Genomic DNA, 57,671 nt, shown 5'->3' with positions numbered 1-57,671 from the left:
GAGCGTTTCGAAGTCCTTCTGCTTCGCGGAGAAGTAGCCGACCAGGACCACATCGACATCCACGGCCCTGAGTCGGAACGCCTGGCGCTGGATCGGTTCCGGCCGCGCGCGGCGAGCCGGTCGGCGGTCGCGCCTTCGGGGCTGATGCATGCGCCACAGGCTAGGTGCCGGGCTGCCTGCAGTGACACCGCGTTTCTCACTGACCGGGCTTGACCAGCAGGGGCAGAGCGGCCACTCGGCACGTGTGTGGAGCGTCTCACGCAGGAAAGTCGCCACTCGCTCTACACCTGTAGTAGCACTGTGGGGTCGCACCGGCAGGGCACCAAACCGAGCTGGAGGAGAGCGCATGATGATCGACTTCGTCCCCGATCCGGACCTGTACCCCTTCGCATCACGATGGTTCGACTCTTCCGCAGGTCGGGTCCACTACATCGACGAGGGGTCAGGACCGCCGATCGTCTTCTGCCACGGCTCTCCCACCTGGAGTTTCCTCTACCGCCATATCGTGAAGGGCCTGCGTGACCGATACCGCTGCATCGCTGTCGACCACCTCGGATTCGGTCTGTCCGAGCGCCCGGCCGGCTTCGGCTACACGGTCTCGGAACACACGGCGGTCATGGGTGAGCTGATCGACCATCTACGCCTCGACGGATTCGTCCTGATGGGGCAGGACTGGGGTGGCCCCATCGGTCTCGGTGCGGCCACCGCGCGGGCGGACCGCGTTAGGGGGATCGTGTTGGGCAACACGGCGTTCTGGCCGATCGACCCGCTGGCGAACCGGGCGTTCAGCGCGATCATGAGCAGCCGCCCCATGCAACGGCGCATCCTCGAACAGAACTTTCTCGTAGAGAAGTTCCTGCTCGGCAGGACCGGTCCCGCTCTGACGGCGGCCGAAGCCGACCACTACCGCATGGCGCAACCCACGAAGGAAGCCCGACACGGCCTCGCGGTCATGCCCGGGGAGATCCGCGCCGCACGGCCCCTGCTGGAGGAACTCGCCCAAGAGGTCCCCGCCCTCCTCGGCGACAAACCGACTCTGGCGGTCTGGGGCATGCGGGACATGGTGTTCCGGCCGAAGGCGTGCATCCCGCGCATTCGCTCCTCCTTCACCGAACTGAGCGTCGTCGAACTCCGCCAAGCGAGGCACTTCGTCCAGGAAGACGCACCGGATCGGATCGTGGACGCGATCACCGAACAATTCCCCTGATTCCGGGGACCGGACGATCGAGCCCTCGCCTGGCGTGTGTCCGATCAGCGACCTTGCCCGCGACCTTTTGACCGTGTTCATTGGACGCCCGGTCGCCGGGGTGGGTCCACTGGCCGCGATTCCAGCGGCCTGACACGCCCTGTGTTCAATTACTAGACAGCACCCCTTGTTGCCATCTCGTTAAACGTTTACTTCTTGACGACAATATGGTGACCGAGTTGACTTCGTGACACCTCGGCCGCAGAGATGCGGTCTCGTCAGGGAGGCACCCCACATGAACGCAATGACCCGTCGCGCCGTCATAGGCACGGCCGCGGTCTCGATGGCCCTCGCCCTCTCCGCCTGCGGCAAGGCCGGTGGCGACAGCGAGGAAAAGCGCAGCTCGACGAAGATCGGCCTGCTCCTGCCCGAGAACAAGACCGCGCGGTACGAGGCCCTGGACAAGCCGCAGTTCGAAAAGGCCGTCAAGGACGCCTGCCGGCATTGCGAGGTCGTGTACAACAACGCCGCCTCCGACGTCGTGAAGCAGAAGCAGCAGTTCGACCAGCTCGTTGCCGACGGCGTGAAGGTCATCGCCATCGACCCGGTCGACTCGGCGAAGGCCGCCGGTTGGGTCAAGCCGGCGCAGGACAAGGGCGTCAAGGTCGTCGCGTACGACCGCGCGATCGAGGGCGCGGACGCCTACGTCAGCCACGACAACTACAAGGTCGGCGAGCTCCAGGGCGAGGCCCTCATCGCTGCCCTCGGCGCCAAGGCGGCCACCGCCCAGATCGTCATGATCAACGGCGACGAGAAGGACCCGAACGCCGCGCTCTTCAAGCAAGGCGCCCACATCGCTCTCGAGGGCACGGTCGGCAAGATCGCCTACGAGGCGTCCGGCGAGTGGGACCCGAAGGTCGCCGGCGAGAAGATGTCCGCCGCGATCTCCTCCGTCGGCAAGGGCAAGATCGGCGCCGTCTACTCGGCCAACGACGGCATGGCGGGCGGTATCGTCACCTCCCTGGAGAACGCCGGCATCAAGGGCATCCCGGTCGGTGGCCAGGACGCCGAGGTCGCGGGCATCCAGCGGATCGTCGCCGGCACCCAGACCTTCACCATCTACAAGAGCCCGATGGATCTGGCCCCGAAGGCCGCCGAGTTCTCGGTCGACCTGCTGCTGGGTGTACCGATCCTCGCCCAGAGGGAAACCAACGGAGTTCCGTCGAGCCTGCTCGACCCGGTGGTCGTCGACAAGACCAACATCCAGTCCACGGTGATCAAGGACGGCATCTACAAGGCCGGCGACATCTGCACGAAGGAGCTCGCCGCCAAGTGCGCCGAGCTCGGCATCAAGTAGCACCGTCCCCCACCGGCCCGCACACCGCGGGCCCCCGATCCTCCTGCCGGAGCGTCCCCTCCGGCAGGAGACGGAAACCCGGCACGGCGCCGTCCGGCACGTACGCCGCCGGCCACGGGTCCAGCGCCGCACCCCACGCCCCCCGATCCCGCGCAGGCATCGGCGAAGCGGTAATCCGCCCCCGTGCCCGTCCGGCCCCGGCCGCCCCAGACCCCGCTGTGGGTGCGCGGCCGGACGAACACCGCTGAGGCGTCGGGGCCGGCGTGGGATTCCTCGGTCGATCGTCGCTGCGCGCTTGGAGGGGAGTCTCGCGAAGGCTACTCGGCCAAGCGGTCGAGGCGGTCGAGGTGGGCCTGGGCCAGGTGGAGGTGGTTCGCGGCGAGATTCTCCTCCAGGTGGGCGATTCGCGCGGTGCCGGGGATCGGGAGAATGACCGGAGAGCGGTGCAGGAGCCAGGCGAGCGAGACCTGTGCCGGGGTGGCATCGAGATCGGCCGCCACGGCGGCGATCTCGGCGGACGCGTCCGACGCCGCTGCGGCGACCGGCCGCCACGGCAGGAACGCGATCCCCGCCGCTTCGCACGCGGTGAGCACCGGCTCATGCTCTCGGTCGAGCAGGCTGTACCGGTTCTGCACGCTCGCGACGTCGATGATCTCCCGCGCTTGCTTCAGTTCCGTGACGGTGACCTCGGAGAGTCCGATCCGTCCGACCTTGCCCTCGGTCTGGAGTTCCCGCAGCGCCCCTAGCTGATCTGCCAGGTCCACCTCCGGATCGATGCGGTGCAGCTGGAGCAGCTCGATCCGCTCGACGCGCAGCCGACGGAGGGCGTGTTCGACCTGACCGCGCAGGACGTCCGGCCGTGCGTCGTGCTTCCACCCGGCCGAGGAGTCCGATCGTGCGACACCGACCTTGGTGGTGACGAGCAGCCCCTTCGCGTAGGGGTACAAGGCCTCGGCGAGGAGCTCCTCATTGGCTCCCCAGCCGTACATGTGGGCTGTGTCGATGAGCGTGACACCCAGTTCGACGGCTCGCCGGGCGACCGCGAGAGAAGCCTCGCGAGCGGGACCCTGCTCCGTCGGCAACCGCATGGCTCCGAACCCGAGCCGCCCTACCTCTAGATCCCCACCGATGCGAAACATGGTCGATGTCATGCTGTCTCCGCCCCCCTCGATCAAGCGCCAACGCTAACAGTGCGGTTGGCCTTGGGGCGATCCGAAGAGAATCGACCACCGCGCTCACGGGTTCCACTCGGCGGCCGCTACCGGATCGGCAACGTGGCCGTGCCGCTGTGGGAGATGGTGGACGGTCCGCTGCTCGCTCCGTCGAAGGTCGACCGGGTGTGACCACGGCCGTGGTCGCGGAGGATCACTGGGTGCCCTTCTTGGCCTCGTGCACGGCCATGAGGTACTGCACGAGCCGAGCCCGCTTGCGGGCGGCCCGCATCGCCCTCGGGTAGAGCGTCTCGATCTCGGCCGTGGTCTTGCCGAAGTGGCGCCAGTACGTCTCGCCGACCCGGGCGATCTCTCCCGACTCGTGCAGCAGGTGGGTGTAGAGGATGTCCTTGGCCAGGTGCTTGCCCACCCCGACGCTCGTCAGGTCGAACACCACCAGCTGGCCCGGGGCGCGGACCACGAGGTCGGGCTTGAGGCCGCCGATCAGCCGGACTTCGCCGGTCTCGGGGTTCTTGAACAGCGGGCGCAGTTCGCGCTCGTAGGCCATCAGGCCCGGGGTCCGCCGGACGTACTCCTCGATCGGCAGGTCGAGGACCTCGGCGGGGAGCCTCGCGAAGGCGCGGAGACTGGTCTCGCTGACGAGGTGCAGTCCGCTGTGCGGGAACTGCTCCTGGACCAGGCGGCTGAAGATTTGGTGCAGCTTGGTGCCGCGCGCGCTGTTGTTCAGGGTGGCGCTGCCGGGAACCTCGGCGAGCTCGGCGATGGCCGCGCCGACGAGGTCCTCAAGCGCCTCCACGGTCAGCACGGCCTCACCGGCCGCGGTCGCCCCCGCGGCGGCGCGGGGCTTCACCGACGGCTCCTTGAGGAGTTCTTCGGCCTGCTTCAGCCAGGCGTCGACCTCGGCGTCGGAGAAGAAGTGGGGGGTGAGGTCGGTGCTGTCCTTGATCGCCTGGAGGATCTCGCCGTGCGCGAGCGCCGCGGTGCCGTTCACCTTCGGGCCCGCGACGAGGATGTCGTCGCCGCTCATGATCAAGGTGATCCCGGTGTCGGTGACCTTGACGCGGTGCTCCGTGAGCAGGAAGCGGACCACGTCCCTCAGGGTGAGCCCGATCCGGTCGAGGACGGCCACCCCGATCCGGTTGAAGGCGGCGACGGCACGGACGGCGCTCCCGGCCAGCTTGGGCAGCGCGCGGACGGCCTCGGGCAGGGTCATGACGGCCACCACCAGCTGGCCGAGGAAGCGGCCCGCGTCGAAGAACTCCAGCCGCTCAAGACGTTCCCAGAAGGTGTCGCGCAGTACCCGCAGCTCTTCCTGCCCGGTGATCAGCGGGTGCTGCACGGCAGCGACGGCCGCTTTCCAGATCTCGTCGCGTGCGTCGGCGGAGCCGAGCGTGCTGATCAGGTCCACGACGGCGCCGAAGCTCTCGCCCGCTCCCCATAGCACGCCGCTGAACACGGCGGTGGCGTCGGACCGGTTGGGCTCCCAGTTGCCGAAGATGTAAGACCACGGCACGTGCCGTTCCTTGAGGTACGCACGGACCGCGTGGACACGGACCAGGGCCAGGGTCTCGCCGAGGCGGCCGAGCTTGCGCAACTCCTCGAAACAGGCCATGACTTCGTCGTCGTCAAGGTCACGGAGGAATCCCTTGAGGGTGGCCGCCGCGACGCCGGGGGCCCCAGTGAGGTGGTGCAGGACGTCGGCGATGCCGGCGGCCACGGCGCGCGGGTTGCGGGGCCGGCGGCCGACGATCGTGACCTCGCGGATCGTCGTGAGGTCGCCGGTGTACGCGAGGATGCCGGCCGGCACGGGGTCGGTACCCCGGGTGACAACGCGGAGGCCGGTCTCGTGGAGGCGCCCGTCGGCGGTGACGCGGTGCACGATGTAGCCCCCGCCGAGCTCCCCCACGGCGGCCAGGCCGACCCGATCGTGCCCGATGAATTCGAGGTAGAAGGCCCCGGCGCCGAGCCGGGCGGCGACCGTCCGCTCCCGGTCGGTGCCGCCGAACGCGGGGAGGAGCCGGATTCCGGTCGAGCCGATAACGAGGCTGTCGGCGTCGAGCCGGCCGAGCAGCGCGCGGTGGTACTCGTGACCCATGCGGGTCCGCAGGGCCGCGAGCCGTTCGGGCGTCCAAGGCCGCTCGGGTGCGGCTGGCGCCGCATGGGTGCTCCGGAGCTCCGGCGTGGTGCGGGCGCCACCGCCAAGGTTGCGCCCGCGAGCCCCGGCACCCGGCCCGATGCCGAGGCCGCCCGCGGGCCCGGCCGTGCCCCACCGGGGAGCGCGACGGAGCCGCACGGTGACCGGGCGGCCCGCGTTGTCGTAGCTGGGGACCCGGTAGCCGTCCCCGGACGTCTCCTCCGTCTCGGCGCGGGCCCCGCCGTGAGCTGTCGGTGCGGGTGTTTCCGAGATCTGTCCGTCGGCCGCCCGTACCGCGTCGGCGAGGGCCTGCCGGACTGCGGCCTCCAGTAGCCGGGCCGTGTCCGTAGAGAGCCCCTCGGGCCGGGCGATGGTCTCGGGCAGGTGGAAGTGGCGCTCGGGACGGCCGATGCTCACCGCACCCTCCTTCCGCCGACGATGAGGTAGACCGTGCTGACGTCGTCGGCGGTGACCTCGAAGACGATGTCGGGGTGTCGGGCGCTGAGCCGGGAGAGCACCCCGGCGCGCGTCCCGCCGCCCAGTGCGGAGGCGCAGATGGAGCAGACCTCCTGGTCGACCCTGATGTAGACGGTACGGCCGCGAGCGGCGGCCCGTTCGGCCTCGGTCAGCCGGGCCAGACGGGCGTCGAGCTGTTGGCCGAGATCCTGCTCGGCATGCCCGTGGGCCTGCGGGACGACGACGTTGTCCGGCGGCCTGATGGCGTGGCCGGGGTCGTACGAGCCGAGGGCGCGGGGTGAGCCGCCGGTGAACAGCTCCCCGGCGAGGGCGGGGATGTCGGAGCGGGCGACGGCGACCGTGCCCTCGTACCCTGCGGCGGCCTTCGCGGTCGGCGGCACCTCCTGTTCTCCGGCCAGGGTGACGCGCTCCTCGAATCCGGCGGGCTCACGGGCGGACGGTTCGCGCAGCCCTGCCGCCTCCAGCCGCCGCCGCTCGGCCTCGACGGCGGCGCGCGCCGCCCCCAGGTCCTGGCGCAGTTGCTGCTGTACGGCGGGGTCGGTGGGGCGCTCGGGCTGGTAGGGGCGCTTGGGGACGCTCCCCTGCTCGTCCAGGAACTCCTGGGCCACGGGGTCGTGGGCCGCGTGGGCGCGCAGCACTTCGGGGCGCGCCGTCTCGTACCACCGTCGGTCCAGGGCCGCTTCCCGGTCGGTGAGCGAGGCCTGTTTCAGCTGCGCCCAGCTCGGCCACGCGGAGGCCGGACCGGGCCGCGCGGCCGCCGGGGCGGCCGTGATCGGCGCGGGTGCGGGTGCGGGCGTGGGTGCCTCGTGCCCCTGCTCGATGCGCGCGGGGACGCGCGACGCGGTGCCTCTCGGGCGCGCCTGCGCGTGGGCGAGCCCTTCCGCCGCCTCGTCGACGCGCTCGCCGAGCGCTCGCGTCCAGGCCCTCGCCTCCGCCGCCGGCAAGCTCTGGCCCAAGGTCTGTTCCATCCGCCGCCGGGTCAGGGCCATGGCCTCGGCCCAGCGTTCGGCCGTGACGCCCTCGCCGCCGAGGAGGCGGGTGAGCAGGGCGGCCTTGACCAGGGTCGGCCCGGCCCGGGTGAGGAGTCCGTGCAGGAGCGGGTCCACGGTGAAGGCGCCGACGATTCCGACGACCGCGCCGAACTCCATCCTGGCCACATATGTGTCGATGCCCGACCATCGTCCGTCGACGATGTCGTGAGCGAAGGCCGCCAGGGCCGCCGCGGCGGAGCCGCCTGCCACGCCGGTGACGAGTTTGCCCGCGATCCAGGAGGCGATCCGGGTGCGCAGGGTGGCGGTACCGATGCGGTCCCCGGCCAGGCCGCCGAGCCCGCTGCCGATCTTGTAGCCGACGGCACCGAGATAGCCGTCGACGGCGGCCATGACGAAGCCGCCGACGGTGGCCTCCTCCTTGTGGAGAAGGACCTTGACCAGGTGGATGCCCTCCGAGACGCCGATGCCGAAGCCCACCGCGCGCAGTCCGCCGCCCAGTCGGACGAGGGAGGCGACGACGCCCGCCTCCCAGGCGAGGGCGAGGCCACCGATGGCGAGCACGGCGAAGCCGGCGATCCGGTAGGCCTCCCCGGCCCGGCCGAGCCGCCACTGGACGAGCCGGGCCTCGAACTCGCCGACCGGTTCGAGCACGGGTCCCGCCGCGCGCCCCCACTGCTCGCCGTGGCCGGCGACGCGCGAGACGATCTCGAACCGCACCGCGTACGAGGGCAGCCCCTGCTCCTGGATGGCGAGCACCTCCAGGAGCCGGATGCCGAACTCGACCTCGACCTCCTCGAAGTCGTCGGCGGTGATCCGGGCGGCCTGCGCGGCCCGCGCGACGGCCTCGGCTGCGAACTCACCCTCCCCGTACACGCGTTGATCGCGTCCGGAGAGGATCTCCTCGACCATCCGCTGCCGCTGGGCGAGGAGTTCGGCGCGCCACGCCTCGGCCCGGCCCGGCTTGGGCCGCATGACGGTGGTGCTCTTCTGATAGAGGAAGTCGACGCGCCCGAGGAGCTCTCCGGCGAGCACCGTCCCGTCCGATCGCCGGTCGAGCCGTACGGCCCCCTGCCCGGGGCCGCCGACCGTGTAGGCGTGGGCAGTGGTGGCCGCGCGCTCCTGTCCGAGGGCGGCGCGCAGGGCGCGGACCCGCTCGTGCTGCGCGTACGGGCTGCTCTCGCACTGCTGGAGCAGCCGAAGCCGCAGGGCGAACCGGCGAGTGGCATCGGCGGCGTCGAAGAACTCCGCCAGTTTTCCGTGCCGTCCGATGCTCTCCAGCACGTACCCGAAGAGGCTGCCGACCCGTCCACGCGCGTGCTGCTCGGTCTCGTCGAGCAGCGCGCCGAGGGCTGCGGCGAAGCCGTCCTCGCCGATCAGCGGCACGAGGCCGGCGGCCATCCGCCGGGCCGTCGGGCGGAAGTACGCGGCGTCGAGGGTCTCCGGGGCGAGGTCGAGCGAGGCCCGGCAGTAGAGCACCCTCTCGCCCTCCTCCGCGGGCCATTCGAGGTGCCGCAGCGCCGCTCCGGGCACCCCGGGAAAGACGCCCCCTTCGGCGACGAAGAGCTGGGCGGCGGGTTCGCGGCCCGCGGGGTGGTCGCCCGCGTACCGGTCGAGCAGCAGGAAGAGGGCTTCCCGCTCGATGCCGGCCGCTGTACGCACCGGGTTCGAGGTGGGGCGCAGAACGGCCGGCTGGACCCGGACGGTGACGGTCTCGCGTGCGTACTCCTCGGCGTACCGGCTCCAGGGGATGCCGGTGGCCCGCTCGAACACGAACGCGTCGACACAGAACCCGGCCTCGCGCACGGTCATGCCGACCACGAGGCCGGGACCGAGCGCGGCGACGTCGCCGATGTCGACGCGCGGCAGCCGCATGGCGGTGAAGACGACATGCCCCGGGGGCACGCCCGGGATGCGGGCGGCGATCGTCCCGCTCTCGTCGGCCGCGGTGAGGCGGTACAGCGAGTCGTCCGACCCGGCGACCGCCCAGGCCGGCACGGTCTGCCTCCCCTTCTCCCGCGCGGAGCTCCGGACCACGAGCTCCTCCCCCAACGTGTGCGGTGCGTAGGCCTTGTTGAGCCGCACCAGCCAGACGTCCACGTCACGGACCGCGCCGCGGAGCGAGCGGTACAGCACGGCCTCCGGGAACGGCTGCCCCAGCACCTCCTCCACGTACCCGAGGTACGACCCGACCTCGATCCGCGCCCGCGCGGTGCCGACGACGGTCCAGGGCTCCTTGCCGCGCACGGGCACCTTGGTGGAACGCCCGGCGGCGGCGTACGAGGGCAGCGCATACCCGCCGTCCACGTCCCGCCCCGCCTCGTGGACCTCCCGCACCCCGGCCCCGTCGGCCCACACTGCCGCCCGGTGCCCGCGCCCGATCTCCCGCTCGGCCCGCGCGAGCCGCCCGGCGACGAGCGCGGTGAGCCGCCGGGTGAGCGCGGCCAACTCATCGGGGCCGGGCTCGCCGGTGAGGGTGATCCTCACCGGCACGTGGACGTGGATCTCCAAGGGGATGCGGCCGCGGCTACTCGGTGACCAGGATCATCACGCGGAGCCCGGAACCGGCGAGGTCGCCCCGCTCGGTCCGGAGGCCGACGTCGAAGACGTGCAGGCTGCCGAGCGGGGCGCCCTCGGGGAGCCGGACCTCGATGTCGGTGGGAATCGCGTCGCGTGGGCCCTCGGGGAACCGGAAGAGCGTGTCAAGTCCCGGAATGAGTTCCGACCGAAGGTCGAAGCCGGGTGTCCCGGTGCCGAGGGTGATGGGGACGGGCCCCTTGGAGGTCATCAGGCTGAGACCCCCGAGAGCCGTGTCACCGCCACCCGGTGCGACGCCGGGACGGACCCTGAGGAGGGAGAGCTGGCTCTCCTCGGGCTTCGTCGTGACGGGTTCGGCGCGCACCATGTACTCGGAGTTCCCGCCCCGGGGCGGGAAGGTCGTCGTGGGCACCTTGGAGGTGGTGCCCCCGCCGCCGGGCGGCGGGGGCGGTGCGGGCACCACGACGATGTTGCACTGGCCGTGGTGCTGGTTGTGATCGACGTCGAGCACGGCGTGCTCGTCCTGGTAATCCAGCAGCTTGCCCTCACCTCCCACCTGGTAGACATTGGCCAGGATGCAGTAGTGCTTGTCGGGCGCCCCGTCGGTGTCAACGGGCTCCCAGGGCTCCTTCATGACGAAGGTGGCCATGCTGTGCGCTCCGACGGTCTGAATCGGCTGGTCGACGTCGCACCTGAAGGCCGCGTATCCCGGGTAGCCGAACCCGAAGCCGGCCGCGAACACGTACGCCTGGACCGTGACGTTGTCCATGGGCTGGTCGCCCTTGTTCTTCACGCCGATCACGATGTTGTTCTTCTTGCCGATGTACGCCTTGGTGTCCGGCACCCCGTTGTAGGTGAACCGCAAGTTCTGCCCGAGCCACGGCGGTGTGGGCGCGTTGGCGGGATACGGGCGCTGCGTCCCGTCGTCCGTGGCTTCCACGGGGATGTAGAGGTTGCCCGGCATGAGAGCTCCGTTCAGTCGACGTTGTAGGAGAGCTGGACGCTGGTGATGAAGACGGCGCCACCTGGGGTGGCGTCGACGAGACTCGCCCCGACGAAGTAGCTGAACCGGGACATGTCGACCCGGGCCTTGTCGGGTTGGATCGGCTGGGGATCGCCGAAGGGGCCACCGGAGCACTGCACCTGGGCGATCGGCTCGGGCGGGCCGGTGACGGTGAGCGAGCTGCGGAAGAGGGTGACCTGCAGGCTGCCGTTGCCGGCGTTCGTGCCGGTGGCCCGGAGGGTGAGCAGCTGGACGCCGTCGGGGGGCGCGACGGCCAGGACTCCCCCGAGGTCCGTGTCGTTCGCGCTCGTCCGGACTGCAACGCCGTTCGATTGGAGCACCCACGGCGTCCTGCTCTGCACGGGCGCGAACGCCGGAGGCAGCGACAGCAGCCTCTTCACCGTCGGCCGCTGTCCCACCGCCTTCAGCCCCGCGTCGATCTGCCGCACCACCGACGACAGGTTCTCCAGGTCCTTCTGGATCGAGTCGAAGCGCACGTTGAAGCCGTTCTGGCCGCTCGCGGCCACGCGGTCGCGGTTGTCCACCCACGCCACGTGTTTGAAGGTGGGGCTGAAGTTGATGTCGGTCACGGATTCCCTCCGGGCAGGAGACGGGTGACGACCTCGACGCCCAGCGGGCGCAGGTCTTCGAGGAGGCGGATGATCAGGGCTCGGGTGGCGGGCGGCAGGGTGTGGCCGGCGAGTTCGGGGCGGAGCCGGACCGTGAACTGGTAGGCGCCGGTTCTGTCGCCCATCCGGTAGGAGGCCTGCACCCAGGCGGGGCCGCCGTGTTCGCCGCGTACGGACATCGTGCCGGGGGCGGTGGTCAGGAGGGCGGCGGCGCCGTCGCCGGTGGACCAGCCGAGCACTCCGGCCGCGCCGATCTCGGCGGGCGAGGGAGTCACGGTGAGGGGCACGGTGGTGCCGATCGGCAGGACGTCGCGGAAGATCCCGGGTGCGGTGACCCTGACCGGGTCCTGGTGCTCCTGGGCGACCGTCACGACTCCCCCGGCGACGCGGACGTAGCTGAAGCCGGCCCGGTGGGCGAGCGCGCCGAGCGTTCCCAGGGGCAGGCCCGGGTGGCTGAGGCGCAGTTCGCGTGCCTCCTTGGCGAGTTGGCCCGCCGTCGCGCTCAGGTCTCTGCGGACGGCAAGTTTGCCGGTGGTCCCCGGAGGCACGAGGGAGAGAAGCCCGTCGAGGTGTTCGGCGACCTCTCGGCGCATCCGACGGGTCTCCGCGTCGGTTCCGTACTCGGCGTGGGCGGGGTCGTCGTGGCGCACGAGGAAGGCGGGATGGAGGCCCTCGCCGGGCGGCATGGGCCGTGGCGGGTCCGGGTCGAGGGTGCCGTCGGCGCCGATCGCCGTGTTGTCGGCGAGGGTGACGGGACGGACGACGAGCTCGCGGGTCGCGGAGGCCGTGAGGTCGGCGAGGCGGAGTTCTGCAACGACGACGACCCGGCCGGCCGCCTTGCCGCGCAGGACGACGGAGGCCCCTTCGGTGGGTCCGACGAGTTCGCCGCGGCCCGCGCCGCGGCGCAGCACGTACCAGCGGACGAGGGAGCCGGGGGGCGGCACGAGGGGCCGGAGGGTGAGGGTGAGCGTCCCGTCGACGGGGAGGACGCCGTCGCCGGTGTCCATGCCGAGGAGTTCGCCGGGGGCGCACTCGGCGTAGACCAGTCCGTCCGTGCGGTGGGTGACCAGGTCGAATCCGGACCAGTGGGCGAGGGCGGCGATCCGTTGGCTGGGGATGGTGTCGTGGCTGAGGAGGACGGCGCGGCCGGTGGCGCGGGCGTCGGCGGCCCTCGGGTCGTATCCGGCGTGCACGACGGACAGCGAGGCGAAGAGGTTGAGCCGGGCGATCGCGGCGGCGACGACGGGCTGGACGAGGAGGGGTTCGGGGGTGCCGGGGAGGGGCCGGTGTACGGCGGCGAAGGGGGACAGGGTGACCAGGAGGCCGGGGTGGAAGACCTCCTCGACGGGGGGCCTGGGCAGGTCGGTTCCGACGGTGCCGAGCAGGTCGACGCTCTGGCCGGGCGGCAGGTCGAGGGGGGCGACCCTCAGCGGCAGCAGGCCGCGGCGGAGTTCGGCGTCGGTGTCGTCGAGGACGAGGGGGTCGGCGACGCCGTCGATGGGGCCGACCGCGTCGTTGAGGGCGGCGGTGAGGCCGGCGGGGGTGGGCAGGGTCCAGCGGCGGGCGACGGTCAGGCGGCGGCGGTAGGCCCCGTCGGTCTCGCCGGGGGCGCGGACGACGCCGAGGCCCGCGCCGTTGCGGTCGAGGTGGGCGCCGTAGGCGTGGGCGAGGGAACGCTGGGCGGCGGTGCGGGCGAGCTGTCGGCGCAGGTGGTCGCGTTCCCAGCCGACGGCCCACAGCAGCCGGCCCATGGTGCCGAGGAGGGCGGTGAGCCGCCACCACTCCTCCTGGCCGCCGGCGAGTCCGGACTGGATGCCCGTGAGGATGCCGGTGCCGTCGGGCAGCGGGACGGAGGTGCCCGCGGTGAGCCCGTCGGGCAGGGGCAGTGAGAGTGCCGGGCCGCCCCGTACGCCGAAGGTGACGGTGGTCGCGGCAGGGACGTCCTTGCGGGCCTGGAGGATGTACAGCGGCCGGGGGGTGACGCCGAACTGGGCGGTGTGCAGCTGGAAGTCGTACGGGTCGACTGCCGTGCCCCGCACCACGAGCGGCAGCCGGTCGGCGCCGCGGGCGAAGGGCGCGGTGAGCCGCGCGGCCATGTCGGCGGCGGCGAGCCGGGGCGGGTCGGGCGCGACGGCCGGGGCGGCCTGGGCGGTGGAGGTGCTCATCGGCCGACCACCTCGATGCTGCTGAGGGCGGCGTCGGCGGCGAAGACGGCCATCTCGGTGGGGCCCATGGCGAGGGACTCTCCGACGGCGGCCTCGACGGTGCCGAGCTGGTAGGCGACGCCGCCGAAGCCGAAGCGGCCGAAGGCGGGCGGGCAGCGCCGCAGATGGAGCCTGCGGACGTCGTCGACGCCGGGCTGGTCGGCGAGGGCGCACATCACGCGGGCGTAGAGGACGTCGTCGCCGAGCCGGAGCCGGCCGATGTCGGCGGTGAGGCGGGCCCGGATGCGGGCGATGACGGTGGGGCCGTCGAAGCCGGCGGCGATGACGATCTCGGCGCGGACGGCGACGTCGATGTGGTCCGCCTCGAGGATGTTGACGTGCACGCCGATGGGCCGGACGCGTTCCACGGCCGCCTCGACGAGCTCGTACACGCCGGTCACGGATCCGGGGGCGGGCAGGGTGCGCCAGGGGCGCAGGCCCCGGTGGGCGACGGCGACCTCGGCGAAGTAGGGCTCGCCGACCCGGCGTTCGTCGCTGAAGGTGCGGCCGCCGAAGTCGAAGCCGCCGAAGTAGGCCTGGGAGACGTCGATGCCGCCGAGCGGGTCGGTGACCCGGGCGTCGAGGACGTCGGGCACGCCCAGGGCGGCCTGGCGGACGCTCTCCACGGTCCACAGGGCGCGCGGGAGGGCGATGATCCTGGCCCGGTAGGCGTCGTCGTCCTCGGGGATCAGCTCGCCGAAGGGTGCCGGGTTGGTGACGACGAGGGCGGCGGGCGGCCAGTCGGCGAGGTACTGGGCGCGGTGCGCCGGGTGCACGTCGTCGACGGTTCCGGCGGCGACCGGGGCCTCCCCGGGGTCGACGGCGAGGACCCGTACGGTACGGGCGGGGGCGGCGGCGGTCAGTTCGACGGGGGCGGTGGTGGCGAAGGCCCGGGCGGGGTCGCCGTCGCCGAGCAGGACGGTCGCCTCCGGCACCACGTAGGTCCGGCCGGGGACGCCGCCGGTCAGGGTGAGCGCGACGGTTCCGGCCCGGCGGGCGGCGTGGCGGGCGAGTCCCGCGTCGTCGCCGAGGAGTTCGAGGGCGGCGCCGTCGGCGGTGGCGGTGAACTGCCCGTAGTAGAGGGCCTCCATCCGCTTCCACAGTTCGGCGTCCTCCTGGGCGACCACTTCCAGGATCTTGCCGAGGGGGCTGGTGGGCGACAGGTCGACATCGGCACCGAGGGCGGCCCTGGTGCGGGCCTTGCTCTCGGCGAGGATCACGTCGAGGCCTTTGAGGACGAAGCCGTCGGGGGTCACGCCGTACGCCATGGTTCACACCTCCACTTCGGCGGTCAGGGCGGTGGTCCGGCCGTCGAGGGCCTCGACGAGGACCCGGACGGTCAGGACCCGGACGGCGGGGTCCTCGGTGAACGTGACCTCGGCGACCTCCCGCACCCGTGGGTCGGCGGCCAGGGTGCGGACGATCTCCAGGCGCAGCAGGTCCTTGAGGACGCGGGTGCCGCCGGGGTGGGTGAAGGCGGCCCCGGCGCTGAGCCCGTAGCGGTGGTCGCAGCGGTCGCTGCCGTACGGGGTGAGCAGGCGCAGGGTCAGTGCCTGGACGAGGTTGGCGAGGCCGCGGACCTCGGCGAGCCCGCCGCCGCGGACGACGAGGTCGCCGTCGTCGAGGAGCAGGCTGTGGCCGAGGGGTTCGAGCGGATCGGGGCTGGGCATGGGCTGGCGGCTCCTCAGTCCGTACGGAGCAGGGTCTGGCCCGGGTCCTCGACCTGCCAGGCGAAGGGGAGGACGGGGACGGCCTGGGTGGCGCCCTTCGCGGTGGCGAGGGCGACGGGTGTGCCGCTGACCTTCAGCAGGCGGCTGGCCCCGACGCCGACCGCGGTGACCTTGACGCAGGGCGCCTGCCCCTTGCTGACGTCGGTGTTGGGGCAGGCGGGGACGGTCGCGGCGAGCAGGTCGGTGACGAGCAGGGCGGGGGCGCCGTCGACGGTGAGCGCGCTCTGCGAGGCGGTGGCGAGGACGGGGGCGCCGTGGGCGCACTTCAGGACGGAGGCGGTGGTGAGGACTTCGGGCATCACGTCACCTGTACCGAGGCGCCGTCGAGGGACAGGCTCACGGTCCCGTTGGTCAGCTTGATCCCGCTTCCCTTCGTGCGGACGGTGACGGCACCCTCGGGGTCGATCTCGATGGTGGTGCCGGTGTGGTGCTCGATGGTGACCGAGTCGTCGTCGGGCGGGGTGGGCCGGGTGCCGACCTGCGGGAGCTTCGGCGTGCCGACGAGGATGTGCAGGCCGCGGGCCTGGATGATCCGGCCGCCCTTGGCGTCGGTGAGGTCGTTGACGCCGGGGCCGGTGGGCTGCCCGTCGGAGCCGGTGCCGGTGGGCAGGGCGAGCCAGTAGTCGCCGGGTTCGGGCGCGGGCGCCCGGGCGCCGGGGGTGCGGGGCCAGAGCCAGCCGACGACGGCGGCGTCGTTGACGAGGTTGCGGTTGTGGGCGAGCAGGGCCCGCATGCCGGGGTAGACGGGGGTCATGAGCCCGCACGGCCCGAACGCGAAGGGCGCCGCGACGGGTTTGTCGAGCAGGACGTCGTCGCCGACCGGGCCGGTGACGCTGGGCAGGCTCATGGAGGGCGGCGGGGACTGCCCGTAGCGGAGGGAGACCTGGTGGCCCGCGGCCCGGTAGGAGCTGACCTCGCCGACGTCGACGGAGGGGCGGGCGAGCAGGGCGCGTTCGGCGCCGGCGTCCAGCCGGTCGGTGAAGCCCCGGGCCCCGTCGACGGCCTCGACGAACTCGCCGGCGGCCGCGGCGACGAGCTGGACCTCGCACACGTAGCCGGTGCGGACGCCGAAGCGGTGCACGAGCCGGTTGACGCGCAGTGGTCCGGCGGGGGCGTCCTGGATGCGGCGGAGCGTGACGACCTGGCCGACCCGCAGATCGGGGTGGCCGAGGACGGTCACGTTCATCGAGGTACGGGTCGGCGGGCGCTCCTCGCCGGGTGCCACCACGAGGGTCTCCTCGCCCTGCGTCTCGCCGTACGCGACGAGGTTGACGTCCGGGTCGAAGGCGACCGGGGCGGGGTCGTCGGTGCCGACGGCGGGGCCGATGAGGACGCACCGGTCGCGGATGACGACGGGGGCGCCGGCGGTGTGGGCGAGCTCGCGCAGCGCGTCGAGGGCGGTGGGGTTGCGTACGGTGTGGTCGGTGAGCTCCGTGGTCAGCGCGGAGCCCTTGGCGAGGGTGAGCCCGGCGGCCGTCACGACCTTGTGGGCGAAGTCCAGGGCGTTGGCGGCCTCGGCGCGGTGGACGCTCGCGGAGGTCATGCGCAGGGCGTAGCCGCCGGCGTCCTGGCCGGTGAGCCGGACCCTGCTGAGGCCGTCCTCGGCGACCCAGGAGGCGAGTTTGACGACGCGGCCGGCCATGACGGGGTGACGGCCGACGCTCCGGTCGTCGAAGTAGCCGAGCCGGACGGTGGCCGAGAGCGGCCGGCGGGCGAGGGCGGCGCGCAGCGTCCTGACCGTCTCGGCGGGCAGGTTGACCAGGACGGCCTCGAAGGTGCTCGCGACGGCCCCTTCGCCCATGGTGACGGTGATGTCGGCGTCGAGGACGAGGGAGCCGCCGAGGACGTCGTTGGAGACGTTCAGCGGCAGGGTGGTGAGACCGGCGAGTGCCGAGAGGGGGCCCGCCGCCTCGGCGACGGTGCCGAGGAGGCCGGCGGGCCCGCCGGAGGTCTCCTCCTCGGCGAGGGTGAGGCTGTAGCGGATGGCGAAGCTCATGGGGCGGACACCCCCGCGAGGACCTTCGAGCCGTAGCTGCCGGTGCCGTTGAGGTTGCGGACGTCGACGAGGGCCTCCCGGAAGACGAGCCGGAGTTCGCCGGCCGGGCAGGGCAGGTCGCGGACGGCCTTGCGGCGCAGCAGCGGGACGAGTCCGCCGGGCTCCTCGCGGGCCACGGCGACCACGAGGAACGGGCCTCCGCCGAGCAGGTCGAGGACGCCGCCCGCGGCCGCCGTCTCCTCGACCGTCTCCTCGGCCGCGTTGACGTACAGCTCGATCCGGTAGACGTGCTCGCCGAAGCGCAGCCGGAAGGACTGCGGAAAGCCTTCGTCGGCGTCGACGGGCAGACTCGCCTGCATCGGGCCTCCTCTCGGGACGGGGCGGGGACGGCGTTTTCCGGGGTGCTGGGGCTCATCGGGGTGGCGCGGCACATCCGGGTGGCGGCGCTCATCCGGTTGGGGGCGCATCCGGTTGGGGGCGCATCCGGTTGGGGGCGCATCCGGTTGGGGGCGCATCCGGGTGCCCGGGCTCAGAAGAGCGGCGGGCCGGGTGAGCGGGGTACGGCTCCGGGGGCGGGTACGGAGGGGACGCCGGCGCTCCCGGCGGCGAGCGCCATGTCGGCGATCTCGCCGGCCAGCGCGCTCAGGCTGGAGCGGGGCACGTACTGGAGGGTCATGGACAGGTCGAAGGCGTCCCGTTTCTGCACGCTCTGCGCGAAGCGCAGGTCGGTGATCTGCATGTCGAGGCTGAGCGTGAGCCCGCAGACGACGGGGATGCCGGTGGCGGCGAGGGTCGGGCCCGCGGCGGAGAGCAGCGCCCGCGAGGTGAGCGCGAGTACCTCCAGGGCCTTCTTCGTCGCGAACCGGTCCGGGCCGAGCAGCACCGCCTCGATGGTCAGGGTCTTCGTGGACGGCTGGGTGGCCTGGGAGAACCTGCTGCCCAGGATCCGTTCGACCCGGTACCCCTCGGTCATGGTGATGCTCTGCACGTACAGCAGGGGGATCGTGCCGACGAGCACCTTGTCCGCCACCGGCTACCCCCGGCTGCCGAGTTCACGGTCGAGTTCCTCGAAGACGTGGGCGGCGATCCGCCGGACGTGGTGCTCCTGGAGGGCGCCGACCACCTCCACCTCCACGGGGAAGTGGTAGTGCACGACCTGGCCGGCGTCGCTCCGGTGGGACACCACGGCCTCGCTGCCGGGGGCGGGCACGATGTACTCGCCCTCGTGGACGAGGGCGATCCCGGTGCGCTCGACCCGGTCACCGGCGGCGGACGGCAGGGCGTGATCGTCATCGGACGTCATGGTCAGTCCTCCACACCGACGTTGAGGGCCATGCAGGTGAAGGTGGCCTGGGGGACGCCGTCGACGGTGATGTTGCTGGGCTGGGCGGCGCTGACCACGCAGCGGCTGAACTTGAGCGAGGAGAACGCCCAGTCGTTCCCCTTCTTCTCGGCGACCGCGATGGCGAACTCGCCTCCGTTGACCGCGAGTTCGGTGAGGTCGGCGACGGCCGACGCGATGGCGGGGATGGTCAGGGTGAAGGTGAAGGTGAAGGGCTGGCGCACATAACCGACGCCGTCCGCCTCCAGGCTGTGGATCACCGTGTGGGGCACGTTGAACGACGGGGAGAAGTTGGTGATCGGCGAGATCGTCCGGCCGGCGAGTTTCACTTCCAGCCGGGTGTTCCAGTCGGACATGGGGCGGCTCCTTAGTCGAACTTGAGCGTGATGTTGATGCGGTGGATCGCTCCCGCGTAGTCGACCCGCACCATGGCCTCGGCGGCGCGCTCGGTCTGCGCGTCCTGGACGAGCCGGTCCTCGACAGGGGTGCGCTGCGGCTTGTCGAGCAGGGCGAGGATGGGGACGACGATCTCGTACTCCTCGATGACCTCGGCCCTGCGCAGGGGTTCGAGGACGGTCTCCATCTCGGCGACGAGTCCGCGCAGGCCGGAGCGGCTGATCCGGAGGTTGCCGATGGTGCCGATGAGCCGGGCCTTGAGCCGGAACGTGATGTCGTCGACGGTGCGGACGATGTCGATGTACTTCTTGTCTCCGGGGCTGCCCGTGTAGCCCTCGCCGAGATAGACCCCGGCGCCCGGGATGAGCGGAGGGTCGACGAGCCAGTTGACGCCCTGGCCGGCGGGGCCGCCGGTGTCCGCGCCCTCGGAGCCGTTCAGCTTGACGAGTTCCTGGGCGGAGAACGGCTCGGAACTCACCTTGACTTTCTTCAGGAGCAGCGAGACGTGCGGCTCGTAGCCCGCGATGGTGCCGGCGACGGCCGCGGCGACGTCCTCGTTGCTCTTGTGCGCCACGTACACCATGCGCTCGCTGACAAGGCTGCCGACCACCACGGCGGGGTCGGCTGCGCCCTTGGCGAGCATCGCGACGCCGATGCGCTCCATGCCGTCGGCCACAGGGGCGTCAACGTGCTCGGCCAGCTTCACGATGGCGGGGGTGGGCGTCGGCTGGCCGCCCGTCGGGGTGCTGACGGACAGTGCGGTGCCGGCGAAGAGGACCAGCTGCACGTTGACGGTGCCCATCTTGGCGAGCGCGTCGTCGTAGGTGTTGGCCTGGGCGAGCCGTACGCCCCAGACCTCGCTGGGTCCCGGCTCCTGGACGAGGGCCGTCGCGATGGCGTCGCCGAGGGGCCCGGCGGCGATCCTGCGGGCCTCGTTGACGTCGGTGAACAGCGTGGGGACATTGGCCGGGAGGAAGTCCGAGGGCGGGTTGGCCGGCGGGGTCGCGACGCCGATGATGCCGACGTTGCCATAGGCGCGGACGGCGGGGGCGAAGGGGACGCCCCCGGTCTTGACGCGGACGTAGCGGACGGGAGTGTCGGGCATGGGACCTGCTTCCTTCCGGAACGGGGACGGTGTTCGGGCTCGCCGGCCGGTGGCCCGGACGGGCCTTGTGGGCGGCGGTCGCGTCAGGTCAGGAACACCGCCGCCATGCCCGCGCCCTCCAGCAGACTCTCGATCTGCGCCCGGGTGAGCCCCGGCTCGGCGGGCGGCGGCAGCGGTACGGGGGCGGGGAAGGCGGCGACGAGCGCGTACGGCGCGACGCGCACCCCGAAGGACCCCGGCGGCAGCGGACGGTCACGGGCCGCGGCGGCGACCAGCCGGGCCGCCCGTACCGCTCCCGCGACGTCGTCGGTGGCGCCGACGACCACGGCGGCGTCCACGGCGACGGTCCGCCGGTTGGCGGGGTGCCCCGGGTCGAAGACGGGCGGCCGGCGCAACTTCACCTCGGTACGGAGGTACTCGCCGGACTCGCGCAGGTCCTCCACGGTGACGAGGCCATGGCTGCGCATGAACGCGTCCAGGTCCAGGAAGCGGAACTGGTCGCGGAACTCGTCGAGGGTGTCGTACGCGTCGACGGCCTTGACCACGAGGGAGTCGAGGCCGCCGGGGTCGGTCTCGGCGACGATGTCGATCTCCAGCTCGGCGAGCACGTCGATCCACACCGGGTCGGCCGTCTCGCCCTCCCAGCGGAAGTCGGACAGGGTCGTGCCCGGGACGACCTGACTCCAGGTGCCCCGGCGGGCGTCGAGCGGGAAGACCGGCCACTGGGCCGTGACCTTCCGGACCCGCAGCGCAGCCACCGAGTCGATCCGCTCGTGCTCCAGCTCATGGGTCCGCTCGACGAGAAACCGGGCCCGGGGTTCGAGCAGCGCGCCGAGTAAGACCGGATCGGCGAGCCGGGCCATGGCCCGGTCCTGGATGGCACCCATGCAACGCGTCCTTTCGCGCCGCGGCGGACCGCGGAGCGACTGTGCGGCTCCGCCTGGCGGCAGGACATAGGGACGCACGTCGGCACACGGCGCGACAAGGCCTTCTACTCCGTGCGGAGGAGAAGAATCACCGATCGGGCGATTGCGCCCCGACGTGCGTTTTCGCGGCCCTCCCCCGCCCCTTCGGGCGAGCGCGCGAGCCTGGTGCAGGGTTGTGCGCAGGGGGCGCGCGAACGCTTGGAACCGTCGGCAATTCTCATGTCCTGCAAGGGTTCTGACGCCACCTCACGCGCATGCGACGCCGTCCCGCCGTCAACGCGAGTCCTCTCAGACGCGGCCGACGGCCGACGGCCCCCCAGGCAGGTCGCGGCCTCCTCGTCCTGCCGACCGCCGGGGGGCCCGGGGGCCGGAGTCAGAACAGCGGGGGTACGTCCAGGAACTGGCCGCTGGGGCTCAAGACAGCCTCGAACGGGGTCTTCCACTGGTCCGTTCCCCGGCGGATGCCCAGGTAGGTGGGGCTGTAGTCCGCCCAGTTGACGGAGACCAGATCGTTCTTGCCGTCGCCGTCGACGTCACCCGCGCCGATGACCCTGAGATTGCGCCAGCCACCGCCGATCTTCGACCGGGGCGCGAACGTGCCGTCGCCCTTGCCGAGGTAGAGCCAGAGGACACCGTCCTTGTCGCGGGCGACGACGTCACTGGCGGCGGCGCCGCCGATGTTCCCGGTGGCGGCGATCTGGTGGTAGACGCCCCAGCCGCCGCCGACCTTCCTGCGTGCGGCGAAAGTGCCGTCGGCCCTGGCCGGATGGAGCCAGAGGACGCCCGCCCTGTCGGTCGCGACGAGGTCGTCGCGGCCGTCGCCGGTGAGGTCGGAGCCGCTGGTGAGCTTGGCGTAGACGTTCCAGCCTCCGCCGACGCGCTTGCGGGGGGTGAGGGTGCCGCCGCCCTTGCCCTCGTACGACCAGAGGACGCCGTCCTTGTCACGGGCGACGAGTCCCGTGCTGCGGCGGACGATCTGGTCGTACGCGTTCCAGCCGCCGCCGATGAGGGTCCGCCGCGCCGGTTCGTCGTGCGTCAGCTGCCGGAGCTGGCCCACGTCGTACAGGTACAGGAAGCCGAGCGAGGAGCGGCCGAAGACGTCGGGCGAGCCGTTGCCGTCGAAGTCGTGCCGGCTCGGTGCGCGCGGGGCGACGACGAACGAGCCGGTGCGCTCGACGGCCGGACCGATGCCGTTGCGGGGCTCGGCCGTCATCGTCCACGTGTACGCGCCCGCGTAGGCCGGGAACTTGCTAAGGAACCCGTCCCAGTCGAGCCGGAACTCGCTCGGTCCCCCCGGTTCCTGCCAGGTCCTGAGGGTGCCGGTCGCACGCGAGGCCGTGTGGACCACCTTGAGGGTGACGAGAGCGCCGGGCCTGTCGAGCGTCCAGCTGAACGGCACCTTCCCGTCCGCCGCGTCGAGGTCGACCACGCCGGACGGCGCCTGGGGCTCGGACCGTGCGGTGAGGGCGGTCGGGACGCCGGTGGTCGCCAGAACGGACACGGCCGGCCGGCCGCCGTTCGCGCCGGGCGTGATCCGGTACACCCCCTCGCCGTGCTCGACCGTGCCGCCGGTCGCGATCAGACCGCCGTCGGCGGCCTGGACGACGGAGGTGGCGTGCGCGAGGAGCGGGAAGGTCTCGTCCGTCGTCAGCGAACGGGCGGTCAGGTCGCGCAGTCCCTCGGCGTTCCAGGCACCGAAGGCCCAGGAGTTGCCGTACACGACCCAGTCGTCCGTGACTCCGAAGGCCAGCGGATTCCCTCTCGCCTCCCTCGCCCAGGTGGTGCGGGCGACCTCGGGGGAGTCACGCCGGGCCACCGCCAGGACCGTCTTCCCGGTGGCGTCCCTCTCCTGCCACACCGCGCGGGTCCGGGAGCCGGCGACAGGGGTGATCCAGTTCGCGGCGTTCAGGACGGCGTGGGTCGCCGTCACCGAGGCCGTGGCGAGGTCCACGAAGGCCAGGTTCTGTCCCCCCGTCCCGTCCGGGCTCACGAAGCCACGGAGCATCAGCGTGCTCGGGTCCGAGTTCTGCTCACCGCGCCACCACCAGGTATCCGGCAGGCCGGTCACCTTCCGTTCCACGTCCTGGCCCCGGTCGTCCTTGTCGATCAGGTGGACCTCCCATTTCCCGTCCACCTGTCGTTCCACGACGAGCGTGGTCCCCCGGTACGCGACGGAGACGATGTCACCGGTCTCGCCGTGCGCGGCGAGGTCGTACGAGACCAGCTCCTCGCCCGTCGCCATGTCGAGGAACGTGCGGGTCGTGCCGTCGATGCGGACGACGGTGTCCGTGCCCGGGTCCGCCTCGTACTTCCCGCCCGGCAGCCGGGTCCGGACCCCGTCCGCGTACCGCGTCCACGTGTAGACCTCGGTCTCGCCCTCCTTGTGGCGGGTGAGGTAGCCGGTGGGTCCGCCGGAAAGGGCGACCGTGCCGGGCGGCACGGAGATCGCGTCCCGTGGGGCGTCGGAGGCGGCGGGCGCCGCCGCGGGGGGCATGGCGAACGCCGGGACGGCCGGGCCGCCGCCGGTCACCGCGAGGGTGACGGCGACAGCGACGGCGAAGCGGCGGGTGGTGCCGTACTGCTGCTTCACGAGGTTCCTAGAGAGAGGTTGGGATCAGAAGATGGCGGGACGGACGCCGTACGCGTACGGGGCGCCGGTGCTGAGAGCCGTGCCGGTGCGGAAGGGGGCCTTCCAGTCGCCGGTGCCCTTGTAGACGGTGAGGAGGGCATAGTCTTCGGTGCCGCTCTCGGCGATCAGGTCGGCACGCCCGTCCCGGTCGACGTCACCGATGTTGACGATCCGGTCGTAGGCACCCCAGTCGCCGCCGACCCGCGTCCGGGGCGCGAACGTACCGTCGCCCTTGCCGAGGTACAGCCACAGGACACCGTCGCGGTCACGGGCGAGGAGGTCGCCCACTGCCGCGCCGCCGAGGTTTCCGGGGCCGGTGAGGAGGTCGTACGTGTTCCAGCCGCCGCCGATCCGGACCGGCGCGGCGAAGGAGCGGCCCTTGCCGGAGTAGAGCCACAGGACACCGGACCTGTCGCGGGCGACGACGTCCGCGTACGGGGTCGCGTCGATGTTCCCGGTGGACAGCAGCCGGTCGTACACGTTCCAGCCGCCGCCGCGCTCGGTCCGCTCCCACTCCCCCGTCGGCTTCGCCACGAACTGCCGGACGTCGTACGAGGAGAGGTGGCCCGTCACGTCGCGCACGAGCAGCGTGGGGGTGCCGGTGTCGGAGTAGTCGTGCGGTGCGCTGCCACTGGCGACCGTCAGCGTGCCGGTCCGCTCGACCCGACCGCCGAAGCCATTGAGGGGCGAGACGACCAACTTCCACGTGTATGCGCCGTTGTGGGCGGCGGTCCCGTTGGAGAAGGTCCCGTCCCAGGAGAAGACGGCCTCGGTGTCCGCCCCCAGGAGCCTCTGGCTGCCGCCGGCCCAGGTCTTGCCCGTCGCCTTGTGGGTCAGCTGGAGACTCACCACCACATCGCCCCGGCCGAGCCGCCACCGGAGCACCGCCTTCGACCCGGCCGTGGCGAAGCCGGCCGTGGCGGGCACCTGCTGGTCCGCGACGGTGACCGGCGTCCTGGCACCTTCGGTCGCGAGGAGGGTGGGGGCGGGCCGGCCGTCCGCGCCGAGACCGATCCGGTACACGCCGGCGCCGCGCTCCGCCGTCGTGCCCTGCGCCAGCAGACCGTCGCCCGCCCCGGACAGTTCCCCTGCCTTGCCGAGGAGACCGGTGACGGTCGTGCCGTCCTTGAGGGAGACGGCCGAGAGGTCCCTCCTGGAGCCTTCGTACACGGCCCAGTCCCCCAGCAGGGAGACCGGCGCATAGTCGCCGTTGACCCGGAAGGTCGTGTGCCGCGTCGACTCCGTCGTGCCGCGGCGGGCCGTCACCAGGGTGACGTTGCCCTCGGAGTCCGCCACGGACCAGGCCAGGTGGGTGGCCGAGACCGCGATACCGGAGTTGGGGTAGAAGCCGGGCACGGCCCGGTCCTCGACGACCTGCGCGCCCGCAAGGTCCACGACGGCCAGACGCCGCCCCTTGGTGCCGCCGACCGTGCCCTCGTACCGGACGACGAGGACGCCGGCGGGGGACGTCTCGACCCTCAGGATGTCTGCGTCGGCAGGCAGGCCCCGCACCTGGCGGTGCACGACCGTGCCGGCGGGCTTGGAGACAAGGTGCAGGCTGTCGCGCATGGACCCGCCCCACCGGACGAGCGCGAGCGTGTCCCCCGCCAGCTGCCAGAGATCCGCGCTCGGGCCTACGGAGCTGGTGTCGATGTCGACGGGCGCGCCGCCCGCCATGTCCAGGATCCGGTACGCGGTCCTGCCCGTCTGCACGGCGACGCGATCGCTGCCGGAGTCCGCAAGGGGACTGCCGCCCTGGTCGCGGGGCCAGGTCAGGGGAGTCGCGGCCCCGTCCGCGGACCGGCGCCACCGGAACGTGAGGTCCGTACCGTCGGCGGTCAGGGCGGCGGTCACGAAGCCGTTCGCTCCCGAGCTGTACAGCATCTCGTCGACGCCGAGGGCGAAGAGTTCCGCCCCCTGCTCCGACGCGGCTGCGGTCACCGCCCGCGGCTCGGCGAGCGCGGTCGCGGTCGTCGCCGCCGTGCCGGCCGTCACCGCAAGAGCGAACGTGACGGCGCCGGCGAGGCGCCGGCCGGCAGGGCTGAGGTGTTCAAGGGGATTCCTTCCGAAATCTATGATCGAGGCATCTGTGCGCCCCGACCACATGACTTCCGAAGGCCGTTCATGGTTGTACGGCCGCTCCCCGACCGGAACCTAGTCCGTCAAGTCGGATTCGGCTCACAACTGGTCTCCCCTGCTGGGTGTTTCCGGAGGATGGGTCCCGCCGCCGTCCTTGATGTCCGCTTCGCAGGTTCGTCCGTCGTAGGACTGGTCATTGGGGATGAACAGCACTCCGGCAACCTGCTCAGGGTGCTCGACGGCGAGCCAGTCGTCGCCCGAGAGGGGACCATCCGGTCCGAACGCCTGGGACGAATAGACCGTCTGACACCCCAATGCCTTGCGCTCCTTGTCGACCGCGCAGGCGTCCACCGCGGGGCCGGATCTCTCGTCAGCGGCGACGAAGCGGTAGCGGAAGTGGACCCGGTCGCCTTCGGACGGCACTTGCGGGTGGGGCTCCAGGCGCCAGTCGACGACCTCGGCGGTGACGCCGAGAAGCTGCCCGTACGAGTTCTCGACCTGCACTCTGACACCCGCCTCACCGCGCTCCGCCGTCGAGTCGGTGCACAAGAGGGAAGAGCAGCCGGACAGGGCGAGCGTCACCAGAGCCAACGAGGCACCGGCAAGTACCCGTGCGGGGAACACTGAAACGACCTCCGGTCGGGATGGGCGGAGCAGTGTATCCCGGGGCAGGAATCGGCGGAGAGGGGGATCGGCCGTCCCCGCAGGTTCCGGGGGCGGCTACGTTTGGTTCGACGCCTCCTTGGCCTGCCGCGCGATGCTCTCCAGCACGGTCTTCGGCTCGGTGGACGGGGCGACGGCCTTGCCGATGTTCAGCTTGATGGTGTTGCTGACCTGGAGCCAGGAAGGGTCGTTGACCGGGTAGAGCTCGGCAGTGCGCAGTGCGCTCAGGAACTGCTCGGCACTGGGGTCGGCCGCCGCGTCCTGGGATGCCTGGTTGGCGGTCACCGTGGACGGCAGCAGCTTGTAGCGGTCGGCGAACTCGATGAGGTTCTTGTCCTCGTAGACGAAGTTCAGGAACGAGCCCACCAGTTCGCGATTGCCCTCGCGCTTGAAGGCCATCATCCAGTCGGCGACGCCCGCCACCGGCGGGGTCTTCCCCTCGTCGAGCGTGTCCGACACCGGCATGCGCAGCGTGCCGACCTTCATGCCCTTCGCTCTCGCCTTGTGCAGCAGCGAGGGATAGCCGTTGACCATGCCGACGTCGCCGCGCAGGAAGGCGGCGAAGGCGTCCTGTCGGTTGAGCTGGGCCGGCGGGACCGGTCCGGTCAGGGCAGGTGCGACCAGGTTGTCCTTGATCCAGCGGAACGTCTGCGTGTTCCGCTCGGACGCGAGGTCGTAGTGGCCGCTGCTGTCGGTATAGCCGCCGCCGTTGCTCAGTTCCCAGATCAGCGCTTCCGCGTGCGCCTCCTCGGGGCCGAGCGGCAGCGCGTACGGGTAAAGCACGCCCTCGTTCTTCAGCGCCTCGGCTGCGTCCTTCAGGTCCGACCAGGTCTTCGGCGGCTCCGCTCCGGACTTGTCGAACAGCTCCTGGTTGTAGAAGAGCAGCCGGCTGCTGGCCACGAAAGGCAGACCGTAGAGACTGTGGCGGATCGAGCCCGCCTCCGCGAGCGGCGGCAGGAAGTTCGACTCCGTTCTGATCGACATCACCTCGCTGGCGGCGTAAAGCCGGTCTTGCGCGGCGAAGTCGGAGTACGCACCCATCAGAGCCACGTCGGGGGCGTTGTCCTCCGCGACCATGCGCGTCACCTCGCGGTCGACGTCCGCCCACGGGTAGATCGTCACCTCGACCGTTTTGCCCGGGTTGGCGGCGCTGAAGGCGACGGACAGCTTGTCCCAGTACGCCTTGGAACTGGTCGCGGGGCTGTCGCCGTACTCGGGGACCACCAGCCGCAGCGTCGTCCCGTCACTCCCGGAGTCGCTGCAGGCCGTGACGAGGGAACCCAATAGCCCGAATGCGGCCAGCGAGGCGGTCATGCCGAAGAGTCTTCGTCGCACGGATCTTTTCCTCTGGATCTTTTTTGGACAGTGCGTCCGGAATTCTCTCCTGACCGGGTGCGTATTTCGCGCCCTGGCGAACAGTTGTGGCCATAGCTCCAACCAGGGCCTTTCCCTGTGGTGTTTTCCGCTACATCGATACCGAGATTGATGCGCGTAGATTCCTCCGTGGTGTCCAAAGCGGCGCCGAAGCGGAGCATGGACGAAATGGAGAGGTACGCGAATCGCCGGCGCATCCTGTCGTCCGTGCGGCCACTCGTCCCGCCCGGCCCCGAAGCGTCGCGCGCCTAAGATCACCGGGGCGGGAGACGGCGGACAAGACATGGGAGAGGCGGCGGACATGGCGGACGAGCGCGTGTACCTGGTGACCGGGGGCGGAACGGGGATCGGGGCCGCGACCGCGCAGTCACTGGCCCGGGCGGGACACAAGGTGGCGGTGTCCGGGCGACGCCCCGAGCCCCTGCGGCTGGTCGCCGAGGAGACCGGGGCGCTGCCCGTACCGTCGGACATCGGGGACCCCGCCGCGGTGGCCGCGCTCGTCGAGACGGTGGTCGGCACGTACGGGCGGCTCGACGGTCTGGTGCTCAACGCCGGCATCGGGCGGGGCGGCGGGGTGGGCGAGGTGACCCTGGAGGACTGGGACGAGGTCATGCGGACCAACCTCACCGGTCCCTTCCTGCTGCTGCGCGCCGCACTCCCGCACCTGCTCGACGCCCGCGGCGCGGTGGTCGCGGTGGCCTCGGTGTCCGCCCTGCGCAACGGCGTCGGGAACGCCGCCTACGCCACCTCCAAAGCGGCGTTGCTCCAGTTGTGCCGCTCACTCGCGGTCGACTACGGCGGCGCGGGGCTGCGCGCCAACACCGTGTGCCCGAGCTGGGTGCGCACCGACATGGCCGACCGCCGAATGAACCGGTTCGCCGAGGAGGCGGGCCTGGGCGGGAACGGTCTGGAAGCGGCGTACGAGGAGGTGACCCGGGTCCTGCCCGCCGGGCGGCCCGGTGAGCCGGAAGAGGTCGCGGAGGCCATCGCCTGGCTGCTGTCGCCCGCCGCCTCGTTCGTGAACGGCGCTGTGCTCACCGTCGACGGCGGCGCGACCGCGCTCGACCCGGGCACCCTCGGCTTCGACTTCCGGATGGAGCCGCGCGCCCCGCGGGCCTGACCGACAGTCACGACCGAGGTGTCCGGTCACGCTCAGCCGACCGGCCACCCCGCCCACGGCCATGACACCCCTGCGGCCCCCTGGACTTGGACCTGCCGCGCGGGGTGGGGCGGACCCCACCCCGCGTCAGGGCGTCGTCGGTGCCGTCCTCACCGGCGACGCCGTGTGGCGCAAACGGCCGGCCGCCGCCCTCGCCCGGCTGCTCCTGGCCGACGTCAGCGCGACCCGGTTGCGGCCCGCGTGACGTACGCGTCGATGTGGGTCTGGGTGAGGGTGTTGCCGTGCGCGTCCGTCAGCGCCGCGCGCAGCGACACCGCCTTGCCGGGCGCCGGCGTCGTCACCGTGATCCGTCCGCCGGTCACCGCCGCTTGCTTCCAGGTGGCGCCTCGGTCCGTCGAAACGGACACGGTCAGCGACCGCACGCCCGACTGCCGGGCCGCGCCCTCCACCGTCACCGCCACCCGGCTCGTGGTGTGCGCCGGGGCGGTGCCGTCGAGCGCGAGGTCGGGGCCGAAGCGTACGGCGCTCAGCGGGAGGTCGGTGGCGGTGGTCGTCGCGGCGGAGGTGAACGTCCACGCCGCTGTGACGCTCCCGCGCGGCCGCGTCGCGCTCGCCGTCAGCCGGTAGGCGGCCCGCCCCGCCGGCACCGTGAACGAGGCGTGCCCCGGCTTCTCGCCGCGGCGGGTCGCGACCAGCGTGCCGTTGCGGTGCAGCGTGACGGTCGACGCGGTGAACAGGGGTGAGGACGGCGTGTGGCCGTCGCCGTCGGCGAGCAGGGGCACCGTCAGGTCCAGGGTGTCGCCGTTGCGCTGCGCGACGGGCCGGGCGCCGGGTGAGGAGTCCAGGGCCGGGCCGAAGACCGGGGTGTCGAAGGTGCGCACCGTGGTGGAGCCGGGCGTGAACGAGCGCCCGAGGACGAAGTAGTTGTTGGCGGGCCCCTCCGATTCGGGCTGCGCGCCGTACACGAGGTCCCAGTTGCCGCGCTCGGGCGTGAGGAGGAACGTCCCGGTGCCCCCCGACGGCACGGGCAGCCCCAGCGCCGGGGAGGCGCCTTCCGACGGTGAGAACTCGACGAGGGCCGTTCCCCCGCCGGACGCGGGCACCCCCGCGCGCACCACGAGCGTGGCCAGGTCGCCGGGCGCCGGGTGCCGGACCAGACCGGTCAGCGCCCGCTCGCCCTGGAAGGTGTAGCCGAGGGCGCAGACGCCGCCCGGCCGGCTCCAGTACGAGTCCACCCAGGTCCGCACGGCCCCGCGCTCGGTGTCCGGCCCCAGGTGCGCCACACGCAGGTCCAGCGACCTCGTCATCAGGTTCACGAACCCGGTGACCCCCTCGTACGTGACCTTGGCGAACGCCCCGGCCTGCTCGAACGTGGCGTCGGCGACCGGCGGCCGGATGTCCACGGGGCGCGCGACCCGCGCGTCGAGCACGAGGGTCATGTCGCGGTCGACGTCCAGCCGGGGCTGCACGAGCCAGTCGTTCCCCCAGTTCTCCTCCCCCACCGGCCTGGTGGAGATGGTGGAGTCGAGCAGGTAACGCCCGGCGGGCACCTGGACGGTGACGGTGCTGGGCGATTCCTTCAGCTCCCGACCGCTGCCGGCGTCGGGCCCGGACAGCGCGGTCAGCAGGGTGCGGTAGCCGGTGGTCGGCGCGCCGTCGCGGCCCAGGTGGACGAGGGTCAGCGTGTACGTGCCGGAGGCGCCGGGCGTCCGCCGCCCGGCGGGCGCGGCTTGGGCCATGGCAGCCGGGAGGCAGACCGCGGCGGTGCCCGCGGCCGTCGCGACGCCGAGCCCGCGCAGTACGGACCGGCGCGTCGCCGTGCGGGCGGGGGCGGACGGGACGGACGAGGGAGAGTGCTTCGAGTTGTCGTTCATGATCTGCACTGGACCGGCCCGCCTCCGGGTTCCCGTGAGCCGCGTCACATCACCCTCGTGACGTCGGCTGCTCGTTCAGTGCCGCGGGAACGCCGTTGCCGTCGGGGCCGGCCCGAGCGTCGTCGTGCCGGGGAGCGACCGATGGCCCAGCCCCGTGCGGTACGCGTCCAGCGCGGCCTCGGTGCGGCCGCCGCGGCGCAGGAGGTCGCCCAGCAGTCGGCACAGATCGGCGAGGTCGCCGCTCGCGCCGCTGCGCTCCAGCAGCCCCAGCGCCTTGACGTAGTGCTCCTCGGCGGTCTCGCTGTCCCCCCGCTCCTCGGCGATGAGCCCGAGCAGCCGGTGTGCACCCCCCGCGTGCACCGCGCCGTGCCGGTCACCCAGCTCAAGAAAGGCGGAGAGCAGATCCGACGCCTCGCCGTGCCGTCCGAGCCGCCGGAGGACATCGGCCAGCTCGACCTCCACCTGCGCGGTGAACAGCGCCGCACGTCTGGCGTTCAGCATGTCCCGGGCGGCACGCAACTCCTTTTCAGCTGCTGCCAGTTCGCCGTTCTGAGCCTGGACGTAGCCGCGCATCCAGTGACAGTGCGCGAGATCGGTGCCCAGGCTCAGCTGCTGGTAGATCGCCTGCGCCTTGGCCAGTGAGGCATCGGCGTCGGCCGTGCGCCCCTCGGCGAGGAAGGTGCGAGCCACCTGCCGGTGCATGCCCGCCACCAGCGCCGGATCGCCGACCTGCGGAGCCAGCGCCAGGGCGAGCTCGGCGGCGTGCGCGGCACGGGCGTGCGCACCCATGTCGATGTACGGGCCGATCACGGCGGCGTACAGGATGACCAGCGCCTCGGGGTCGGCCAGGCCGCTCGCACCGAGCTCGTCGATGGTGGATTCGAGGAGGTAGCAGGCGTAGCGCAGCTCCCCGGCCAGGAGGTGTGCGACGGCACGGCCCCGGATCGCGCGTGCGCGGCGGGGCAGCGGCTCCTCGGCGAGGAGCCGCTCGGCGGCCTGGAAGTGGTGGCCCGCGTCGACCAGTTCGCCGGTCTCCAGGGCACAGTCGCCGAGCCCGAGCAGCGCTTCGGCCTGCTCGGGAACGAGTCCGAGGTGCTCCGCGTCGGCGAGGAGCCGGCGGTAGCGCAGGGCGGCCTCGTCCGCCGTCCCGGTGGCCAGCTGCTGGTGAGCGTCGGTGAGGGCGAGCCGCAGCTCGGTGGCGAGGTGCGCGGGGCGGCCGGTGGCCAGTTCCTCGTAGGACGTACCGAGCTGCTCCGCAAGGAAGCGCAGTGCGGTCTCCGAGGGCCTGACCTTGCCCGACTCCAGCGTCGAGACGTACGCGGGGGTGTACGAAGGCTCGGCCAACTGTCGCTGTGTCAGCCCGCGTTGCGTGCGAAGCCGCTGTACTCGGTGGCCGATCGCGGCCGGCTCGTCCATGCGGACCCCCTGGTTCGTGAATTCCCCAGTATCCAGAAGCGGCAGGCATTGCGCACCCCTCGCCTTCCCCCTATGTTAAGCGACTTGTTCAGCACATTTACTAACTGACTTAACTCGCCTGACAAGGAGCTGACTTCATGCGTTCAGCACGACGCGGAGCCATGGCCGCCGGAGTGGCCGTCGCCCTCGCGGCCGTTCTCGCCGCCGCACCCGGCAGCGCCGCCGCGGACCCGACGGCACCCCCCACGGCCGGAGTCGAGGTCGAGATACCCGGGCCGGAACACGGGACGCTCGCCGGATCCGGCCACACGCAGGTGCCGTCGGAGGGCCGGAACCAGCCGGCCTCCCGCCTGTCGGTGACCGAGGTGGTCGCCGACGGCGAGGTCGCCAAGATGGTCGACAACGGCCCCACCGGCGACCGGCTCGACATCGTCGTCGTGGGAGACGGCTACACCGTCGCCGAGCTGCCCCGCTTCCACGCCGACGCCCAGCAGAAATGGGCCGAGCTGACGGCCGTCGAGCCGTACACCACCTACCGCAACCTCTTCAACGTCTGGACGGTCGACGCCGTCTCGAACCAGTCCGGCGTCTCCGGCGACCCCTCCGCCGACACCCTCCGGGACACGGCCCTCGGCTCGTACTTCTGGTGCGACGGCATCGAGCGGCTGCTCTGCATCGACCAGGACAAGGTCGACGGTTACGTGGCGAAGGCCCCCGAGGCCGACCTGGTGCTCGTCCTCGCCAACAGCACCAAGTACGGCGGCGCGGGCTACAACGAGCGCAGCGAGACCCTCGGCTACGAGGGCATTTCCACGGCCTCGGCGGGCAACGAGAAGTCCGGCCAGGTCGCGATCCACGAGACCGGCCATTCCCTGGGCAAGCTCGCCGACGAGTACTTCTACGCCGACTACCCCGGCTACGAGCGGTACGAGGGCCCCGAGCCTGCCGACTCCAACATCACCACCTTCACCTCCGACGAGCTGGCCGACCAGGGCGCCAAGTGGCACCGCTGGCTCGGTGAGCAGTCGCCCGACGGCGGCACCGTCGGCGCGTACGAGGGCGGCGGCTACTACGTCGCCGGGCTGCGGCGCCCCACCGAGAACTCCCTGATGCGCACCCTCGGCAAGCCCTTCAACCTGCCCGGAGCGGAGGCGATGATCGCCGGCTTCTACCGCGAGGCGCGCATCGCCTCCCCCGTCACGGCCACCGATCGCACACTCCGCAGGGGCGACACCGCCAAAGCCCTCGTACCCCGGCTCACGGGGGCGGACGGGCGTCAGCTCACGATCCGCTGGTATCTGGACGGGCGGGAGTTGAAGTCCCTCGCGGGCCGCACCGACGTACGCGTGTCCGACCTGACCCTGCGGCTGCTCGACCTTCGGACGCACAAGCTGTCCCTCACCGCCGAGGACCGTTCGCCCTCGGTGCGGGACCGCGCCGTCGCCCGGACGATGAGGTCCACGGTCAGCTGGACGGTCCGGTTCTGACGGACGGCTCCGGTGGTGGGCGTCGACAGCAGCGGCCGAAAGCGTCTCAGCCGGCCGGCGCCGACGTCCACACCGTGCCCCGTGCCTCGTACTCCAGCATGTTCTCCAGGCTGTTGGCCGTGTCCGGGCCGAGCTCGCGGCGGGTGAGCCAGAGGGCGAGTTCGAGGCCGGAGGTGACACCGCCGGCGGTGACGAGGTCGCCGTCGTCGACGACGCGGGCGTTCTTCAGCAGACCGCCCTGCTGTTGGAGGTCGGGCCTGGCCTTGTGGTGGGTGGTGCACGGGCGGCCCTTGGTGAGGCCGGCGGCGGAGAGGAGCATGACGCCGGTGCAGAGGGCGGCGATCGTGAGACCGGGGCGGGGGGCTGCCGCGAGGGCGCGGGGCAGGGTGCCGCGGTCGAGTTCGGCCCAGACCCCGGGGCTGTCGCGGCGGGCGTAGCCGCCGCCCGGGACGACGAGCAGGTCCGCTTCGTCGGGGGCCCAGGGATGGAGGCCGCGGACAGTCGTGCCGTAGGCGGCGGTGACCGATCGGGCGCGGGTGGCCGAGACGTAGCGGACCTCGACCGGGCGCGGGGTGAAGAAGCCGGACGCGGAGAAGACCTCGTACGGGGCGGCGAAGTCGAGTTCCTCGACGCCGTCGAACATCACGACGTGGACGCGCAGCGGTCCGTCGGGTCCGGTCGGCTCGGCGGCGGACGCGGGGACGGCGGTGGTGCCCGCGAGGGCGCCCGTGGCGCCGAGGGCGGTGGTGGCGCAGAGTAACTGCCTGCGGTTCATGCGGTGCTCCTGTTCTCGGGGTGGCGACCGGAGAGGACGTCGGCCCGCGCAGGTCCGGAGTTCCCGCCACGGCGCGGGAACTCGACGCCTCCCCCGTACGACTCCTTCACCGCACCAGCACGGCAGCGGCGAAAGGCAGAGGATGGGCGGACTGGACATACGCATGCGCGGAGTCGCCTGCCGGCACGGCCGCAACGAAGCCGTGGCGGGGGTGGATCTGGAGATCGCCGCCGGCGAGCGGATCGCGCTGACCGGGACGAACGGGTCCGGGAAGACGACGCTGCTGCGCGCGGTCCTGGGGCTGCACCGGCAGGTGAGCGGCACCATCGAGGTCGGCGGGCGCGGAGCGCGCTCGGCCGCCGAGTGGGCGTGGCGGCGCCGGTCCTGTGCCTGGATTCCGCAGAAGCCCGCTGCCGGACGGTTCCCGCTGCGCGGGGACGAGCTCCTGGCGAGCGGTGGGGCGCCGGCCGAGGCCGCTGAGGCCGCGGAACGGCTCGGGGTCGGTGCCCTGGCCGCAAGGCCCGTGGACACCTTGTCCGGTGGGCAGTTGCAGCGGATGTATCTGGCTCGGGCGATCGGTTGTGTCGCGGCGGGCGCACAGGTGCTCCTCGCCGACGAGCCGACCGCCGCCCTCGACTTCGAGGGGCAGGAGGAGGCGGCCGACGTGCTCACCGCGTTACCGGTCACGCTCGTGGTCGTGACCCACGACCGGGCGCTGGCGGAGCGGTGCGACCGGGTCCTGGAGATGGCCGCCGGGCGACTGCGGGAGGTGCGGTGAACGCGCTCGCGGCCGCCGATCTCGGCGCCATGCTCCAGCTCGTGCCCGTGCAGCGGGCAGGGGCGGCCCTGCTCCTGGCGGCCGTCGGGCTGCCGGTGATCGGAGTGGTGATCGTCGGGCTCGACATCATGCCGGTGCGGTTCGCGATGATGCACGTGGCACTGCTGGGCATCGCCATCGGCCTTCTGACCGGGCTCGATCCGATGTCGTGTGCCCTCGTGGCCTGTGCCCTGTCGGGTGCGGGCGTCGCCCCGCTGGCTCGGACACCGGCCGGCCTGTCGGGGGCGATGGGCCTGCTGATGAGCCTCGCCATCGCCGCCGCGCTGCTCCTCCTCGCCGTCTCCGGCGTCAACGCCTCGGGCGCCTTCGCCCTCCTCTGGGGTTCGATCCTCTCGGTCGGCACCGCCGACCTCGTGGTGCTCGGCGCGCTCGCCGTGACCGTGCCGACGCTGTTCTGGTGGCGGCGCCGTGACGTCGCGCTGCTGCTGTACGACCGCGAGCTCGCCCAGTGCTCGGGCGTACCCGTCCGCTTCCTCACCACCGCGCTTCTCGTACTCGTCGCCGTCTCGGTCGCCGGGGCCATCAAGCTCACCGGCGCACTCCTCGTCGACGCCCTGACCCTGCTGCCGGCACTGGCCGCCCGCCGCCTCGGCCGCTCCCTGTGGTCGATCACCCTGTGGACGGTCGGCATCGGCGTCGCCGTCAACGCGACGGGTTTCCTCCTGGCCCTGTGGCTGGACTGGCCTCCGGGCCCGGTCCTCGTCCTGACGGCGGGGACCGTGGTCCTCGCCGCTCATCTCATCCCTGAACGGAGAACCAGCTCATGGCGCGCACCCGCGTCCGTCACGCCCGCATCGCTTCCCTCGTCGCACTGAGCGCGGCCCTGCCGCTGCTCACCGGGTGCGGCGGCGAGGACGCCGCCTCCTCCGGTACGACCGACGGCAAGAACCACAAGCCGGTGGTGGTCGTGACGACCACCTGGGAGGGTGCCTTCGCCAAGGCCGCCGGGGCGGAGGACATCACGGTGATCGTGCCGCAGTCGGTGCACCACGCCCCCGACTACGACCCGAAGCCGTCGGACCTGGCCGCCGTCGCGAAGGCCGACTTCGTGCTCTACGCGCCGTTCGAGCCCTACGCCGCGAAGATCAAGGAGGCGGCCGGTTCGAAGGCGAAGCTGGTCGAGGTGAGCCTCGACAACGACCCGGCGAAGGCCGGCGCCGAGGTCGTGCGCCTGGGTGGCCTGTTCGGTACGAAGGACACCGCCGCGCAGTGGAAGACCCGGCTCGACGGCGAGGTCACGAAGCTCAACGGAGAGCTCGAGGCCGCCTGGCCGGGCGGGAAGAGCCCCGCTGTCGTCACCCAGATGTTCACCGGCTGGGCGGCCGGACTCGCGGGCGCCACGACGGTCGGCACGTACGGCCCCGAGCCGGTCACGCCCGCCCAGCTCGCCTCGCTCTCGGCGAAGAAGCCCGCGTTCGTCCTCGACAACGCGCACATGTCGACGGGCACGGTGCTGCCCGACTCGGGCGCCGAGCAGGTCGCGATCGTCAACTACCCGGGCGAGGACCTGGATCTCCTCGCCGTGTACCGCAACGCGGCAGCCCAGTTGAAGAAGGCCATGGGCTGAGCCCGGGCCACATGCGGGTGGGGAGGGTCGCCGTCGGCGGCCCTCCCCACCTGCATGCCGTCACGCCTCGACGAGGGCGGCTCCCCGCTCGACGATCCGGCGCCGCAGCGCGGCGCGATCGGGCTTTCCGGCGGCGGTGAGCGGCAGTTCGGGCAGCACGAGCAGGTGCTCGGGGTGCTTGTGCCGGTCGAGTCCGCCCTCCTCCAGGTACGCCCCGAGCTCCGTCAGCGTCGGGACCTCGGAGCCCTTGCCCACCAGGCAGGCGGCGAGCCGCTCCCCCATCAGCGGGTCCGGCACCCCGACGCAGACGGCGTCCCGCACCTGCGGATGGGAGACGAGTTCGCGCTCGACCTCGGCGGGGCTGATGTTGGCGCCGCCGCGTATCACGATGTCCTTCAGCCGCCCGACGACATGCAGGACGCCCTCCCCGTCGAGGAAGCCGAGGTCGCCCGTCCGGACCCAGCCCTCCGGAGTGCGGTAGCGGGCGTCGAGGTCGGGGGAGGCGACGTACCGGAGCGGGGTCATCGGTCCGCGCGAGACGATCTCCCCGATCCGCCCGTCGGGCAGCCGCTCGTGCGTGTCGGGGTCGGCGATGCGGATATCGGCGACCCGGGGATCGGGGCGACCGGCGACGACACCCGAGCGGTCGGTGGGCGGCACGGAATGCCCCAGCCCCGTGTGGCAGTTGACGCCGTCCGCCGACCCGTAGAGGTTGACGACCGGGCAGCCGAACGCCTCGGCCGCCGCCGAAGCGGTGGCTTCGTCGAGGGGCGCGCCGCCCAGGACGAGCGCGGTGGGGGCGGGCAGCGGACCGTCCGTCTTCTCCAGGGCCTCCAGCATCATCCGGATCATGGTGGGCACGCCGAGGATGTGGGTGGGCCCGTGTTCCCTCACGGCGGCGAGCGCGGCCTCGGGCGTGAAGTGGTCGAGGAGGACGAGGGTGCCGCCGTGCCGGGCGAGCGTGACGGCCGTGCCGTTCGACCCGAAGGCGGAGCCGAGCGGGACGAGGAAGAGGCAGCGGGGCGGGGTTCCGTCGGGCATGAGGGAGGCGAGGAAGTTGCCGCGGCCGCCGGCCAGGGCGTTGTGGGAGTACGCCACCATCTTCGGCTCCGCCTCGGAGCCGGAGGAGACGAGGATGCGTGCGGCACTGTCGGGATCGGGTCGGGCAGGCACGAATCCGGTGGGGTCGGTCCTCAGCAGCTGCGCCAGCGGAATCGTTCCGTCAGGGGCGGTGCCGCGTCCTGCGGCGATCACGTGGCGCAGGGCGGGCAGCGCCGGGGCGAGGGCCTGGAGGTCGGTGGCGTGGTTCTGGCCGCGGTGTTCGATCGCGGCGATGACGGCCACCGCCTCCGCGCGGCGCAGGAGGCACTCGGCCTCCCCGGCTCCGCGCCCGACCGGGAAGGGGAGGGCGACGGCGCCCAGTGCGGCGAGGGCGAGATCCGCGATGACGGCGTTGCGGTTGTTGGGGAGCTGGACGGCGACGACGTCCCCGGCGCCGATGCCGACCCCGCGCAGGCCCTCGGCAAGACATCGGACCTTGCGGTCGAGGGCCGTGTAGCAGAGCTTTCCTTTGTCATCGATCACGGCGGTGCGGTGCAGGTCGGCGATCTGTCTCGCCCGGTAGAGGCTGTAGAGGTCGAGGTCGGGGCAGGTGCCGTCCATCACCCAGGAGCGGCGGAGTTCGGCGGGCAGAAGATCGGTCAGGGTGACGGTCACGCGAAGCTCCAGGGGTCGGGAACGGCGGGGGCACCGTGCGCGTCCCGGCTGATCTCGCCGGACAGGCGCGGGTCGTGGTGGAGTGCGGACAGGTCGGTGGTGACGGCGGTGGCCGTCAGGCCGTGGCCGCGCAGCTGGTCCAGGGCGTCCTCGGTGCACATGCCTGAGACGTCGTCCGCCGCGGCGGCTGCCGCGCTGGTGTCGCTGGGCGCGATCCAGCCGTCTGAGGTCCGGAGCGGGTGCCGGAATCCGGCGGGGCGCCGGGGATCGGTGCCGGCAGCGGCCTGTCGCAGGGCGGGGGCGAGGAGGGTGTCGGCCGCTCCGAGCAGCGAGGAGTCGACGCGTACGCCGTGGCCCGTGCGCTCGCGCAGGAGGAGGCCGGCGAGGACGGCCTCGGTGCCGTGCAGGCCGCCCAGGACGTCGAGGAGTGTCATGAGGGACGGTACGGGCGGTTCACCGGCGGGGTGGACGGCCTCCCCGACACCGGTGCGGGCCTGCACCATGAAGTCGGTGCCCATGGGGGCGTCGTCGAGCCGGTCGGCCCAGCCGCCTGTGTAGGCGTAGACGAGGGACGGGTTCACGGCGGTCAGGTGCTCGGCGTCGAGTTCGAGTTCGGCGGCCTTGCCCGGGGCCCAGTTGTGGACGAACACGTCGGCTTCGGCCACGAGTTCGCGCAGGCGCCCGCGGTCACCGGGCGCCTTGATGTCGATCTCCACCGCCTCCTTGCCCCGGTTGAGCGCGAGCCAGCGGGCGGAGATCCCGTCGCAGGCGGGCGGCATGCCCCGGAGCGGATCACCACCCGGCGGCTCGACCCGGATCACGCGGGCCCCGAGCAGGCCCAGCAGATGGGCCGCGAGAGGTGCCTGGATGCGGCGGCCCGCCTCCAGGACGGTCAGGCCGGCCAGCGGCCGGTCCGCTGTGGCGGCCGTGGTGGTCGCCGGGTGGCCCGGACCCAGCGCGCGCAGGGTCCACGGATCGGCTCCGTCGTCCTCGCCGGCCCGTTCGGCGAGCGTACGCAGTCGGCACACCTCGGCTCCCGACAGCGCGGCGGCCTGTCGGATCCGTGCCCAGGTGTGGCGACGGGTCACGTCGTGCAGGTCGACGGGGAAGGGCGCGCAAGCGGTGGCGTACCGGAACTGGAAGGGCCGCCAGCCCGCTCGTATCGCGTCGGCGGGAGCTTCCAGGGCGCGCCAGAACGCCGCCCAGGCACCCGGGTCGAGCGTCTCCGCTTCGAACAGGACGCCGTCGGCGGAGATGAACGGCGGCCCGCCCGGCGCGGGTTCGACGGCTTCCGGCTCGTCGGCTCCGGCCGCGGCGAGGTACTGGGACACGGTGAGCAGCCCGGCTCGGTCGGCCGTCGTCGTGCATACGCGGGCCGGCGAACCGCCCCGGGCCTGTCCGATGAGCCCGGCGAGCAGACCCTGGACGGTGAGCACACCCGTGGCGGTGGCCAGATAGTCGACGCCGAGGCCTCGCGGGCTCCCGTGGCGGCGGCCGTGGACGGCCATCACGCCGGTGACGGCCTGGGCGGTCGCCTCGTCCTCGATCCCGGAGCCGGCCGATCCCCAGGCGGTACGGGCCGTGACGGGCTCGAACCCGCCGCCGCCGATCGTGATGGCCCCCGGGCCGTCGTCCCGGGCCGTCGCCCCGAGCCGCCTCAGATGGTCGGAGACGACGCGGGTCAGGGCCTCGGGGCCACCGATGTCACAACGCAGTGCGTCGAGCGGACGGGCTGTGTCGAGCGGACGGCGGACCGCGGTGTGCGCGGTCGCTGATGACGCCATGGCTCTCCTCTCCTGGCGCGGCGGTGATGGCCGTCGCACGGGGACTTCACGGTCACGGGGAATTCACGGTCACGGGAACTGGGGAGCGGGTACGCCCGACCACTTCCACGGGCAGGCAGTCGGACGCGTGTTCTGTCGAGTTCCCGAGACGGAGGAAAACAGTGACGGACCATGACGTAATGGATCACGGCGCAGCGGATGCCGACCTGCTGCTCAAGAAGGTCTCCGCGTTCGTCCGCGAGCGCGTCTTCCCCGCCGAGCCGGATCTCGATGCCGGTGGTCCGACCGCCCGAGTCCTTCGGGAGCGACTGCGCGGGGAGGCCCGTGAGTCCGGCCTGTGGGCGCTCCCCCTGCCGGCCGAACTGGGGGGCGGTGGGCTGACCTTGAGTGCGTACGCGGCGATCGCCGAGGCCGAAGGTGCCAGTGATCACGGTCCCGTGGCTCTCGGATCGGCGCCTCTGCTCGACGTGACCATGCTGTCCCGTCATGGATCCGCACGGGTGGGCACGGAGTACCTGCCGCGCCTGGTCTCCGGCGATCTCCGTACCTGCTACGCGATGACGGAGCCGGACACGCCCGGGACCGTGCCTTCGCTCACAGCGACCCGGGCCGAGCGACGGTCCGGCGGCGGCTGGCGCGTCACCGGCCGGAAGTGGTTCGTGTCGAACGCGGGCGACGCGGACCTCGTGACCGTGCTCGCCCGCACGAGCGGATCGGCCGGAGACCGCACCGGTCTGTCCCTCCTCCTCGTGCCGACCGAGTCCCCAGGGTTCCGGATCGTGCGCGAGCTGCCGATCCTGGGCGCGACCGGACAGTACGAGATCGAGTTCGACGGTGTCGAGGTCGACGAGGATCACCTCGTCGGCGACACCGGACAGGCCCTGGTCGTCGCGGGCGAGCGTCTCCAACTGGGCCGCACGCTACGAGCGTTGAGGTGGCTCGGCCAGGCCCAGCGGGCCTTCGACCTCCTCTGCGACCGCGCCGCGGCGCGTCAGGGCACGCGGGGACCGCTCGCGAACCACCAGCTCGTCCAACAGCACGTCTTCGAAGCCTTGTTGGCGCTGAGGACGGCACGGCCGCTCGTGTACGAGGCGATGGCGCTGGTGGCGGACGGACGCGACGCCCATGTGGAGGTCGGCCTGGCGAAGACGGCGTCGGCCCGCACGCTCCAGGACGTCGCGGACCGGGCCGTCCAGGTCTTCGGCGCGGCCGGGCTCGGCCCGGACACGCCCCTGCCGGCGCTGTTCCGTACGGGACGTATGGCCCGGATCCTCGACGGTCCTGACGAGCAGCACGTGTCCGCCGTGGCCCGGCGCGTCCTGCGGAGCCGTCAGGGCTCTGCCGTCACACCCGTCTGAGGTCTACGCGGCCGAGGAGGGCGGCCAGGCCGAGGGCCATGAAGAAGTCGCCCCAGACGAGTTCGTGGCGGACGGCCGTTCCGCTGTGCGCGTCGTAGCAGCCGTCGAGGAGCATGCCCGCCGGTCGGGCCCCGCCCGGCCGGGTGAGATGGTCGTGCGCGAGCCGGTGCAGGACGGCCTCCGCACGGGACGCGCACGCTCTCGACCACGCGGTCCCGGGGACGAGCGCAAGCTTCTGGAGGGCGACCGCGGTGATGGCGGCGGCGGAGGTGTCGAGCGGGCTGTCGGCCTGGTGGGCATCCGTCGGCGGGACGAGCGGGCCGACGAGCATCGCGCACTCCGCGAGGAGGAGTTCGGCCGCCCGGGTCAGCCGGTCCGTGCGCCAGGACGGGGCATCCGCGAGCAGCAGGGCGTCCGCGACGGCCAGGAGGAGCCACGCCTCGCCCCGGGTCCAGCCGGGAGCGGGATCGGCTTCGGCCGTCCAGCCGCGCGTCTCGTCCCAGCGCCATGCCGGGCGGGGCCGCCCAGCACCCTCGCGGGGCAGGCACAAGTCCAGGTGGCGGTGCAGGTGAGCGGCGGCCGCCGCCTGCCCCTCGGGCCCGGCGGAGGCCAGCAGGGGTACGAGACCGGGGATGCCGTCCGTACGAGCCCGCAGCCGTGCGCCGCCGAGGGCCGCGCCCCACGGGACGAGCCCCAATTCCGGGTCGAAGGCGCCGGCAGCGGCCTTCGCCGCGCGCTCCCGGAGGGCTTGTGCCGCCGTGTCCCCGGCGGCCAGGGCCGTGCCGTACCAGAGGATCAGGCCGCGGGTCGCGGTGTCCGCTTCGGCCCAGGGGGCGAGCCGGGCGGTGACGGCGGCAGCCGTCGTGCGGTCCTTGTCGCTCCCCGTGTGGCCGGCCCGCAGCCACAGAAGACCCGCCCAGAAACCGCCCGTCCACGATCCGCGCCCTGTGGTCGTCCAGCGACCGTCGGCCGGCTCGGCGTACAAGGGAAAGCGGCCACCCACCTGCTCCGCGGTCTCCCCCACGCGGCCAAGCACGAGGCCGAATGCTTCGTCGGCCCAGCCCATGGCGGTCATCGCGGACCGTCCGCACGCGTCCGGCGGTCCCGTACCGCCCAGGCGAGCGCAACGACACCCGCGACGGCGAACTCCCCCGCGACAAGGACCCAGCCCTCCCCGTATCGCCCGCGCTCCGCCAGGAGCCCGAACAGGGGCGGGCCCACGGCGAATCCGGCGAAGAAGCCGGCGGCGACCAGAGCGGAGTCCTGGCCGGCGCGGCCCGGGGCGGAGCGCTGCATCACCAGGACCATCGAGACGGCGTTGCCGGACACGGCGAACACCCCGACCGCCACGGCCGCCACCCAGACCAGCGGGTCGACGCGGACGGCGGCGGCCAGAAGCACAGCCGCGCCCACCGCTCCTCCCGCGAGGAGGCCTGGCAGCCACGGGGCCCGGCCGGGCGTGGCGGCCCGGGACCAGCCGACGCGGCCGGCGATCCCGGCGACACCGAGGACGGCGACCAGCGCACCCGCCACCGTGGGCCCCATGCCGAGGTGTCGGGAGCCGAACAGGGCGAGGTAGGTGTTGACGGAGGCGATGCCCGCGCCGAGGAAGAGCGAGAAGGCGGCGAGCCACGCCACGGGGCCACCGGGGCTGGAGGATGTCGGACCGCTCACGGCCCCCTTGGGCGGCGGTGACGCGTCGGCCGGCAGCGCGCGCCAGGCCCACAGGGCCGCGAGGAGCGCCGCGCCGGCGGCCACCCAGACCGCGCCCCGCCAGCCGATCGCGCTCGCGGCCACGGCGAGGGGCAGCCCGGCCACGAAGGCCCCCAGCTGGACGCCGGACTGCTTGGTGCCGGTGACCGTGCCCCTCCTCGACGCCGGTACGGACGCCAGAATCGCCTTGTTCGTCGCCGGGTTGGCAAGCGCCTGGGGCAGGCCGCCCAGCGCGACGGCCACGAGCAGCAGGCCGGAGCCGGGCGCGGCACCGATGAGGCCCAGTGCCACCGCCGAGAGGGCCAGCAGGGTCACGAGGGCCCGGCGGGGGCCGATGCGGTCGACGATCCGGCCGCCTACGGGCGAGAGGACGGCTGCCGTACCGAAGCCCACCGTGGTGGTCAGGCCCAGCACGGTCTCCGAGACACCGAGTCGGTCGACGAGACGGGGGCCCAGCGCTCCGAGGAGGAAGAGCTGCATCATCGAGAAGGCCATGGCCGTCGTCAGGAGCACGGTCAGCCCGCGGGCCTGCCCCTTTCCGGTGTCGGCAGACGCCTCCGCCGCCGTACCTGCGGTCCTCACCGCGTATCCCCTCCCCTGTTCGGCGATCGAACCGAACGCCATAGCCTTCGCCTTCGCCTTCGCCTGAGAGGAGTCGTCGCGACTGTGCCGGAAGTTCCCGAGGTGCTCTTGTGGGACCCGTCACAGTCGCGTACTCATGTCCCGACAGGTCGAGGGGGCGGCCCCGGCAAGGCCGTACCGGCTCACACCCCCCGGGGAGGGGTGCAAGGATGGGCGCGCCATGACACCAGGCCGATGTTCGCGAGGAGTGCGGGCCGCGACGTTCGCGGCCGTCTGCGTGCTGTTCGCTGCCACCGGCCACATCCTGATGTCGGGGCAGGGCGTGCCCGCCTGGACGCTCTCCCTTGCCTTCGCCGCCACCGTGGCGGCCACCTGGGTCCTCGCGAGCCGTGAGCGCGGCCTCCTCGCCGTCACCGCAGCGAGCGTGGTCGTGCAGAGCGCGCTCCACACGGCCTTCTCGTGGTCCCAGCCGACGGCGCCGCAGACGTTGCCGACATCGATGCCGATGGACGACATGCATGCGACACACGCGCACATGTCGCACGCCGCCATGGGCCACGGGGACCTGGCCTCGCCCGTCGGCATGATCTCCGACGCGCCGGTCGGGCACGACATGACGGAGATGCCGTCGTCGTTGGGCATGATCTCGGCCCACCTCTTGGCCGCTCTCCTCAGCGGACTGTGGATGGCCTACGGCGAACGGGCGGCGTTCCGGCTCCTTCGTGCCGCGTCCCTGCGGCTCTTCCGCCCCCTGATTCCGCTGCTCGCGTCCGTCGCCCCGGTCGAACGAGACCTCCCTCGCTTCCGGCCGGTGCGGGCCGGTGACGAACGCGCCCCAAGGCAGCTCCTGCTCGCCCATTCGCACATCTCCCGAGGTCCTCCCCAGGCACTCGCTGTCCGCTGACAGCCGGCTCCCCGAGCTCGACGGCTCCGTTCCGTCCCTCGGGCTTCGGTCATGCCGCTTCCGCTCGGTCGCGGCCGGCCGTACCAGTCACCGGCACGGCGCTGCCCTCATCCGCGCCCGACCGGATTCCCTTTGCCTCGTAAGGACTTGTGGCGATGACTCCTGCCCACGACACCCTCCCTCGGCATGCGCCGAGAACCTCCCGCTCCGCGCACACTCCGGACGCCGACACCGATGCGGCGACGACACGGCTCGCGCTGGCCGCCCGGGACGGCGACCCGGCCAAGGCCGACCTCTTCGTACGCGCCCTGCACCGCGACGTCTGGCGGTACGTCGCCTACCTCAGCGCCGACCGCCAGGCGGCCGACGACCTCACCCAGGAGGTCTTCCTGCGCGCGCTGGCCGCACTGCCCCGATTCCAGGGGCGTTCCTCGGCCCGTACCTGGCTGCTGTCGATAGCCCGCCGTACGGTGGTCGACAGCCTGCGGCACGCGGCCGCACGCCCGCGCCTGTCCGACCGCGACGACTGGCAGGCGGAGGCCGAGCACACCCAGTCCCAGGGGCTTCCCGGCTTCGAGGACGGCGTCGCGCTCGCCGAGCTCCTGGCCGCCATCCCGGCCGAGCGGAAGGACGCCTTCGTCCTCACCCAGCTCCTGGGCCTGCCGTACGCCGAGGCCGCCCAGGCCATCGGCTGTCCCGTCGGCACGGTCCGCTCACGCATCGCCCGCGCCAGGGCCTCGCTGATCGCCCTGCTGCGCGGCGACGAGGAGCCGGCGCTCGCGCCAGCGTCCGCTTCGGACAGTTGCGTCCCTGCACGCAGACGGTTCACGCGGGCGCCCGCGCTCGCCTGATCGTTCGCGCCGCCCGTACGTGACGGGGCGGGACCGCGATCCCTCCCCCGTCGCGCCTCCGGGGAACCGAACCGTCCTCACTGAGGGACGGCGGACGCTTCGGTGGCGGGGGCTTCGCCGCCGCACGTGGTGCGGCCGAAGGCGCCGGTGGCGGTGGCGCGTTGGACGTGTTTGCCGCGTACGGCCAGGGTGCAGCTGGCCGTGCCGCCCTTCTCGCCGAGGGTGACGTCGACGATCGGCGCGGCGCCGAGCGGAACGCTCACGGTCTTCCGCCAGGGCAGGCCGACACGCGTGACGACGTGCGCCTCGTCGCCGGCTCCCCGGTAGGTGACATCGGCCGCGCCCTCGCCGAGCACCTCGTAGGTCACCTCGTAGGTCGCCTCGGCGGTGGGCGTCGCGGCGCGCTGGCCCGCGGCCTCGTCCTCGGTTTCGGTGTTGAGGAATCCGTAGGTGACGAACGCGCCGCATACGAGTAGCAGAACCGCGGCGACGGCTACGCCGCCGCGATCACTGCGGTCGATGCGTCGCTTCGGTTCTTCGGGCGTCGGCATGGCAGCACCTTCCGTCGAGGAATCGGATGGGGTTATACACCACCGGATTCGACGGACGCCAGGCAACGGAAATGTCGGGCAAGGCGGCCCCAATCACCAACGGCCGGTCAGCGAAATGCCCTTAATGAGTTCACAGTTGACTTCGCATCAGTTCCATGATGAAGAATCCCCCCGCCCGCGATCGAAGCTCCAGCGAGGCCGCTTTCCCCTGTGGTGAACGCGGCCTGGTTTGCCATGCGTTGGGGCGCTTCGATCGATTCCGGGTCCATCGAAGAGGGGAATGGCGTGAAAGCGAGATACGGGCCGGCGATAGCCTGCCTCGTGGTTTCGGCGGTCGTCGGCACCATGATTCCACAAGTCGCCTATGCCGCACCGGTTTCGACCGATGACGGCAAGGGTATTGCCGATACTTTCGCCGGCTGGTTAGCACAAGACGAGGACGCGGACGAGGGCGGGCCGGAACTGCCGTCGACCGGCGGCTCCCCGGTGCTGCCGAGCCGGGAGAAGCTGCCGCCGGGCAAGGCGGCCGTAAAGCCGCAGCGCGTCGCGGAACTGACGGACCGTCGCACACCGCACGCCCGGTACTGGAAGCTGTCCGACGGGCGCGTGCAGGCCGAGGTGTCGGCGGAGCCGACGGCGTACCGGTCGGGGAAGTCGTGGAAGGACATCGACCCGACGGTCACGGCGGCCGGGTCCGGGGGCTTCGCCTTCACCAACACGACGAACGTCGCACGTACGTCCTTCGGCGCCGACGCGGCGAAGCTGCTGCGCTTCGAGGCCAGCAACGGTCACGCGGTGACCCTGGGCCTGGAGGGCGCGGGCGCGCTCGCCCCCACCGCCAAGGGCGACACCGTCACGTACAAGGACGCCGTGGCCGGCGCGGACCTGACGTACCAGGTCGGTCCGGGGCGGGTGAAGGAGAACATCGTCCTGGACGCCCGGCCGGCCGGCCCGGTGACGTTCACGTTCACGCTGGACGCGGGCGGGCTGACGCCGAAGGCCGGCAAGGACGGCTCGATCCGGTTCTACGGCGAGGGCGCGGATCCGGTCCTCGTCGTTCCGGCCGCGTTCATGACGGACGCGAGGAAGGACGCCTCCTCGCCGTACGGCACCGGGCACAGCTCCGCCGTCGAGCAGAAGCTCGTCCGGGCGGGCAAGGGCTGGAAGCTGACGGTCACGCCGGACGCCAAGTGGCTCGCCGCGCCGGAGCGGCAGTACCCGGTCACGATCGACCCGACGATCTCGATCGCGCCGACGCCGAGCACGGCGCAGGACGTGATGATCTCCTCGGACGGTCCGGGCGACAACTACGACGAGAACTGGCGGCTGTCGGTCGGCAACACCAGCACCGGCGCGTCGCGTGCGCTGCTGCGGTTCCCGCTGACCGGCGTCCCGGCCGGCACCACGCTCGACTCGGCCGATCTGAAGCTGTACTACGACCAGACCCACACCACCGGTGACACCGAGGTCCAGCTGGAGGCGCACCGCGCCACGCAGGCGTGGACCGAGGACAAGGCCACCTGGAACAGCGCGAGCGCGCTCACGGGCGAGCTGTCGGGCACGTCGGTCGTGGTGGACGACGGCGACGCCGGACGGACCGCCGCCGTCGGCGCCTGGCCGGCTTCGGGCAACACCGCGTTCACGCAGTACGCGGTGAACCAGGACTACCTGTACAACAAGGACTCGGTCGCGGGTGGCACGTACACCTGGCAGCCGAACCTCCCCGAGGACGGCACCTACCAGGTCGAGGCGCACTACGTCCCGGCCTCGGACCGCGCGACCAACGCGCCGTACACCGTCACGTACGACGGCGGGTCGAAGGCGTACACGGTCGACCAGCAGGCCGGCACGGCCGGGGTCTGGAAGACGCTGGGCTCCCACCCGTTCAAGGCGGGCACGCTCGGCAAGATCGCCCTGGGTGACGGTCCGGCCTCGACGAGCACGTCGGTGATCGCGGACGCCGTCCGGTTCACCAAGGGCGGTGTGGTCACCAAGAAGCCGGGCGAGCTGAACACCTGGCACTCCTTCCCGGTGACCAAGACGGTCCAGCAGTGGATCAACGGGACGTACGCGAACAACGGCTTCGTCATCAAGGCCGGGGACGAGTCCGCCAACGGCCCCAAGGGCGGCCCCCGTTACGAGGGCAGCGAGTACGGGTACGGCGGCGAGACCGCCCACTACCCGCGCCTCGTCATGACCTTCGGGCGTCAGGGCGTCGACCTCGCCGCCCCGACCACCATCCACGACACCGGCGCGGAGCTGAACTGGTCGGCGTACCAGGACCCGGACCCCATCGGAACCGGCGACGACATCGCCGAGTACCAGGTCCACCGCTCCGTCAACCAGGCCTTCACCCCGTCGGCCGCCACCCTCGTCGCGCCCGTCGCGTCCACGACGACCTCGTTCACCGACACGAGCGCCGTGCCGACGAAGGCCGACGACCCCGACCCGTTCGGCCGCGCGTACTACTACGTCGTCGCGGTCAAGACGAAGGACGGGCAGGTCCTCACCGCACCCAGCAGGCTCGTGCGGCTGCCGAAGGCGGGCCGGACGACGAAGGTGCTCGACGCGACGCAGGACACCACCCTGTCCTCCGCCCGGCCCACGTCGCTCCACGACACGATCGACGACGGCGGGCCGAAGAACTGGCTCAGCGTCGGCAACAATTCCGCCACCTACGGCGACACCCGCGCCGTGCTGAAGTTCCCGACCCTGGGCATCCCCACCACCGCGCGCGTCCTCGAAGCCAAGGTGCGCCTGTGGAGCACCCAGACCACCACGGACACCGCCGGTGCGGTCTACGAACTCCGGCCGCTGACGCGCGACTTCGACGAGGCGGGCGCGACCTGGGTCAAGGCTGACGCGGCCACGAACTGGGCGGCCGCGGGCGGTGACTTCGGCGCGGTCGCGGGTGACACCGGGGCCAAGACGAACGACCCGTCGCGGCACGACTGGACGGTCACCTCGCTCGCGCAGTCCTGGGTGACGACTCCGTCGTCCCAGCAGGGCGTGGTCCTCAAGATGGCCGACGAGGCCGCGCAGCAGGAGCGGACCCTGTTCCTGTCCTCCGAGGGCGCCGAGCAGCGCCTGCGGCCCAGGATCGCCGTCACGTACATCGACTCGACGACCGAGTCGACGTACTACGCGCCGCAGACCCCGGCCCGGATCACCCCGAACAGCGACCACACCGTCGAGTTCACCCTCACCAACACCACCACGTCCGTCTGGAAGGCCGGCACCCACGCCCTGAGCTATCGGTGGGCGCTCCCGGACGGCACGGACGCCACGACCGGCGGCAACCAGCTCCAGACGGCCCTGCCCGCCGATCTGCTGCCCGGTGACTCGGTCACCCTGCAGGGCCGGCTCCGCGCACCCGTCAACTCCGGCTCCGGCAGCAAGCGCACCGAGTACGTCCTCACCTGGGACGTCCGGGACACGGCGGCGGGCACCTGGCTGTCCGGGACGGGCGGTCCGGCCGGGCTCCGGCTGAACGTCACCGTCGAGGACCCGACCTCCGACCAGCTCGGCCTGGAGAAGTTCTCCTCGTACAACGGCAAGAACACCGGCGCCGGTTCATCGCTGATGAACAACACCGCCGTCGGGAACACCGTCTGGCAGTACAACGCCCTCAGCAACCCGGGCCGCGGTCTGAACACCTTCGTCCGCTTCGCCTACAACACCCAGGACACCTCGGACACCGTCGCCGGTCACGGCTGGTCCGTGCAGGCCGCGGGGCCGATCCGGCTCGGCGCCCCGCTGGACTTCCACCCGAACCCGAACCCGCGGGAGGTCCGGCTGCCCGACGGGGACGGCACCACCCACGTCTTCCGGGTACAGGCTGACGGCTCGTGGAAGGCACCGGCCGGCGTCCACTTCCGGCTGTCGGCCAAGCCGGGTCTCGACTGCACCCCGGCGAAGGACCCGATCCCGGACGCCTGGACCCTCACGCGTCCGGACGGCACCCGGTTCCTGTTCGGCTGTGACGGCTACCAGACGTCCGTCGTCGACAAGAACGGCAACACCCAGACGTTCACGTACGAGGAACGCAAGTCGAACAACAAGCCGACGAAGTTCCTCACGTACATCACCGACCCCGCCGGGCGGCAGACGCTCACCGCCACCTACTACACCAAGGCCGACACCAACAGCCCGAAGATCGTCGACCACCTGAAGTCGATCACCGACATCTCGGGCCGCAAGCTGACCTTCGAGTACTCCGACAAGGGGCTGCTCACCAAGTTGACCGACGGCGCGGGCTCGTCCCAGCCGAAGGTCTTCGGCTTCACGTACGACGCCGAGCAGGGCAACAAGAACGTCAAGCTGGTCCGCATCACCGACCCGCGCGGCAACGCCACCGCTCTCGACTACTACTACCCGAGCGAGGGCGACGACCCGAAGTACCACTGGTGGACCCAGTCCATCACCGACCGCATCGGCGGCGCCACGCGGTTCGCGTACGCCGCGGACACGGCCGACACCCGCTTCACCTCCACCGTGGTCACCGACGCCGAGGGCCACGACGCCACGTACGTCACCGACGACTTCGGGCGTCCGGTGCGGTCCGTCAACGCCAAGTCGCAGCAGACGAAGCTGGCGTGGGACGCGGACAACAACGTCACGTACATGGAGGAGAACAACGGCGCCGTCACCGCGTACTGCTACGACCCGCTCACCGGCTACCCGCTGTGGAAGCGCACCGCGGAGCACAACAAGGGCGGGGTCCCGCCGCAGAGCGACTGCGCGCCCGGCAAGTACCCCGCCGACGCCCAGAAGTTCGAGTACGTCAAGCGGCTGGACGGCTACTCCTCCGACCTGTACCGCAAGACGTCGCCGGAGGGCCGCGCCTGGCAGTTCGGCTATGACGCCTTCGGCAACCTGAAGACGGTCACCGACCCGAAGGGCGTCGCGACGCCCGCCGCGGGCGACTACACCACCACGTACGAGTACGACGCCCACGGCCGGCTCACCAAGGCCACCGACGCCAACGGCCACTCCACGGTCAACAGCGAGTTCACGCCGACCGGTTACCCGGCGAAGATCACGAACGCCCTCGGCAACAGCATGGGCTACGAGTACGACGTACGCGGCAAGGTCACCAGGACCACCGACCCGCTGGGCCACCGCATCACGCAGACGTACGACACGTACGGCCGGCCGCTGGTCAGGACGGCCCCGAGGGACCAGGCCGCGGGCGACCTGATCACCGTCCCGGCACCCGACTACGACGCCAACGACAACGTCACCAAGGCGATCGCGCCCACCGGTGCCGTCTCCACGGCGGACTACGACGCGGCCGACCAGCTCACCGAGGCCAGTTCACCGCAGGACACGCCGACCGCGCCGCTGCGCCGGACGGTCTACACCTACGACAAGACCGGCCACCTGAAGACCACGACCGAGCCGAAGGGCGTGGCCACGCCCGGAATCCCGGACGACTACACCACCACCCAGAACTACGACGAGATCTACCAGCTCGCCTCCGTGGTCAACGCCCTCGGCGAGAAGATCACGTACACGTACGACGAGGTGGGCAACAACGTCAAGGTCGTCGACCCGAAGAAGAACCGGACGGCCGACCCCGACGACTTCTCGTCGAAGATGGCCTACGACCTGGAGCACCGGGTCACCTCGGTCACCGACCCGCTGGGCAACGTGACGCGCCGCGCCTACGACAAGGACGCGCTGGTCGTCGCCGACACGGACCCCGACGGCAACACCACCTACTCCGGCTACGACGAGCGGGGCCGCAAGACCGAGCAGAGGGTTCCGCACTCGGGCTCCGGCGGCGACATCACGTACCGCACCACCCGCTACGAGTTCGACCAGGTCGGCAACGCCACCCGGGTCGTCACCCCGCGCGGCACGGAGACCGCGAACGCCGACGACTTCACCAGTCGGACCGAGTACGACGAGCTGAACCGGCCGGTCAAGCAGTACCTGCCGTACGACCCGTCGGACGCCCGCTACAACGACCCGAACGTCTACACGCAGACGTTCTACGACGCGGCCGGCCGCGTCACCCGGACCTCGCAGCCGCCCTCGGAGGGCCAGACGGTCCGCAACGACACCGAGTTCACCTACTACGACAACGGCTGGACCAGGAGCTCCACCGACCCGTGGGACATCCGGACGAGTTACGAGTACGACGACCTGGGGCTGCAGACCTCCAGGACGCTCAGCTCCGCCGGTGAGTCCGTCAGCCGCACCATGGGCTGGAGCTACTACCCGAACGGCAAGCTGAAGGAGAAGACCGACGACGGCGTGCCGGTCGGCACCGCGGTGCCGCTCGTCGACAACTCCGACGTCCAGCACACCGGTTCCACCGGTACCTGGACCACGGCGAACCTCACCGGGCAGCAGGGCTTCGACCACCGTGTGCACGCGACCGGCGCCGGGACGGACGCGTACTCCTGGACGCTGAACATCCCGAAGAACGGCAAGTACACCGCGTACGTGAAGTTCCCGCAGGTCGCGGGCGCCAGCAAGACCGCGAAGTACAAGGTCACCCACACCGCCGGCAGCACCGACCGCACGGTCGACCAGTCCACCGCGGCGGGCACCTGGGTCAGCCTCGGCACATACGACTTCACCCAGGGCAACGCGGCGAAGCTGGAGCTGTTCCAGGCCGCCGACGGCAAGGTCGTGGCCGACGGGGTCAAGCTGGTGCGCGACCTCACCGGCGACATCGACGCGGAGAAGCACCACTTCCGCTACGCCTACGACCTGAACGACAACCTCTCGCTGATCGACGACCTGTCGTCCGGTGCCAAGGTCGACACGTACACGATCTCCTACACCGGTCTGAACCGGGTGTCCGGGATCACCGAGACCCTGGCCGGCCAGCAGAAGACCAGCACGGCCTACACCTACGACGCCAACGACCAGCCCGAGAGCATCACCCACCCCGACCAGTACTCGAAGTACACCTACGACCTGCGGGAGAAGGTCAGGACGGTCTCGGTGGGCACCTCGCCCACGGACACCGACCCCAAGGTCACCTCGTACACCTACACCGACCGCGGTGAGTCGCTGCGGGAGACCAAGGACAACGGCAACACCGTCGACCTCGACTACTTCCTCGACGGCGCGGTCAGGACCAGCGCGGAGAAGAAGGCCGACGGCACGCTCGTCGCCTCGCACACCTACGCCTACGACGCCAACGGCAACAAGGCGCAGGACGCGGCGAAGAAGATGAACGCCGACAACCACGCGGCGTACCTCGAGTCCACCACCGCGTACACCTACGACCCGGTCGACCGGATCGCCAAGTCGGTGAAGACCGGCAACGGCGCCGCCACGGAGACGTACGTCCACGACGACAACGCCAACGTCGTCCAGCAGAACGTCGGCGGCACCGCCACGGACTTCCGGTACGACCGCAACCGGCTCCAGACGTCGACCACCGCGGGATCCGTCACCTCCTTCAACTACGACCCGCTGGGTCGTCAGGAGTCGACGTCCCAGGACGGGCAGATCGTCTCGCGCAGCATCTACGACGGCTTCGACCACGTCGTGGAGTCCCAGCAGCGGGACGGCACCGGCGCGATGAAGTCGACGACGTACACCTTCGACCCGCTCGACCGCACCTCGTCGAAGACCGCGGACGGCAAGACCACCGACTACCGCTACCTCGGCCTCTCCCAGGAGGTACTGACCGAGGAGGTGGCCGGCAAGCTCACCAAGTCCTACCAGTACAGCCCGTGGGGCCAGCGGCTGTCGCAGGTCAAGCACAACGAGAACGGGACGACCGAGGACGCCTACTACGGCTACAACAGCCACACGGACGTCGAGACGCTGACCGACGGCAGCGGCGACACCAAGGCCACCTACGGCTACACGGCCTACGGCAACGAGGACGCGTCGGAGTTCACCGGCATCGACAAGCCGGACGCCTCCGACCCGACGAAGGAGGAGTACAACTCCTACCGCTACAGCGCCAAGCGGTGGGACGCCGGGTCCGGCACGTACGACATGGGCTTCCGTGACTACGACCCGGGGCTGAACCGCTTCACCAGCCGGGACATGTACAACGGGGCCCTGGCCGACATGGGGCTGGGCAGCGATCCCTTCACCGGCAACCGTTACTCCTTCACCGGCGGCAACCCGATCAGCAACGTCGAGATCGACGGCCACTGGTTCGCCCTCGCGATCCCGGCGGTCGCCGCGGCCTTCGTCGCCGCGGTCGTGGTGACGGTCGCCATCATCGTCGTCGTCGCGGCCGTCGCGTACGTCGCCAGCGAGGTCCGGGACCGGATCGAGGAGGCCTCCCGCTCCAGGGACGACACCGACGACGAGCCCGCACCGGACCCGCGGCGCCTTCCGCGGCCCCAGCCCGAGCCCGACAACGACGACGACGACAAGTCCGGTTGCGGCGAGGGCTGGATCCAGTACGGCGAGCGGGACGCGGCCAACGGCAACCGGGCCACGGCCGCCGAGGCCTGCCTGACCAAGGAGTACCTGAACAAGAACAAGGGAACCGGCGTGGGTTCCAACCCGCCCGGATACGAGTGGGCGCAGGACTACGCCAAGGGCAAGGGGCTCGACGCGCAGAAGAACGTCAACGCCTGTCACCTCATCGGCAACAAGCTGGCGGGCAAGGGAGTCCTGGCGAACCTCTCCCCGTGCGCTCGCGGTGCCAACGCCAAGCAGATCGGCTCCACGCAGGGCGAAGAGCACATGAGGGCGTACGAACTGCAGGTCTACACCGCAGTGATGGCGGGCCAGGACGTCATGTACACCGTGTCTCCCCGCTACGAAGGCAACAGGACGGTGCCGACCGGCTATGACATGTCGGCGTACGGCGTGAATCCGGACGGTTCGGTCGGAATCAACTTCCAGGTGTTCATCCCGAACACACTCAGCACGGGAGACAATCTCGGCACACAGAGCAGCGGCGGTTCGCCGGTACCCACGGGGGGCACCCCATGACGGCCACCGGAGCCGACCGCACGGACACGGAACGAGGCACCGATGAGTGAGCCGACCGACCTGGACGCCCTGCGACGGCTGATGCCGCCGCCGAAGGACGGGGACTCGACGGTCGACTGGGCCGCCATCGCCTCGTCATGGGGCAAGCCGTTCCCCGACGACTTCCGGCACTTCATGGAGGTCTACGGGGCCGGCGCGGTGCAGAACTACCTGTCGATCGGCAGGCCGGAGCCCAAGGTGCCGCTGGAACAGGCGCCGCGGGACGGCATGGTGATCGAGACGGCGAACGCCGAGGCCGACTGGGAGACGGAGGAGAAGACACCCGAGCTGGAGGGCACCTCTCCGGTGCTGATCACCTGGGGGGTCTCCGCCACCGCGGACATGCTGTGCTGGGACGCGTCGGACGACGATCCCGCCAAGTGGCCCGTCGTGGTCTACCACCGCAACGACATGCTGTGGAGCCGCTACGACTGCGGGATGGTGGAGTTCCTCGTCCGGAGCTTCCGTGCCGAATGGCCGGAGAACCCGCTGGGCGGAGAGTTCCTCTGGGACGTGAGTGAGGTGACGTTCCAGGCGCAGGGCTGACGCCCCGCGGTGTGTGCGAATCGCTCGGCCGGGGCTTCCCGGCCGGGCGTTTTCGCGTGAGCGGCGGTTGCCGTTTCTCGTGGGCCGCGGTCGCATGCCCAGGGCGCGGTGTGCCTACTCGGCGATCTCCGTACGTTCCCACCACTCGTACACCCGAAGGGTGCCCTCCGTGGTGTCGTGTCGGCGTGGGGTCTCCCTGAAGTGTTCGTATCCGCCTCGATGCAGGATCTTCACGTCCTCGCCGGGAGTCTCGACCGTCACGGTCCGCTCAGGGAGGTCTTCCGGTCCGCCCTCCAGAGATACCTTGTGTGCCATGACACCAGTGTCGCCACCCTCGGCTCGCATCGCACCCGGGAAGCGTCGCCAGGACCTACAGCAGTGATGCACGCGATGACACCGTGCGTGACCTTCCGTCCCTAAGAGTCACTGACACATCAGGCGGTCGCGTCCTCGCAAGCCGGCAGGCATGCTCAGCCCCACGCGGAGCCCACTCGTCACGTCGCTGAGCGGGCCCCACGCGGATACGCTGGGATTCATGATCGAGTCCGGACAGCCGCGGCTCCGTCGGAGCCACGGCTACGGCAGGCTCGTGCGGCTGTCGCCGGTGATTCTGACCGTCGTGATCGCCAGCCTGGCCTACGCCACCCCGCCGGAGATGGCCTTCAGCCGCCTCCTGCCCGCGGCGCCGGCTCTGGCCGCCTCCATGTGGCCGGTCCTCCCGACCGTCCTCCTCGGGACCGTCTGCCTCCTTCTGATGATCGGCCTCAGTCTCGTCTTCCCCGATCTCGGGACGTGGTGGACGTGCGGGGGGATCATCGCGGTGACCGTGGCCGCCGCGTACGGAAGCCATGTCCGGCTTCAACGGGAGCGCACGCTCTTTCAGGTACGGCTCGTCGCCGACGCGGCCCAGCAGGTGGTGCTGCGGCCCCTGCCGCACCGTTTCCGGAACGTCGAGATCGAATCGCTGTACCTCGCGGCCGCCGCGGAAGCCCGCATCGGCGGGGACTTCTACGAGGTCGTCGATACTCCGTACGGCGTACGCCTGCTCATCGGAGACGTACGGGGCAAAGGCCTGCCGGCAGTGGGGGCGGCCGCGGCGATCGTCAACGCCTTCCGGGAGGCGGCACACGGCGAGGCCTCCATGGCCGACGTCGCCCGCAGGCTCGACGCCAGCTGTGCCCGGCACAACGCCGCCCATCCACCCGAGGCACCGATGGAACGCTTCGCCACCGCGCTGCTCGTCGAGATCCCGCATCAAGGCAGCCGCATCACCATCGTGAACTGCGGACACCCCCCGCCCCTGATCCACAGCCTCAAGAACGTACGCATCCTCGAGCCGTCCGTCCCCTCGCCCTTGCTCAGCCTCGCGGAACTGCTCGGCGACCAGTACCGCGCGGACGCCTTCGACTTCGCTCCCGGCGAGCTCCTCCTCCTCTATACGGACGGGATCGCCGAGACCCGTGCCCGGGACGGTGAGTTCTTCCCGTTGACAGCTTGGATGCGCCGACAGCCCCCCACACCTCCCCGTGATCTGCTCACGGCCCTGCACCACGACCTCCTCAGCTACAGCAGAGGCAGCCTGGACGACGACATCGCCGCCCTGGCCGTACGCCTGCACACGCCATGAGCCCTGCCCGTGGGCGGGTGTCGCCCACGGGCCCTGGGGACGCGAGGTGATCCGAGGGAAGCGACC

Annotated in this window: 43 protein-coding genes (1 of these 43 running past the window's edge); 13 read left to right on the top strand and 30 right to left on the bottom strand. The window is 71.7% G+C overall.

Annotated elements, in window-relative coordinates:
- Nucleotides 1–150, bottom strand: partial view of an HflX-like GTP-binding protein gene (locus SGA01_RS34095; protein ID WP_229918551.1) — the beginning only. It extends 288 nt beyond the left edge of the window; the window shows 150 of its 438 coding nt (coding positions 1–150); its start codon is at nt 148–150; the stop codon falls past the left edge of the window.
- A gap of 196 nt (nt 151–346) precedes the next feature.
- Here SGA01_RS34095 and SGA01_RS34090 point away from each other — a divergent pair, with 196 nt between their 5' ends.
- Nucleotides 347–1,207 carry a haloalkane dehalogenase gene (locus tag SGA01_RS34090; protein ID WP_141301605.1) on the top strand — a complete coding sequence of 287 codons (861 nt, stop codon included), beginning with the start codon at nt 347–349 and terminating at the stop codon, nt 1,205–1,207.
- A 274-nt stretch (nt 1,208–1,481) separates the two neighbouring features.
- Nucleotides 1,482–2,543: a sugar ABC transporter substrate-binding protein gene (locus tag SGA01_RS34085; RefSeq protein WP_174867611.1), complete on the top strand. Its 1,062-nt coding sequence runs from the start codon at nt 1,482–1,484 to the stop codon at nt 2,541–2,543.
- Nucleotides 2,544–2,860: 317 nt separating this feature from the next.
- Here SGA01_RS34085 and SGA01_RS34080 read toward each other — a convergent pair whose 3' ends face one another.
- The 20 genes from SGA01_RS34080 to SGA01_RS33985 form a co-directional block, all read right to left on the bottom strand.
- Nucleotides 2,861–3,694: an aldo/keto reductase gene (locus SGA01_RS34080; RefSeq protein WP_141301603.1), complete on the bottom strand. Its 834-nt coding sequence runs from the start codon at nt 3,692–3,694 to the stop codon at nt 2,861–2,863.
- Between the two features lie 214 nt (nt 3,695–3,908).
- The gene (locus tag SGA01_RS34075; RefSeq protein ID WP_141301601.1) at nt 3,909–6,266 is read right to left on the bottom strand and encodes a hypothetical protein; all 2,358 of its coding nucleotides are present in this window, start codon (nt 6,264–6,266) and stop codon (nt 3,909–3,911) included.
- Entirely contained in the window at nt 6,263–9,808 is a 3,546-nt protein-coding gene (locus SGA01_RS34070) for a hypothetical protein (protein WP_141301599.1), read from the bottom strand. Before SGA01_RS34070 ends, SGA01_RS34075 begins: the two co-directional genes overlap by 4 nt.
- 34 nt (nt 9,809–9,842) lie before the next feature.
- Nucleotides 9,843–10,817: a hypothetical protein gene (locus SGA01_RS34065; protein WP_141301598.1), complete on the bottom strand. Its 975-nt coding sequence runs from the start codon at nt 10,815–10,817 to the stop codon at nt 9,843–9,845.
- 11 nt (nt 10,818–10,828) lie between these two features.
- Nucleotides 10,829–11,446, bottom strand: a complete 618-nt coding sequence (locus SGA01_RS34060; protein WP_141301595.1) for a hypothetical protein — start codon at nt 11,444–11,446, stop codon at nt 10,829–10,831.
- Nucleotides 11,443–13,650 carry a hypothetical protein gene (locus SGA01_RS34055; protein WP_141301593.1) on the bottom strand — a complete coding sequence of 736 codons (2,208 nt, stop codon included), beginning with the start codon at nt 13,648–13,650 and terminating at the stop codon, nt 11,443–11,445. Before SGA01_RS34055 ends, SGA01_RS34060 begins: the two co-directional genes overlap by 4 nt.
- A complete protein-coding gene (locus tag SGA01_RS34050; RefSeq protein ID WP_141301591.1) occupies nt 13,647–14,957 on the bottom strand; it encodes a baseplate J/gp47 family protein in 1,311 nt (436 codons plus the stop codon). Before SGA01_RS34050 ends, SGA01_RS34055 begins: the two co-directional genes overlap by 4 nt.
- A 3-nt stretch (nt 14,958–14,960) precedes the next feature.
- Nucleotides 14,961–15,359: a hypothetical protein gene (locus SGA01_RS34045; protein ID WP_141301584.1), complete on the bottom strand. Its 399-nt coding sequence runs from the start codon at nt 15,357–15,359 to the stop codon at nt 14,961–14,963.
- A 14-nt stretch (nt 15,360–15,373) separates the two neighbouring features.
- A complete protein-coding gene (locus SGA01_RS34040) occupies nt 15,374–15,718 on the bottom strand; it encodes a hypothetical protein (RefSeq protein WP_141301582.1) in 345 nt (114 codons plus the stop codon).
- Nucleotides 15,718–17,415, bottom strand: coding sequence for a hypothetical protein (locus tag SGA01_RS34035; protein ID WP_141301580.1), 1,698 nt, complete (start codon nt 17,413–17,415; stop codon nt 15,718–15,720). Before SGA01_RS34035 ends, SGA01_RS34040 begins: the two co-directional genes overlap by 1 nt.
- Nucleotides 17,412–17,774, bottom strand: coding sequence for a hypothetical protein (locus SGA01_RS34030; RefSeq protein WP_141301578.1), 363 nt, complete (start codon nt 17,772–17,774; stop codon nt 17,412–17,414). The genes SGA01_RS34035 and SGA01_RS34030 overlap by 4 nt, the downstream gene beginning before the upstream one ends.
- Before the next feature lie 170 nt (nt 17,775–17,944).
- Complete coding sequence (locus SGA01_RS34025; RefSeq protein WP_141301576.1) at nt 17,945–18,445, bottom strand: hypothetical protein; 501 nt, start codon at nt 18,443–18,445, stop codon at nt 17,945–17,947.
- Between the two features lie 3 nt (nt 18,446–18,448).
- On the bottom strand, nt 18,449–18,718 hold the full coding sequence (locus tag SGA01_RS34020; RefSeq protein ID WP_055645541.1) for a hypothetical protein: 270 nt from the start codon (nt 18,716–18,718) through the stop codon (nt 18,449–18,451).
- 2 nt (nt 18,719–18,720) lie between these two features.
- Nucleotides 18,721–19,113: a hypothetical protein gene (locus tag SGA01_RS34015; RefSeq protein WP_055645540.1), complete on the bottom strand. Its 393-nt coding sequence runs from the start codon at nt 19,111–19,113 to the stop codon at nt 18,721–18,723.
- An 11-nt stretch (nt 19,114–19,124) separates the two neighbouring features.
- Nucleotides 19,125–20,258: a hypothetical protein gene (locus SGA01_RS34010; protein WP_218037858.1), complete on the bottom strand. Its 1,134-nt coding sequence runs from the start codon at nt 20,256–20,258 to the stop codon at nt 19,125–19,127.
- Nucleotides 20,259–20,341: 83 nt separating this feature from the next.
- Entirely contained in the window at nt 20,342–21,145 is an 804-nt protein-coding gene (locus SGA01_RS34005; protein WP_141301574.1) for a hypothetical protein, read from the bottom strand.
- Between the two features lie 412 nt (nt 21,146–21,557).
- Entirely contained in the window at nt 21,558–23,774 is a 2,217-nt protein-coding gene (locus tag SGA01_RS34000; protein ID WP_141301572.1) for an FG-GAP repeat domain-containing protein, read from the bottom strand.
- Between the two features lie 24 nt (nt 23,775–23,798).
- Nucleotides 23,799–25,808, bottom strand: coding sequence for an FG-GAP repeat domain-containing protein (locus SGA01_RS33995; RefSeq protein WP_141301570.1), 2,010 nt, complete (start codon nt 25,806–25,808; stop codon nt 23,799–23,801).
- A gap of 183 nt (nt 25,809–25,991) precedes the next feature.
- Entirely contained in the window at nt 25,992–26,516 is a 525-nt protein-coding gene (locus SGA01_RS33990) for a hypothetical protein (protein WP_174867609.1), read from the bottom strand.
- A gap of 96 nt (nt 26,517–26,612) precedes the next feature.
- Nucleotides 26,613–27,890 carry an extracellular solute-binding protein gene (locus SGA01_RS33985; RefSeq protein ID WP_141301566.1) on the bottom strand — a complete coding sequence of 426 codons (1,278 nt, stop codon included), beginning with the start codon at nt 27,888–27,890 and terminating at the stop codon, nt 26,613–26,615.
- 340 nt (nt 27,891–28,230) lie between these two features.
- Between SGA01_RS33985 and SGA01_RS33980 the strand changes: the two genes are divergently transcribed.
- A complete protein-coding gene (locus SGA01_RS33980; protein ID WP_141301564.1) occupies nt 28,231–29,049 on the top strand; it encodes an SDR family NAD(P)-dependent oxidoreductase in 819 nt (272 codons plus the stop codon).
- Nucleotides 29,050–29,264: 215 nt separating this feature from the next.
- Here the strand turns inward: SGA01_RS33980 and SGA01_RS33975 are convergent, their stop codons facing one another.
- Nucleotides 29,265–30,923, bottom strand: a complete 1,659-nt coding sequence (locus SGA01_RS33975; RefSeq protein WP_141301562.1) for a serine protease — start codon at nt 30,921–30,923, stop codon at nt 29,265–29,267.
- A gap of 75 nt (nt 30,924–30,998) precedes the next feature.
- Nucleotides 30,999–32,339, bottom strand: coding sequence for a helix-turn-helix domain-containing protein (locus tag SGA01_RS33970; RefSeq protein WP_141301560.1), 1,341 nt, complete (start codon nt 32,337–32,339; stop codon nt 30,999–31,001).
- A 137-nt stretch (nt 32,340–32,476) separates the two neighbouring features.
- On the opposite strand from SGA01_RS33970, the gene SGA01_RS33965 reads away from it, so the two are divergent.
- A complete protein-coding gene (locus SGA01_RS33965) occupies nt 32,477–33,826 on the top strand; it encodes a M64 family metallopeptidase (RefSeq protein ID WP_229918550.1) in 1,350 nt (449 codons plus the stop codon).
- 46 nt (nt 33,827–33,872) lie between these two features.
- On the opposite strand, the gene SGA01_RS33960 is transcribed toward SGA01_RS33965, so the two are convergent.
- Nucleotides 33,873–34,601: a DJ-1/PfpI family protein gene (locus SGA01_RS33960; RefSeq protein WP_141301558.1), complete on the bottom strand. Its 729-nt coding sequence runs from the start codon at nt 34,599–34,601 to the stop codon at nt 33,873–33,875.
- Between the two features lie 142 nt (nt 34,602–34,743).
- Between SGA01_RS33960 and SGA01_RS33955 the strand changes: the two genes are divergently transcribed.
- Genes SGA01_RS33955 through SGA01_RS33945 form a run of 3 tightly spaced genes read left to right on the top strand, consistent with a single transcriptional unit; the run spans nt 34,744 to nt 37,006 of the window.
- Nucleotides 34,744–35,379 carry a metal ABC transporter ATP-binding protein gene (locus SGA01_RS33955; protein WP_141301556.1) on the top strand — a complete coding sequence of 212 codons (636 nt, stop codon included), beginning with the start codon at nt 34,744–34,746 and terminating at the stop codon, nt 35,377–35,379.
- Complete coding sequence (locus SGA01_RS33950; RefSeq protein WP_141301554.1) at nt 35,376–36,254, top strand: metal ABC transporter permease; 879 nt, start codon at nt 35,376–35,378, stop codon at nt 36,252–36,254. The genes SGA01_RS33955 and SGA01_RS33950 overlap by 4 nt, the downstream gene beginning before the upstream one ends.
- Nucleotides 36,203–37,006, top strand: coding sequence for a metal ABC transporter solute-binding protein, Zn/Mn family (locus tag SGA01_RS33945; protein WP_141301552.1), 804 nt, complete (start codon nt 36,203–36,205; stop codon nt 37,004–37,006). The genes SGA01_RS33950 and SGA01_RS33945 overlap by 52 nt, the downstream gene beginning before the upstream one ends.
- 60 nt (nt 37,007–37,066) lie before the next feature.
- On the opposite strand, the gene SGA01_RS33940 is transcribed toward SGA01_RS33945, so the two are convergent.
- Nucleotides 37,067–38,722, bottom strand: coding sequence for a class I adenylate-forming enzyme family protein (locus tag SGA01_RS33940; protein WP_141301550.1), 1,656 nt, complete (start codon nt 38,720–38,722; stop codon nt 37,067–37,069).
- On the bottom strand, nt 38,719–40,506 hold the full coding sequence (locus SGA01_RS33935) for a CoA transferase (RefSeq protein ID WP_141301548.1): 1,788 nt from the start codon (nt 40,504–40,506) through the stop codon (nt 38,719–38,721). The genes SGA01_RS33940 and SGA01_RS33935 overlap by 4 nt, the downstream gene beginning before the upstream one ends.
- 179 nt (nt 40,507–40,685) lie before the next feature.
- Here SGA01_RS33935 and SGA01_RS33930 point away from each other — a divergent pair, with 179 nt between their 5' ends.
- Nucleotides 40,686–41,864, top strand: coding sequence for an acyl-CoA dehydrogenase family protein (locus SGA01_RS33930; protein ID WP_141301546.1), 1,179 nt, complete (start codon nt 40,686–40,688; stop codon nt 41,862–41,864).
- Here SGA01_RS33930 and SGA01_RS33925 read toward each other — a convergent pair.
- Complete coding sequence (locus SGA01_RS33925) at nt 41,851–42,888, bottom strand: sugar ABC transporter permease (RefSeq protein ID WP_229918549.1); 1,038 nt, start codon at nt 42,886–42,888, stop codon at nt 41,851–41,853. The genes SGA01_RS33930 and SGA01_RS33925 overlap by 14 nt on opposite strands.
- A gap of 47 nt (nt 42,889–42,935) precedes the next feature.
- Nucleotides 42,936–44,201: an MFS transporter gene (locus tag SGA01_RS33920; protein WP_371866258.1), complete on the bottom strand. Its 1,266-nt coding sequence runs from the start codon at nt 44,199–44,201 to the stop codon at nt 42,936–42,938.
- A gap of 178 nt (nt 44,202–44,379) precedes the next feature.
- On the opposite strand from SGA01_RS33920, the gene SGA01_RS33915 reads away from it, so the two are divergent.
- Together SGA01_RS33915 and SGA01_RS33910 are read left to right on the top strand one after the other, a co-directional pair.
- Nucleotides 44,380–45,063 (top strand): hypothetical protein, encoded by a 684-nt coding sequence (locus tag SGA01_RS33915; RefSeq protein ID WP_141301542.1) that lies wholly within the window; start codon nt 44,380–44,382, stop codon nt 45,061–45,063.
- Between the two features lie 155 nt (nt 45,064–45,218).
- Complete coding sequence (locus SGA01_RS33910) at nt 45,219–45,914, top strand: sigma-70 family RNA polymerase sigma factor (RefSeq protein ID WP_141301540.1); 696 nt, start codon at nt 45,219–45,221, stop codon at nt 45,912–45,914.
- 77 nt (nt 45,915–45,991) lie between these two features.
- Here the strand turns inward: SGA01_RS33910 and SGA01_RS33905 are convergent, their stop codons facing one another.
- Nucleotides 45,992–46,465 carry an MmpS family transport accessory protein gene (locus tag SGA01_RS33905; protein ID WP_141301538.1) on the bottom strand — a complete coding sequence of 158 codons (474 nt, stop codon included), beginning with the start codon at nt 46,463–46,465 and terminating at the stop codon, nt 45,992–45,994.
- Nucleotides 46,466–46,810: 345 nt separating this feature from the next.
- On the opposite strand from SGA01_RS33905, the gene SGA01_RS33900 reads away from it, so the two are divergent.
- Both SGA01_RS33900 and SGA01_RS33895 read left to right on the top strand, forming a co-directional pair.
- Nucleotides 46,811–55,393: a golvesin C-terminal-like domain-containing protein gene (locus tag SGA01_RS33900; RefSeq protein ID WP_229918547.1), complete on the top strand. Its 8,583-nt coding sequence runs from the start codon at nt 46,811–46,813 to the stop codon at nt 55,391–55,393.
- Between the two features lie 42 nt (nt 55,394–55,435).
- Nucleotides 55,436–55,978: an SMI1/KNR4 family protein gene (locus tag SGA01_RS33895; RefSeq protein ID WP_141301534.1), complete on the top strand. Its 543-nt coding sequence runs from the start codon at nt 55,436–55,438 to the stop codon at nt 55,976–55,978.
- A gap of 114 nt (nt 55,979–56,092) precedes the next feature.
- Here the strand turns inward: SGA01_RS33895 and SGA01_RS33890 are convergent, their stop codons facing one another.
- Nucleotides 56,093–56,293 carry a DUF5988 family protein gene (locus tag SGA01_RS33890; RefSeq protein ID WP_141301532.1) on the bottom strand — a complete coding sequence of 67 codons (201 nt, stop codon included), beginning with the start codon at nt 56,291–56,293 and terminating at the stop codon, nt 56,093–56,095.
- Nucleotides 56,294–56,513: 220 nt separating this feature from the next.
- On the opposite strand from SGA01_RS33890, the gene SGA01_RS33885 reads away from it, so the two are divergent.
- The gene (locus tag SGA01_RS33885; protein ID WP_141301530.1) at nt 56,514–57,605 is read left to right on the top strand and encodes a PP2C family protein-serine/threonine phosphatase; all 1,092 of its coding nucleotides are present in this window, start codon (nt 56,514–56,516) and stop codon (nt 57,603–57,605) included.
- Nucleotides 57,606–57,671: the final 66 nt, after the last annotated feature.

The organism is Streptomyces gardneri (assembly GCF_006539185.1).
Classification (GTDB): Bacteria; Actinomycetota; Actinomycetes; order Streptomycetales; family Streptomycetaceae; genus Streptomyces; species Streptomyces gardneri.
Note: the sequence above shows the minus strand (reverse complement) of the source record. Positions and strands in the feature narration are given on the sequence as shown.

What these genes read in the sequence shown, in the direction of transcription:
- SGA01_RS34090 (WP_141301605.1), top strand. Translation starts at nt 347, where the DNA reads ATGATGATCGACTTCGTCCCCGATCCGGACCTGTACCCCTTCGCATCA.
- SGA01_RS34085 (WP_174867611.1), top strand. Translation starts at nt 1,482, where the DNA reads ATGAACGCAATGACCCGTCGCGCCGTCATAGGCACGGCCGCGGTCTCG.
- SGA01_RS34080 (WP_141301603.1), bottom strand. Translation starts at nt 3,694, where the DNA reads ATGACATCGACCATGTTTCGCATCGGTGGGGATCTAGAGGTAGGGCGG.
- SGA01_RS34065 (WP_141301598.1), bottom strand. Translation starts at nt 10,817, where the DNA reads ATGCCGGGCAACCTCTACATCCCCGTGGAAGCCACGGACGACGGGACG.
- SGA01_RS34055 (WP_141301593.1), bottom strand. Translation starts at nt 13,650, where the DNA reads ATGAGCACCTCCACCGCCCAGGCCGCCCCGGCCGTCGCGCCCGACCCG.
- SGA01_RS34050 (WP_141301591.1), bottom strand. Translation starts at nt 14,957, where the DNA reads ATGGCGTACGGCGTGACCCCCGACGGCTTCGTCCTCAAAGGCCTCGAC.
- SGA01_RS34045 (WP_141301584.1), bottom strand. Translation starts at nt 15,359, where the DNA reads ATGCCCAGCCCCGATCCGCTCGAACCCCTCGGCCACAGCCTGCTCCTC.
- SGA01_RS34040 (WP_141301582.1), bottom strand. Translation starts at nt 15,718, where the DNA reads ATGCCCGAAGTCCTCACCACCGCCTCCGTCCTGAAGTGCGCCCACGGC.
- SGA01_RS34035 (WP_141301580.1), bottom strand. Translation starts at nt 17,415, where the DNA reads ATGAGCTTCGCCATCCGCTACAGCCTCACCCTCGCCGAGGAGGAGACC.
- SGA01_RS34030 (WP_141301578.1), bottom strand. Translation starts at nt 17,774, where the DNA reads ATGCAGGCGAGTCTGCCCGTCGACGCCGACGAAGGCTTTCCGCAGTCC.
- SGA01_RS34020 (WP_055645541.1), bottom strand. Translation starts at nt 18,718, where the DNA reads ATGACGTCCGATGACGATCACGCCCTGCCGTCCGCCGCCGGTGACCGG.
- SGA01_RS34015 (WP_055645540.1), bottom strand. Translation starts at nt 19,113, where the DNA reads ATGTCCGACTGGAACACCCGGCTGGAAGTGAAACTCGCCGGCCGGACG.
- SGA01_RS34010 (WP_218037858.1), bottom strand. Translation starts at nt 20,258, where the DNA reads ATGCCCGACACTCCCGTCCGCTACGTCCGCGTCAAGACCGGGGGCGTC.
- SGA01_RS34005 (WP_141301574.1), bottom strand. Translation starts at nt 21,145, where the DNA reads ATGGGTGCCATCCAGGACCGGGCCATGGCCCGGCTCGCCGATCCGGTC.
- SGA01_RS33980 (WP_141301564.1), top strand. Translation starts at nt 28,231, where the DNA reads ATGGCGGACGAGCGCGTGTACCTGGTGACCGGGGGCGGAACGGGGATC.
- SGA01_RS33975 (WP_141301562.1), bottom strand. Translation starts at nt 30,923, where the DNA reads ATGAACGACAACTCGAAGCACTCTCCCTCGTCCGTCCCGTCCGCCCCC.
- SGA01_RS33970 (WP_141301560.1), bottom strand. Translation starts at nt 32,339, where the DNA reads ATGGACGAGCCGGCCGCGATCGGCCACCGAGTACAGCGGCTTCGCACG.
- SGA01_RS33965 (WP_229918550.1), top strand. Translation starts at nt 32,477, where the DNA reads ATGCGTTCAGCACGACGCGGAGCCATGGCCGCCGGAGTGGCCGTCGCC.
- SGA01_RS33960 (WP_141301558.1), bottom strand. Translation starts at nt 34,601, where the DNA reads ATGAACCGCAGGCAGTTACTCTGCGCCACCACCGCCCTCGGCGCCACG.
- SGA01_RS33955 (WP_141301556.1), top strand. Translation starts at nt 34,744, where the DNA reads ATGGGCGGACTGGACATACGCATGCGCGGAGTCGCCTGCCGGCACGGC.
- SGA01_RS33945 (WP_141301552.1), top strand. Translation starts at nt 36,203, where the DNA reads ATGGCGCGCACCCGCGTCCGTCACGCCCGCATCGCTTCCCTCGTCGCA.
- SGA01_RS33935 (WP_141301548.1), bottom strand. Translation starts at nt 40,506, where the DNA reads ATGGCGTCATCAGCGACCGCGCACACCGCGGTCCGCCGTCCGCTCGAC.
- SGA01_RS33930 (WP_141301546.1), top strand. Translation starts at nt 40,686, where the DNA reads ATGGATCACGGCGCAGCGGATGCCGACCTGCTGCTCAAGAAGGTCTCC.
- SGA01_RS33920 (WP_371866258.1), bottom strand. Translation starts at nt 44,201, where the DNA reads ATGGCGTTCGGTTCGATCGCCGAACAGGGGAGGGGATACGCGGTGAGG.
- SGA01_RS33915 (WP_141301542.1), top strand. Translation starts at nt 44,380, where the DNA reads ATGACACCAGGCCGATGTTCGCGAGGAGTGCGGGCCGCGACGTTCGCG.
- SGA01_RS33910 (WP_141301540.1), top strand. Translation starts at nt 45,219, where the DNA reads ATGACTCCTGCCCACGACACCCTCCCTCGGCATGCGCCGAGAACCTCC.
- SGA01_RS33905 (WP_141301538.1), bottom strand. Translation starts at nt 46,465, where the DNA reads ATGCCGACGCCCGAAGAACCGAAGCGACGCATCGACCGCAGTGATCGC.
- SGA01_RS33900 (WP_229918547.1), top strand. Translation starts at nt 46,811, where the DNA reads ATGATTCCACAAGTCGCCTATGCCGCACCGGTTTCGACCGATGACGGC.
- SGA01_RS33895 (WP_141301534.1), top strand. Translation starts at nt 55,436, where the DNA reads ATGAGTGAGCCGACCGACCTGGACGCCCTGCGACGGCTGATGCCGCCG.
- SGA01_RS33890 (WP_141301532.1), bottom strand. Translation starts at nt 56,293, where the DNA reads ATGGCACACAAGGTATCTCTGGAGGGCGGACCGGAAGACCTCCCTGAG.
- SGA01_RS33885 (WP_141301530.1), top strand. Translation starts at nt 56,514, where the DNA reads ATGATCGAGTCCGGACAGCCGCGGCTCCGTCGGAGCCACGGCTACGGC.